This window comes from Blautia sp. SF-50 (assembly GCF_900101315.1).
Taxonomy (GTDB): Bacteria; Bacillota; Clostridia; order Lachnospirales; family Lachnospiraceae; genus Blautia_A; species Blautia_A fusiformis.
Genome location: NZ_FMUW01000022.1, coordinates 1 through 51,808, shown reverse-complemented (window position 1 = coordinate 51,808; position 51,808 = coordinate 1). Strand labels below are relative to the sequence as shown.

Here is a 51,808-nt window from a genome sequence, read left to right as displayed (position 1 = left end):
TATCCCGTCTCCTGCTGGATAACAGACTTCATAAAGCATTAGGATTAGCAGAGATACCAGCCGATGAAGTCACATTGATACCAGCATTAATAAAATAATAATAACAATACAGGCACAGGCAAGTTTCATTGCATAGAATTTAGTCTTTCCAACAGACATGTGGAATTTAGTCCTGCACACTATTTCCAGATGTCCTTTTATCATGCAAAAAACTATGCTGTTTATGCCGTATAAAAGCATTATATACTAAAAAAATCAAGTTGTATATCTCCGAAAATAGAATTAAATCCCGCATAAAATCAAGGTATATTAGAATGTAGAATTTACTTTTTCATTCAAGCAAGAATTTATGTATATGGTGCTGAGAAGATTTCGAAAGAAACAGCCGATAAATTATGAGATCTTAATTCAGGTCAAATATCTGGAGATTTCCGTTGAAACAGTTGCAGAAGAATATGGTCTGACGAAAAGTGGTGTCAATAACAGGATATATAAAGCGAAGCGCTGGCTGCAGGAAGAATTTCGCAAAGTATACGAATAAAAGAAAACCCTGCCAGCCCGGAAGGGAGTGGCAGAGTTTTCATATGGCTGTTGTGGAAATATAGTCAGGCTCTGGCGCATTCTTCAATAAGATCAGTGATCTTACTGATGGAATCTACCTGGCCGTTTCCTGCCATAGCATCTGTATATTTCTGACGATCGGTATAGAGCTGGCGGATGGTTTCCAGAAGCTTTTCTTCTGTAATCTCCTCTTCTTCCAGCACTTTACTGAAGCCCTGGCGTTCGAAGGATCGAGCGTTAAGGATCTGGTCACCACGACTGGCTTTGGCAGAAAGCGGGATCAGAAGATTTGGCTTATGAAGTTCGCGGATCTCACAGATTGCGTTAGCGCCTGCGCGGGAGATCACGATATCAGCCATGGCAAACAGATCCGGAAGCTCGTCCTGGATATATTCATACTGGACGTATCCGGCAGTACCGTTGAGAGATTCATCGGTTTTTCCTTTTCCGCAGAGATGAACAACCTGGAATTCCTTCAGAAGTTCAGGGAGGATCTTGCGGACATTATCATTGACAGAAGCAGCTCCCAGACTACCACCGATAACCATAAGTACCGGTTTGTCAGCAGTGAAACCACAGAATTTACGACCGTTTTCCGCATTTCCGGAAAGAAGTTCCTGGCGGATCGGAGTTCCTGTAAGAACTGCTTTGTCAGCTGGAAGATTGGCGACTGTCTCAGGAAAATTACAGCAGATTCTGGATGCAGAAGAGAGACAGAGTTTATTGGCAAGACCTGGAGTCATGTCGGACTCGTGGATCAATGCGGGGATTTTTAAACGTTTGGCCGCGATCACAACGGGAACCGTAACGAAACCGCCTTTAGAAAAAACAACGTCCGGTTTCAGCTCTTTCAGAATCTTTCTGGCCTGGCTGAATCCCTTCAGTACACGAAACGGGTCAGAGAAGTTTTTGAGATCGAAGTAACGTCTCAGCTTTCCGGATGAGATTCCATAATATGGGATTCCAAGTTCTTCGATCAGTTTTTTTTCGATTCCTTCGTAGGAACCGATGTAGGAAATCTTATAACCAAGCTCCCTGAGCTTTGGAATCAGGGCAATATTTGGAGTTACATGTCCGGCAGTACCACCGCCGGTAAGTACGATGTGTTTCATTTGGATTCCTCCTGAATAGTCATATACTATCATTAAATATGAACTCTAACGGAGGAATTGTCAAGGAAAGATAGGATTACAGGAGAAAAATAATGGAAAATTTCAGGGATGCTGAACTGAAAAAATGGTTGGCAGAAGAATATGAAAAAGAAACCGAAGAGATGGAAAAAATCCTGTTTCCAGATGGAGTGATTCCTGATGATGGAGAAACAGAAGAGGAGGCAAAGGCTGCTTATCAGAGGCTTGTAGAAAAACTGAAAGCAGATGGTGTTTACAAAGAAGACGAAACTGACAGTATTAAAACTGATGATCATAAAGAGAATGTAAAAATCGTTTATCTGCCCGAAAAGAAAAGGCATAAAGCAGCTCGCGTAGCGGCAGCAGTACTTGTATGCTCAGCCGGTATCTTCGCCGCAAGCATGACCAGCCAGGCGAACAGGAGGTATTTTATTGATTCTGTGAGGTATTGGGTTGGGGATGATACGAGGATTTCAATTGAAAATGATGAAGGAAATGAGAAAGCGCAGAAGGATGAGCAGACAGCTATAGATAACGTAGAAGAAGAATTAGGTGTTAATGTACCATTGATATTAGAAAGACCTAAAGGATTTAAATTTAAAGACTATAGAGTTAATGCAGAGTCTGGATACGCATTTTTTGAATATAATTATAATAGCGAAATTCTAACGATATATATTAATAAATATGATAAAGAAACTAAAAGTAGTGGTGCAAGTTTAGATGGAAAAGAAATAGATACTATTAAATTGCCGGAGGAAGAAATTAGTATTCAGATAAAGAAAATAATGGCTAAGGGAGATAAAAAAGCCAGTTATGTTGCGTATTGGAATAGTTCTACAGTGTTCTATCAAATAGAATCCCAAATGGAAGAACAGAAGTTTATAAAGTTAATTAAAAATATAAAATTTTAACGAGATAATATCTTTTCTGTATCGTATATATAGTGTAATGAAAGTTTAAAGGAGGAAAGACATTACATGAAAGAGAAAATGAAAAGAATAATAAATCTGTTGTTTTTAGCATGTTGCTGTAGTATATTATTTGCAGTTCCTGCGATGGCAGAGAACTTATCGGATGATTTTTCGGTAGAAACAGATACGAATGAAGATTATGCAGAAGATACGACTTACAGTGTCCTTAGAGGCAATAATTTAAGTTTTGGAACTACAACAATCAAAAAATTAGCAAGTAATAAAGTGATTATTACAGGAATAACACAGTGTCATCATACATGTAGTAAAGTATATTTAAGTGTATATTTGGAACGTAAAGTAAATGGAAGTTATTCTACATATAAAAGATGGGATTTTACAGCTTCTAATGCAACTAATCTGACTAGAGACATTACGGTAATTGTTCCAAAAGGTTCTTACTACCGTGTACGAGGCTATCACGCAGCTAAAGATGGCAGTAAAGAATCAACCACAACCTTAACCAGCGGTGTTCTCGTAAAATAACAAATCAACAAAATAAATCACACCCCCAGCGATGCCACTCCCCCAAAAAAATAAAAAATCCAGTAAACTTTACATTACCTTCGCTGGGGAATGTCTAAAAATTCTGAATAATATCAAAAAATCTAAAAAAATCCCCTTAAAAAAAGAAACATATTTCACAAAAAGACTGTCAAAAAACATATATTTCGTGTATAATAAATACAATAACAAACCGTTAATAAACAAAAAGTCGATTATTTCTTCTTGGAATTGTATATCACAGCGTTTCTGGACGATCGGATATCACAGAGAGATCCTTCAGGCTTTTTTTGATATGGAAATTTCAGAACGTGGGACGGAAAAGGGGGCTTGTGCATGAAGATAACATTTATCGGTGCTACGCATGAGGTGACTGGAAGCTGTTATTATCTGGAAGCGGCAGGACGGAAGTTTCTGGTGGATTATGGAATGGAGCAGGGACCGGATTATTATGAAAATAAGGAGCTTCCGGTGGCTCCGGGTGATCTGGATTTTGTGCTTCTGACACATGCACACATGGATCATTCCGGAAATCTTCCGGCCTTGTATGCAAAAGGCTATCAGGGGCCGATCTATGCGACAGAGGCAACTTGTAATCTCTGCGATATCATGCTTCGTGACAGCGCACATATCCAGATGTTCGAGGCTGAGTGGAGAAACCGAAAGGGGCGGAGAGAAGGAAAACCGGAATTTATTCCTGCATACACTATGGAAGATGCCATGGGTGTGCTCCGGAACTTCGTCAGATGCCCATATGATAAGATCATCAAACCGGCAGAGGGAATCGAAGTAAGATTTGTGGATGCAGGACATCTTCTTGGCTCCAGCAGTATTGAAGTCTGGATGACGGAAGAGGACAAAACAGAAAAGATCGTTTTTTCCGGCGATATCGGAAATATCAATCAGCCGCTGATCAGGGATCCGGTATATATCCGAGAGGCAGATTATGTTGTGATGGAATCTACCTACGGAGACCGCAGTCATGGAGAACGTCCGGATTATCCGGCAATACTGGCAGAGATCATCCAGAGGACCTTTGACAGAGGCGGCAGTTTGGTGATCCCGTCCTTTGCAGTAGGCCGTACTCAGGAAATGCTGTATTTTATTCGACAGATCAAAGAACAGGGACTGGTTCACGGCCATGATGGTTTTACGGTATATGTAGACAGTCCCCTTGCCAATGAGGCAACTACGATCTTCAGTGAGAATGCATATACCTGCTATGATGAGGAAGCAATGGATCTTTTGAATAAAGGTATCAATCCGTTATCCTTCCAGGGATTGAAGACCTCCGTTACTACCGATGATTCCAGAGCTATCAATTTTGATGAGGACTGCAAGGTGATCATTTCCGCCAGCGGTATGTGTGATGCTGGTCGTATCAAACATCATCTGAAACACAATCTGTGGAATCCCAGAAATACCATTCTTTTTGTTGGATACCAGGCTATCGGAACTCCGGGACGGGCATTATTGGAAGGTGCTGTGGAGATGAAGTTGTTTGGTGAGACTGTGCAGGTAGCTGCTGAAATATGCAAAATGCCGGGAATTAGCGGTCATGCTGATGTAAACGGACTTATAGAATGGGCGAAAGCCTTTGAGACGAGACCAAAACACGTATTTGTTACGCATGGTGATGATACGGTGACGGAGATTTTTGCCCAGAGGCTTAAAGAAGAGCTTGGGTATGATGCAACAGCACCCTTTAGTGGAACTGAATATGATCTTCTGGAGAACCGGTGTATCCATGAGGCTGTTGGTGTTCGGATCGTAAAGGCAACTGCTTCGCCGAAAACAACCAAGGCTGCCCGTGCATATGAGAAGCTGCTGGCTATGGGACGTCGCCTGATGTCCGTGATCCGGAAGAATGAAGGCTGCCCCAATAAAGACCTGGATCGTTTTGCAAGAGATATCCAGTCACTGTGTGACAAGTGGGACAGAACAGATATTTAACCGGATAACAAAGATAACATTGAAACAATTATTTTGTCAAATCATCCTAAAATCACCCTGCGGAAATTTTTCGCAGGGTGATGATAAATCCGATATACAAAATAAGATTATGTGAGATCAGCCTTCGTTCAATGCCTGGCGGATGGCTTTTGCAAGCTGATCCGGACATGAAGTTGGTTTGAATCCGCAGCGGATGCCTTCCAGACGGGAGATCACTTCATCTGCATCCATTCCCTCTGCAAGCTGTGCAACACCCTGTGTGTTTCCGGAACATCCGCCTGTAAACTTGATATTGTGAACTTTTTTATTATCGTCGATCTCGAACTCAATTCCCTGAGCACAGACGCCTTTTGTCTTATAAACCATTATGGTTACCTCCTGTTCTGTTTATTTATCGATTATAGCATCTCTCAAAAAAAGTTTCCATAAAAAATAAAATTTGTTATAATGAACAATGTAGAAAAAGAAAAAGATACTGCTGAACGGAAAAAACTGTGAAATTCAGCGGGATATCATATTGAAAGAGAGGATTTACAGATCATGAAATGTGTTGGAATCATAGGAGCAATGGAACAGGAAGTAGCAAGACTGAAAGAGGTTATGGAGAATGTATCCATTACTACCAGAGCCGGAATGGATTTTTATGAGGGTGTTCTGGAAGGAAAGAAGGTAGTTGTGGTACAGTCCGGGATCGGTAAGGTAAATGCCGGCATGTGCACCCAGATCCTGGCAGATCTCTTTCAGGTGGAAGCGGTGATCAATACCGGTATCGCAGGAAGCCTTAACAATGATATCAATATTGGAGATATCGTACTTTCCACAGATGTTCTTCATCATGATATGGATGCAACCGGATTCGGATATCCGAAGGGCCAGATCCCGCAGATGAAAGAGTTTTCCTTCCAGGCAGATGAGTGCCTTCGTAAGATCGCACATGATGTATGCGAGGAAGTAAATCCGGAGATCAGGGTTTTTGAAGGAAGAATTGCTTCCGGAGATCAGTTTGTATGTGATCAGGGTGTAAAAGATAATATTGTAAAGGAATTCAGCGCCTATGCTGTTGAGATGGAGGGCGCAGCGATCGGACAGGCAGCAGCTCTTAACGGGATTCCATTCCTGATCATCCGTGCTATCTCAGATAAAGCAGATAATAGTGCGAACATGGATTATCCGGCTTTTGAAAAGCTTGCAATTGAGCACAGCGTACGTCTGACCCAGGGAATGCTGAAACGGATGGCCTGATCGGAACTTTGGAGGGAACCGTCATTTTTCTTCTGCATATACTGTAAGAGATAGCAGAGAGAGGACAGCAGAAGAGTTATGATCTATCCAGATTTTTATCCGTTTTATGCTACACAGGGAAGTCCTGGTTTTTATAATGAAGAGAGAGAACAGGAAAAGGAATTTGATCTGATGAGATCATACTATCCGGATACAGCCCGAAGGATCCAGGAAAAAGCGGAAGCACAGTGTCAGCTTTTGGATTATGAGGGAAGCCGGCTGTATGATGAATATCCGGATCGTTTCATGCTCTATCACATCTGTCACCAGGTGAAAGGACAGATGGAAGGAGATACCAGTGTACAGGAGATTCCAGGAGGGTTCCTGGATGATCTGATCGAAGTGCTGGTGTATCAGGAGATTTCCAGACGAAGATGCAGGAGGAAAAGGTGCAGAAAATGTTTCCGCACTGAGTATTAAAATGGCGGTTTACCCATGAACGATACAGTGATACTGGCAGAAGCGACCAAAACTGGTTCGCACAACATCTGTCCATATACAATAAAACAAAAAGTGAATATAATGGAAGTATGATGAAAACAATAAGGGAATTTTTAGAAGAACAGATTAATGAACAGCTGATACAGGCTGTTGTCAGTGGCCGCAGGACTGGCGAGGGACCTTCCAAGGTGAAGCTTCGTCCTGTGGAGCTGAAGGGTCAGATTTTTTACCAGGCGTCCATGACAGAAGGGACGAAGGTTTATCATAAGAATTTTACCAGGGAAGAGATGATCGCTTATCTGGAGCATGCCATGGAGGAATTTCGTCAGCTTCAGGCAACCGGACGCAGTCAGGATGGAAGTATCCTTATCAGCAAGAAAGGGAAAGCAACCATCAAAACAAAACAACACGGGCCTGCACAGAATGAGAAGATAAAGATCGCTCCTCATAACCGGGTGAAACAGTACATTCTCAGAGAGGGAACGGCAGCTCCGTTTCTGGTGGATCTGGGAGTTATGACAAAGGATGGAAAGATCGTTGCTTCCAGATATGACAAGTTCAGACAGATCAATCGCTTTCTGGAGTTTATCAGGGATATCCTTCCGAAGCTTCCTAAAGACAGAGAGATCACGATCCTGGATTTTGGCTGCGGAAAATCCTATCTTACTTTTGCTATGTATTATTATCTCAGAGAACTGGAGGGTTTTGATGTAAACATCATAGGGCTGGATCTTAAGGAAGATGTGATACGGCATTGCAGTGAATTGGCCAGATCTTATGGCTATGACAAGCTGCATTTTTACCAGGGAGATATTGCAGGGTACGAAGGCGTTTCTTCTGTGGACATGGTGGTGACACTTCATGCCTGCGATACAGCAACAGATTTCGCTCTGGCCAAGGCAGTGGAATGGGGGGCTCAGGTGATCCTGTCTGTTCCATGCTGTCAGCATGAATTGAATCGTCAGATCCGAAACGAAATGCTCCAGCCTGTTATGCGTTATGGGATCCTGAAGGAAAGAATGGCAGCTCTGATCACAGATGGTCTTCGTGCCGAGCTTCTGGAAAGCAAAGGATATGAAACCCAGCTTCTTGAATTTATCGATATGGAACATACACCAAAGAATATTCTGATCCGCGCAGTAAAAACCGGAAAGAAAAAGAGCAGGGACAGTTTTTCGGATACCATGAAGGCTCTTCATGTGGCTCCTACCCTGGACAGGCTTCTTTATCCGGAAGAGTCAGCCTCACAGAAGGGAGAATGACATGATGAAGATCCTACGTAAGGGAGTGATACTGCTGGTGATCTTTGTGGCAGTAGTAGCCGGGACCTCATTTCTGATGAACAGTCAGTCTACAGATAACCGCTCAGATATGAACGATGCCACACTTCCGGAGGTTATGGTAAAGATCGGAAGTACCCAGGCAAATAAGATGTATGGATACAGACAGCAGATGCAGACCGACTTCATGAGAGGAAGTATTACTCCGCTGGATACGACCAAAAAAGTGTCGTTTGAGATCAACCCATATGCTGATACAGTAACAGGGCTTGCTTATGAGGTACGGACTTCAGACGGAAGCAAGGTTATGGAGAACCGTAAGATCAAGAATCTCACGAAAGAGGACAACGGCTGTTTAAGTACAGAAATTGAGATCGGCAGTGACCTTCGCATGAACCAGGAGTATTCCATGCAGATCACGCTGGATACCAGTGAGGGGGAAGTTTACTACTATACAAGAGTGGTTTCCAGAACCCAGTTGAATACAGAAGCGTATCTTCAGTTTGTCAAGGATTTTTCCACAAAGTGTCTGGACAAGGAACAGGCAGATACGCTGACCGGATATCTGGAAGCGGAGGATATTTCCGGCGGAACGAATTACAATAATATTTCCATCAGTTCCGGACTTTCCAATATCAGCTGGGGATCCCTTTCTCCGAAGCTCTACATGGAAGGCGTTCCGCTGATCGATGATATCAATGAAACGACTGCAAGTATCACGCTGGATTATCAGATTTCCGCACAGGATGATGAGGGTAAAACCGAAATTTATGATGTTACGGAATTTTACCGTATGCGTTATACAGAAACAAGGATCATGTTGCTGGATTTTAAACGTTCTGCAACGAAGGTATTTGATCCGTCTCAGAAGGTAGTTTCCGATGCAGGCCTGCTTCTGGGTGTCCGTGACAAGAATGTCACCTATGCTTCAGACAGCAGTGGAAAGATCGTTGCTTTTGAGCAGGATGGGGATCTCTGGTCTTATGCACCGTCCAGCGGAAAGATCACAAGGATCTTCAGCTTCCGCAAAGAGGAAGATAACGATTCCAGATATGTGCGCAACGAACATGATATCAAGATCATCCGAGTGGCAGATAACGGGGATGTAGACTTTGTATTGTACGGTTACATGAACCGTGGTGTTCACGAGGGATACAGCGGTGTCTGTGTTTATCACTACAACAGCGACCGTAATGTGGTGGAAGAAAAAGTATTCATACCAAGTACAGAATCCTACGAGTTCCTGAAGGAAGATCTTGGAACACTCACTTATGTAAACAAAAACAATCAGCTGTTTCTGCTGTTTGCACAGAAGCTGTATCAGGTAGATATTGAGACAGGAACCTCACAGGTTCTGGAAGAAGGAATCAAACAGAACCATTTTGTTGTGTCAGATACCAAGGCACATGCAGCATGGCTGATCGAATCCGGAGATGATGCAGGGAAGATCCGGGAAATCGAATTTGATTCTCTGAAAACAAGAGATATTTCGCCGGAAAGCGGAAAAAATCTGAGAGCTCTGGGATTTATGAATGAAGATCTGGTATATGGGATCCTTTCCGATGAAGACATTCTTACGGATGCCAACGGACATGAAACAGAGGGAATCAGTACATTCCGCATTGAAAGCTTTAAAGGAAAGGTAAAAAAAGAGTATCGTCAGGATGGCCTTTATATCACCAACGTAACGGTTGGCAGTACCATGATGGAGTTTGAACTTTCTGCAAAATCGGGGAATGCTTATACAGTCCAGAAAAAGGACAATATCATGAATAACAAAAAAGCATCCGGAAGCCAGATAGATGTAGCATTGATCACTACAAACCGTGCAGGAACGCTGATCCGCCTGACCATGACTCAGAAACCGGAGACAGACAGTCCGCTGCTTGTTTGTTCCAAGATCGAGAGTACTGAAGACTCATCGGTAACATTGGATACTACCGTTCCACAGGGAGAACTTTATTATGTTTATGCATATGGTTCTCTTGACCGTATCTATACCGATCCGGCTGCAGCTGTGAAACGCGCGGATGCGCAGACTGGAGTGGTACTTAACCGTGCGCAGCAGTATGTCTGGGAACGTGGAAACAAAAAAACAAAGCTCCAGATGAATATAGAGGATGTACCGGAAAGTATACGTACAGCCAACTGGAAGAAAAAAGAACTTCAGGATAGCCTTGGTGATATGGGAACGGTGATCGATCTGACCGGCTGCACTCTTGACAATGTTCTTTATGAGGTCAGTGCCCAGAGACCGGTGATCGCCAAGACAGGAGAAAATTCCAGTGTGGTGATAGTAGGCTATGATGAATATAATACCTATCTTTATGATCCGGCAACAGGGCAGATCAGCCCGTATGGAATGAATGACAGTACAGCGCTGTTTGAGAGTGCCGGAAATGTATTTCTCACCTATATAGAAAACGTCATAGAGTGATGCTTACAGAGCAGGCCGGATGAAGGCCATGGGTTACAGCAGGATGGCAAGACGGGCGTTCCCGTTTGGCATAAATCGGAAAACAGGAAAAAAGTTCCTGTTTTCCGGGAAAAGCGCGACAGGAAAGGGGAAAAATCAATGTTAAGTGAAAGTATTAAAAAACTGGTACAGTATGGGGTGGAGAGTGGTATTACTCCGGAATGCGAAAGAATTTATGCAACCAATCTTCTTCTGGATGCCTTTGGGGAAAGCGAATATACAGAACCGGAGACAGAGTATGCTAAAATCAATCTTGAGGAGACTTTGAACGAACTTCTTGATGAGGCTGTAAAGAGGGGCATCATCGAGGACAGTATTGTGTACAGAGATCTCTTTGATACAAAACTGATGAACTGTCTGATGCCGCGTCCTGCCCAGGTGCAGAGAGAATTCTGGGATGCTTATAAAGAAAATCCGGAAAAAGCCACAGATTATTTTTATAAGCTGAGTCAGGACAGTAACTATATCAGACGTTATCGCGTAAAAAAAGATCAGAAATGGACAGTAGACAGCGAATATGGCAAGATCGATATCACGATCAACCTGTCCAAGCCGGAAAAAGACCCAAAGGCTATCGCAGCTGCCAAGCTGGTAAAATCCAGCAGCTATCCAAAATGTCTGCTTTGTCCGGAAAATGAAGGCTATGCAGGAAGAGTCAATCATCCGGCAAGGGAAAACCACAGGATCATCCCGATCACCATCAATGACAGTCCATGGGGCTTCCAGTACTCTCCATATGTTTACTACAATGAACATTGTATCGTATTTAACAGTCAGCATACTCCGATGAAGATCGAGAGAAATACATTTATCAAGCTGTTTGATTTTGTAAAGCTGTTCCCACATTATTTCCTTGGCTCCAATGCGGATCTTCCAATCGTAGGAGGTTCTATCCTCAGCCACGATCATTTCCAGGGCGGGCATTATACCTTTGCCATGGCGAAGGCAGAGATTGAAAAGCATGTGACGATCCCGGGATACGAAGATGTGGAAGCCGGCATTGTAAAATGGCCTCTTTCCGTACTGCGTATCCGCAGCAAAGACGAGACGAGACTGATCGATCTGGCAACACATGTACTGGCAGGCTGGAGAGGATATACGGATGAGGCTGCATTTATCTTTGCAGAAACAGACGGAGAGCCGCATAACACCATCACACCGATCGCACGTAAAGTGGGAGATACCTTTGAACTGGATCTGACATTACGTAACAATATCACAACAGAGGAGCATCCGCTGGGGGTTTATCATCCGCATGCATGCTATCATCATATCAAGAAAGAGAATATCGGTCTTATCGAAGTTATGGGACTCGCTGTTCTTCCGGCACGTCTGAAAGAAGAGCTGGAGCTTCTTGAAGAATACATTTTAAGCGGCAGGGACATCGCTTCCAATGAAAAAATCGAGAAACATGCTGCATGGGTTGCAGAATTTCTGCCAAAATATGAGAAACTTGATAAAGATAATATCCAGGAAGTCCTTCGCAGGGAAGTGGGCAATGTATTTGTTCATGTACTGGAGGATGCCGGTGTTTATAAATGCACACCAGAGGGCAGGGATGCATTTATGAGATTTATCAATACTCTGTAAAAAAGTACGGAGGCATCCGGGGATGGATATGTATTTCAGGAGGAGTTTGTTTATATGAAAAACAGAGAAAAAACCGGAAAGGCCTTTCAGGTAAAATGGCTTTTGCTGGCACTTGTGGCAGCTGCACTGATCTTTGTGCCGGCTGCATCGCATAAGGTGTCGGCGGCGAAGCTTGTTTATACCGTTAAGTTCAATAATAATTCAGGTACCAGCAAAAGTAAGACGTATACCGCACTGACACGGAACGTGACATTAAATACTACGATCAAGCTTCCGGCAGTACCCAAGGCTGTGGGATATCAGAATCTCGGATGGACTACACGGAAGGGGAGCAGTAAGGTAGTATATAAAGCAGGTGCCCGCGTAAAGGTCAGAAAAGATATGACTCTGTATGCGGTCCGCAGAAAGAGTAAGTATTATACCGTAAACTTCTATCTTGGAAATGGAAGCACCAATTCCGCATATAAGAAGCTGCAGAAAAAAGTAGAAGAGGGTACATATTACACATTGCCTGCAGTTCCATCCAGATCGGGATATGTAAATCTTGGCTGGTCAACAGCAAAGAACGGCAAGGCATCTACTGCAAAAAAAGCAGGAACGAAGATTAAAATCTCCGGTAATATCAGATACTATTCTGTACAGATGCAGTCAGTAAAAGTAAATCTCCGCAAGGCAAACGGAACCGTATGGAAGACAGTAACACTTGGAAAGGGTGGTTACCTTAAGCTCCCATCTGTATCCAATGCGACAGGTTATACGTTTATGGGCTGGTCTAAGACCAGACGGACCGGTTCTTCCACAGATCCGGATTATGAAGCCGGTGAACTTCTGCGGATCAACAAAAACACCAATCTGTATGCGACGGTATTTAACCGTGCACTGGAGAAGGACATCAGTTCCGATGAGATGGCTCATCCGGCGATCGGTATGATGTACAGTAAGGTCATTTTTGTAGGGGATTCCCGTACTGCAGGAATACAGGCGACACTGAACAAACAGATGAGCAGTTCTGTAACAAATGGGGTTTCTTTTGTTGCAAACCCAGGAAAGGGCTTGAGCTGGTTCCGGGATACAGGATATGCACAGCTTATAGAAGAGATCGACAAAACAGAAGGTTCCAAACCGATCGCCGTTATCTTTAATCTGGGTGTCAATGATCTGGGAAATGCAGGCAATTATGTCAGCTATATGACCAGTATCGCATCCACATTGAAAAGTAAGAACTGTAAGCTCTTTTACATGTCTGTAAATCCCGTCAACAGTACCATGATCACAAAAACGGGAAGAGGCGCCCGTACAGAAGCACAGGTAAGAGAATTCAACAGCAAGATCCGTTCCGGTCTTTCTCTGGATTACAAGTACATCGATATGTACAGCGTACTTATGAAAAAAGGCTACGGGACCAATGCCCGCTATGATGGTGTGGATGACGGCGATGACGGACTTCACTACACAACAAAGACATTCAAGAGGATCTACTATTACTGCATTACTTATCTCAACACAGGAAGTATCAACGCATCTTATTATTAATGGTATAACAGACAGAAAAATCCCGTCTGCCGGAGACATTCCGCCAGGCGGGATTTTTCTGTCCGGCGGCCCGCTATTTTTCTGTCCGACAGGGCAATTACTCCTTGCACGAACCATGAGAATAGTCTATACTTAATTCGATACGGACGTTTGGAGGTCCGCAGGGACGTGTAATCCTGAATATGAGGAATGAGGTATAGATTATGAAACTGACAACAGTGAAAGAGATTTACAGAAACCGTGAACAGTATCTCGACAAAGAGATCACCGTAGGTGGATGGGTACGAAGTGTTCGTGATTCCAAGGCGTTTGGATTCATCGTACTTCATGATGGAAGCTTTTTTGAAACTCTTCAGATCGTATATCACGATAACATGGAGAATTTCGCAGAGGTTTCCAAGCTGAACGTTGGAGCGGCCATCATTGTTAAGGGAACGCTGGTAGCTACCCCTCAGGCGAAGCAGCCATTTGAGATCCAGGCAACAGAGATATCTGTAGAGGGAGCTTCCGCACCGGATTATCCACTTCAGAAGAAGAGACACAGTCTTGAATACTTAAGGACCATGACACATTTAAGACCGAGAACAAATACTTTTCAGGCTGTATTTCGTGTACGTTCTCTCTGTGCATATGCGATCCATAAATTTTTCCAGGAGAGAGGCTTTGTCTATGTGCATACACCGCTGATCACAGGAAGTGACTGTGAAGGTGCAGGAGAGATGTTCCAGGTAACAACACTGGATCCGAAGAATATTCCGCTGACAGAGGATGGAAGTGTTGATTATTCACAGGATTTCTTCGGAAAGGAGACAAACCTTACCGTAAGCGGACAGCTGAACGGAGAGACTTATGCACAGGCATTCCGCAATATCTACACATTCGGACCGACCTTCCGTGCTGAGAATTCCAACACTACCCGTCATGCAGCTGAGTTCTGGATGATTGAGCCTGAGTGTGCGTTTGCAGACCTTCAGGATGCTATGGAGCTTGCAGAGGCTATGCTGAAATACGTGATCCGTTATGTCTTTGAGAATGCACCGGAGGAAATGAACTTCTTCAATTCCTTCATTGACAAGGGGCTTCTTGACAGACTGAACCATGTGCTTAATTCTGAATTTGCGCATGTGACCTATACAGAGGCTGTTGAGATCCTTGAGAAGAACAATGACAAATTTGATTACAAGGTATTCTGGGGATGTGATCTTCAGACAGAGCATGAGCGCTATCTGACAGAGCAGGTCTACAAGAGACCGGTATTTGTTACAGATTATCCGAAGGAGATCAAGGCATTCTACATGAAACTCAACGAGGATGGAAAGACAGTTGCGGCTATGGACTGTCTGGTGCCGGGAATCGGAGAGATCATCGGAGGAAGTCAGAGAGAGGATGACTACGACAAGCTGAAAACACGTATGGATGAGCTGGGTCTGAAACCGGAGGATTACGATTTCTATCTGGATCTTCGTAAATATGGTTCCACACGTCATTCCGGCTTTGGTCTTGGATTTGAGAGATGTGTCATGTACCTTACAGGTATGGGCAACATCCGTGACGTGATCCCATTCCCGAGAACTGTAAAGAACTGCGATCTTTGATCAGAACACTTTTGCACAGCAGGACGTTCTGTGCTCCTGAGATCAGAGAACAGCAGGGAGAAATTGGCAACAGGTATTGATATGTGTGACTGACACACAAGGGAGAACATTATGAGATTTATTCATCTTGCAGACGTGCATCTGGGCGCGGTTCCCGACAGGGGCTGCCCGTGGAGCAAAGAGCGGGAGGAAGAAATCTGGAGCACTTTCCGCCGGGTTATTGCGGGCATCCGCGAAGATCCGGTGGATTTGCTATTTATATCCGGAGATCTGTTCCACCGCCAGCCTCTTATGAGAGAGCTTAAGGAAGTAAATTATCTGTTTTCCACCATCCCGGATACCAGAGTGTATCTGATGGCAGGAAATCATGATTTTATAAGCAGAGATTCTTTTTATAATACGTTTGAGTGGAATTCCAATGTTATATTTTTCAGGAGCAGGGAACTGACCTGCGTTAAAGATCCCAGGCTTGATGTCTATGTATATGGACTGAGTTACTATGACCGGGAAATAAAAGACGGACTTTATGATCAGGCTGTCCCTGTCCAGAAAGAAGGAATCCATATTCTGCTGGCCCATGGCGGCGATGAGAAGCATATTCCTCTCAGTGCAGCAGCTCTGGCGGCGTCAGGCTTCGATTATGTGGCGTTAGGGCATATCCACAAGCCGCAGATCCTGATCCGTGACCAGGCGGCCTTTTCCGGGGCTCTGGAGCCCATTGACAGGAATGATACAGGGGAACATGGATATATGGAGGGACGGCTGATCAACGGAAGGATCCGTACAGAGTTCGTTCCCTTTGCCTGTCGTTCCTATCAGCAGCTGGTAATGACACTTCACGAGGAAACTACACAGATATCTCTGGAAGAAGCGGTAAAATCCCAGATTTTCCGCAGAGGAGGAAGGAATATCTACAGGATCGTTCTTCAGGGAATGCGTTCGCCGGATCTTCTTCTGATCCCTGAGAAACTGAAAAGTCTCGGAAATGTTACCGATGTTGTGGATGAATCTTGGCCGGCGTATGATCTTGGTGAGCTCTACAAACGCTACAGCGGTACTCTGATCGGTGATTATATCGGCTATTTTTTGGCCAAAAAGGGTATGGATACCGTGGAAAAAAAGGCGCTGTATTATGGGCTTCAGGCATTGCTTGAGACAGGCAGCCGGCGATAAAGGGGCAGCACAGGAGGATAGCATAAGATGGTTATCAGACGTTTAAAAATAAAAAATTTCGGGAAGATCCGGGACAAGGATATGGAGCTTTCGCCTGGGATCAACGTACTTTACGGTGAAAATGAGAGTGGAAAAACTACCACACATACATTTATCCGCTCCATGTTTTACGGCGTTCGCAGACTGCGGGGAAAGGCTGCTCTGAACGATACATATACAAAATATGAACCATGGGAAAATCCGGCAGAATATGGTGGGATCATGTGGTTTACCAGTAAGGGGAAGAAGTATCGTCTTACCAGGAATTTTTATAAAGAAAAGAAGCTGGGAGAGCTTCTCTGTGAAGATGATGGCAGTCTTGTGGATGCGGAACAGGGAGCTCTTGGGACTATTCTGGGAAATGTAAGTGAGGCAGTTTATGATAATACGGTGTCTGTGGCACAGCTGAAAAGCGTTACAGGAAAAGATCTCGTACGTGAACTGCAGAATTACATGGCCAGCTATCAGGGAACCGGTGACAGTTCCATTGACATGGGACGAGCCATGCAGATGCTGAAAATGTCCAGAAAAGGATATCTGACAGAAGCGGCCCGGCGAAAAAAGGAGCTGGAAAAGGAAAAAGAAAAGATTTCCGCAAACATGGAATATATCCGCAGAGAGATCCGTGAACTGGATGAGAAGCGTGATCGGATCATGCAGCAGCAGGACGGGATGAACATAGGGACCAGAGAACGGAGTACTGAGGATCTTCTTGAGCTTCGGATCGATCGTGTAAAAAGAAGACGGGAGCTGACGGATGCAGTTCTGGCAGTTGTGCTGCTTGGTGGGATTGCCGGTACCGGCTGCCTGGCAGCTTTTTCCGGGCAGGTCATTTTCAGCGTTCTGGCAGGCGTGGCAACTGCGGCGATTTCTGTAGCGGCATTGTTTTTTCGCATACGGCTCAGCAGGGAGCTGAATAAGAGAGAACGTCAGAGAGAGCGCTGGCATTCCAGACATGAGGAGCTGACCTGGAACCGAAACAGTTTGGACAGTGACTACGAAGAGAAGCATACAGCGCTGGAGAACCTGCAGGCAGAGTTGACGGAATGTGAAGAAAACACAGAAGTGATCACTCCGGAGGAAACGGAGATCCAGGCGCTGAATATGGCTATGGAGACGATTGAGGCACTTTCCGGAAACATTACGGATCAGGTAGGGGTCCGTCTGAAAAAACGTACATCTGAGATATTAAGTGAGATCACCGGTGGCAGATACCAGGAGGTTCTGATGGATGAGGCACTGCATATGTCTGTGAACACAGGGGAGCGTATCGTATCCATTGAGAGACTGAGCCGCGGGACACTGGAGCAGATTTATTTTGCCCTTCGTATGGCAGCAGGAGAGCTTTTCTGCAAAGAGGAACCGTTCCCTGTGATCCTGGATGATGTATTTGGCATGTATGATGAAGAACGTCTTGCAGCGGCTCTCAGGTGGCTGCATAAAGAAAACAGACAGGTGATCATAAGTACCTGCCATAAAAGAGAAATGGAGATCCTGGATAAAGAGAGGATTCCCTATCAGAAGCTTCCTATGTGAGCTTTTGCAGGAAGATTTCAGCATAAAGATCAAAAGCAAAGCAGACAGCAGATGCGGATCATGGATATCCGTCTGTTACAGAAATATAAAGCGGCTGCGCTTTCTGAGAAACTGTTATATCGTTCTCAGAAGGTGCAGCCGCTTTGCGTGCGTTATGATTTATTTATTTCTCATGCTGGCTCATGTAATTTGTTACGCAGCGTTTGATTCTGTCTACCGGATTCAGAAGGTGGCTGACAGAGGTATCATGGTTCAGCGTATCAATGATCAGAGCAATATATTTACTCATATCGCAGCTGATGTAGTATGGCTTCTCAAGAAGCTCCGGTGACTGATAAACCAGGTTAGTAGTAAGGAGCTTGTCGAAGTAGCCCTTCTTGTAAGCATCGTCAAATTTATCAAGACCATCGGTAAAGAATCCGAAGGTAGAGCAGATGTAAACTCTGCCTGCTCCTTTCTCTTTCAGGAGAGACGCAATCTTAATGATCGTATCACCGGAGGAGATCATATCATCGATCAGGATCATATCCTTGCCCTCGATCTTTGGTCCGAGGAATTCATATGCTGCGATCGGATGACGGCCGTTTACATATCTTGAGTAATCCAGACGTTTATAGTACATACCCATATCAACACCGAGGACATTGGCGAGATAGATCGCACGGTTCATGCTTCCTTCGTCCGGGCTGATCGTCATGAAATGATCCTTGTCGATATGAAGTCCCTTTTCATTATTAAGAAGAGCCTTGATGAACTGGTAGGATGGCTGTACAGTCTCAAAACCATGAAGAGGAGTCGCATTCTGTACACGGGAATCATGTGCATCAAAGGTGATGATATTCTCAACACCCATATCGATCAGCTCATGAAGTGCATTGGCACAGTCAAGAGACTCTCTTCCGACACGTTTGTCCTGGCGACTCTCATAGAGATATGGCATGATCACGTTGACTCTGCGGGCTTTTCCGCCTACAGCGGCGATAACACGCTTCATATCCTGGAAATGATCATCCGGGGACATAAGATTCGTGTAAGGTCCGATCGGATAGGATAAGCTGTAATTTGTTACATCTACCATTACGTAGATATCATCACCGCGGACAGATTCGTTGATGGTGCATTTACCCTCACCGGAGCCGAAACGTGGAGTCTTGGCGTCAATAATGTAAGAATCGCGCTTGTATCCCTCGAATGCAAAGGAGTCCATTCCAGGATACTGTCTTTCGGCACGCCATTTGACCAGCCAGTCATTCACCTTCGCGCCTAATGAGCTGCAGCTCTGAAGGGGAATCAGTCCAAGTCTTCCTACCGGGAGTGTGGAAAAATCTTTTGTATTTACCTGTGCCATTTTAATTTCCTCCTAAAAATATTTTCTGTATACGGATGTCTTTCCCGATCAACGATATCATCTGATAGTTGCTGGCAATTCGGGAAAATGTTCTCTCGGAATAGGTATCCGAGAAATTTTTGAGCGTCAGATTCGTGGAAATGATCGTGGATTTCCTGCGCATGATCCGCTCATTGAGACAGAGAAAAAGCTGTGAAGATACGAAACTGTTAGTAAGCTCCGTTCCCAGGTCATCAATGATCAGAAGATCACAGTCATAGATCAGTTCCTCGTCTGTGCCGGTATCTTTTCGGGAAAAAGAATTCGTAGCCATCATATCAAAAAGATCGTAGGCGGAAAAGTACAGGACACAGTGGGTGGATCTGAGAAGCTCTCGGGCGATGCAGTGTGAAAGAAAGGTTTTTCCCACACCGGTATCACCATATAAAAACAGGTTTTCAAATTTATGGTCGAAGTTCTGCACAAAGCGCTGTGCAGTGTCATAGGCCCGTCTGGCTGTTTCCAGGGCAGACAGTCCCGTGGCTTCGTTTTTTATTGTAGCAGAATAATAGTCAAATGAAAAGCTGTCAAAATTCTCTTTTTCGAGAATTTCATTCAGATTGGACTGTGCATAAAGCAGTTCGATCTCAGCTTTTTTAAAACAGGTGCATTTTCGGCTGCCGATATAGCCGGTATCCTGACAGTCAGGGCAGGTGTAAGGCATCTCAAGATAGTCTCCGGGAAAGCCGTTTGCAACAAGAAGGGTGATCCGTTCATCGGAAAGCTCCTGGATGGCTGCCTTCAGATCCGAAGTCCCCTTTTCTTCGCCGTTTAAAAGGCGACGGACTTTGTCAGCACTTAAAGTTGCCACCTCGTCATCGATCTCTTTCAGACGGGGGATCTTTCCGTAGGCTTCGGCTGTGTGCTCCTCCAGAATACGGTGGTTCTGTGCCTGCCGGCGGCTGTATTCTCTCATTATAGTATCATATTGAAAATTCTGTAAAGGCATAAAGCGCTCCTTCCAGGTTCTGTTACTGATTATTTAAAAGACGTTTCTCATATTCCGCAAAATCATAATCACGCTGGTGGAAATTATTGAAGCGGTTGCTATTCTGAGGCTGAGTCTGGGGCTGCTTCTTCCTGGAAACGGACTTCTCAAGCTGGCGTTTTTTGTGTGCGGCATCCAGAAGCCGGATATCCTCCAGCGTATGTACGTTTTTCTTTTTCCAGCCGGAGAGGATCTTATCTGCATATTGGAAACTGGGCTGTCCGGTGGAAAGGACAGTACGGCTGCAGGCTTCCTGGATCAGCTCCAGATCAAAACCGTAGGTCTTACGCCAGGTATCAATGTAAGTGATCTCGTTATCAACAGGATTGCGGCCGCTGATCCCCATAGCCTTCAGGATCGTGTAATAATCCTTGGAAAAACGGGAGCTGGCATCCCGGGCCATCTCGACGGTGGTGATACCGTCTTTTGCCCAGGCGAGTGCAACAGTTTCAATATAACGCATACTCTTGCGGCCTCTGGAAACACAGTATTCCACCAGATATTCGATGAGATCCGCAGACATATGGAGTTCATCATAGAAAAAAAGGATCTTCTGCATTTCTGTAGGCGTCAGTGTTTTGGTCAGATACTGCTCTGTGATATAGAGAAGCTGACTGATCTCTTCGTTTTGCTTAAGTTCTCTGATCCGGTCAGGAGTGAGACTGAGAATGTAATCAGCGGAGCTTGGGACTCCCGGATCCGCGTTCCCGGAAACGGAAGCAGAATTGCCGGAACCGGTGAAAGTATCTACGGAAGCGCTGCTCTCTCTATGACCGGTATCCGCAAAGGGTTCCAGCAAAGTGATCCCGGAAAGCTTCTGATCTGCAGTATAGGTTAATGCGATCAGTTTCTCGCCTTCCCAGTATTTCAGCGCACGGGAAATATCTCTTTCCGTGCAGAAAAGGCTGTCTGCCATATGCTCCAGGCTGAAAGAAGAAGGAGCGGCAGATACCATCCGGAGAAGGTAGATATATACCTTTACGAACTCCCCGTTGGCACGAGGCATGAAATTGTCAATAAAGCGATTGGAAAGAATCGTTACCTCCAGTTCAGAGGAATTCTGAAGTGAAATCAGGCTCATGATCAGCAGCTCCCTTTCTAAAATACAGCAGATATTTCAGGTGATATCCCAAAGTCCGCCATGCTAAAAAGGATTATAGCACAACCGCTTTTACTTGAGAATAGTCTATTTTCACAGAAGTTGTGCACTAATTTCCATGTGGAAAATGTGGATAGTGTGGAAAACTTTGAGGATAACATTATCAGCAACTAACAAAAACCTTAATTTTGTAAGAAAAATGCGGTATTTGTTGAATTTGGCTGTTGAATTATGTCAAGTAGGTTATACACAAAAAAATCCACATGCCAGGCACGTCTGAAATGTGCATAAGCATGTGGATAATGTGGATAATTATTTTCCGAGAAGGTGTTCTCCAATATTTACAACGTCTCCGGCGCCCATAGTTATCAACAAATCACCATGTGCACAACTTTTTAAGAGGAAGCTCTCGATCTCATCAAAAGTCGGGAAATATTCGCAGGGGGTTCCAAGTTCCTGGATCTGTTTCTGGAGATCCTGGGAAGAAATACCAAGATTGTCTGTTTCACGTGCGGCATAAATATCAGCCAGTACAACATGATCGGCCAGAGTCAGCGCTTTTGCAAATTCCGGAAGAAGAGCTTTGGTACGTGTGTAGGTATGAGGCTGGAATACACACCATACCTTCTGATGCGGATAATTCTTTGCAGCATGAAGGGTTGCCTCGATCTCGGTTGGATGATGCGCGTAATCATCAATGATGGTGATACCGCCGATCTCACCTTTATACTGGAAACGACGGTCTGTACCGGTAAAGCTTCCGAGACCTTTGACGATCACATCATCCGGAAGGTCCAGAAGGCGTCCTACGGCAATGGCGGCCAGTGCATTGGATACGTTGTGGATACCCGGTACACGCAGATAATAGCTGCCGATCTTTTTGCCCCGGAAGAGAACGGAGAAGGAAGGATGTCCGTATTTATCCCAGGTAATGTCTGCTGCGGTGTAATCGGCATCGTGCTCCAGACCATAGGTAAGAACATTGCATGGAAGCTCCCGGGTGATCGTCTCATACTCCGGTGTGTCGGCGTTGATGATCAGAGTACCGTCAGCAGGGAGAAGCTCTGCAAATTTCCGGAAGGAATGGCGAATGTCATCGATGTCCTTGAAGAAATCCAGATGATCGGCATCCATGTTCAGGATCACACTGATCTTAGGGAAGAAGCTTAAAAAGCTGTTGGTGTATTCGCATGCCTCTGTGATAAAGGTCTCAGAATTTCCAACGCGGATGTTTCCGTGGATAGCAGGAAGGATTCCGCCAACACTGATGGTAGGATCACAGTCACCCTCAAGAAGGATATGGGAAACCATGGAAGTAGTAGTGGTTTTTCCGTGGGTTCCGGAAATTGCGATCGGTGTATCGTAGTTCCGCATGATCTGTCCCAGAAGCTCTGCGCGGGTGAGCATTGGAAGCCCTTTTTCTTTCGCACAGGCAAATTCCGGGTTGTCCGGGTGGATCGCTGCTGTATAGACAACCACATCTACATCATCCTTGATGTTGGAAGCGCGCTGTCCGTAATAGATCACAGCGCCACGTTCTTCCAGTGTGCGGGTCAGCGGGCTGGATTTGGCATCGGAACCGGAAATCCGGAAATTTTCTTCCAGAAGGATCTCGGCAAGGCCGCTCATGCTGATGCCTCCGATCCCGATGAAATGAATATGGAGCGGTTTATGAAAGTCTATCTGATACATAATAATCTCCTTATATATATGTTATTTTCGTAGCTCTTTTGTCTGTTTTATTATAACGCCAACAGAAACAATTGAAAAGTGGTTCTTTTGGCTAAAAAAGCGGTTTTTTCCGGAATATAAAAGTAACCAGAAAATAACATCGAAAAATGTTGAAAATTACCAGAGGAATGAAAAAAATGATGAGTCTTACCAATTTATAATATACAATAGCGATAAAAAAAGTAAAATACAGCTAAAATAATTGTAAAAAATGTTCACTAACACAGTAAAGTATGCTATAATGGAATAATCATAACATACAAGAGGTGATCGCATGATTAAGAAAGAGATGATTGCCATGCTCTTGGCCGGTGGGCAAGGCAGCAGGTTAGGAGTTTTGACAGAAAAGGTTGCAAAGCCGGCAGTCGCTTTTGGTGGTAAATATCGTATCATCGATTTTCCACTGAGCAATTGTATTAACTCGGGAATTGACACGGTGGGTGTGCTGACACAGTACCAGCCTCTCCGCCTGAATACACATATCGGTATCGGTATTCCGTGGGATCTTGACCGCAATGAAGGCGGTGTCACAGTCCTTCCTCCGTATGAGAAGAGCACAAGCAGTGAATGGTACACAGGAACTGCCAATGCGATCTATCAGAATCTGGCTTATATGGAGCAGTATAACCCGGATTATGTACTGATCCTTTCCGGTGACCATATCTATAAGATGGATTACGAAGTGATGCTGGATTTCCACAAGGCGAACAAGGCAGATATTACGATCGCGTGTATGCCGGTTCCCATTGAGGAAGCCAGCCGTTTTGGTATTATGGTTACTGATGAGAGCAGCCGTATTACTGAGTTTGAGGAGAAGCCGGAGCATCCAAGCAGCAATCTTGCATCCATGGGTATCTATATTTTCTCATGGCCGGTTCTGAAGGAAGCACTGATCGCCCTGAAGGATCAGAATGGCTGTGACTTCGGTAAACATATCCTTCCGTACTGTAAAGAGAAGGGGCAGCGCCTTTTTGCTTATGAGTACAACGGCTACTGGAAAGATGTAGGAACTCTTGGTTCTTACTGGGAAGCAAATATGGAGCTGATCGATATCATTCCGGAGTTTAATCTTTATGAGGAATTCTGGAGGATCTACACCAAGGGAGATGTGATCCCGCCACAGTATATTTCCGCAGATGCAGTTGTGGACAAGTGTATCATCGGTGAGGGAACAGAAATCTATGGTGAAGTACATAATTCAGTGATCGGTCCGAATGTTATCATCGGCAAGGGCAGTGTGATCCGTGATTCTATTATCATGAAGAATACAGCAGTTGGTGAGAACGTTGTTATGGATAAAGCCATCGTGGCAGAAGATGTTGTCATCGGAAATAATGTTGTGATCGGATGCGGCGAGGAGGTACCGAATGTTCTGAAACCGGCTGTATATTCCTTTGGACTTGTGGCTATCGGCGAAAACAGCGTGATTCCGGACAGTGTCAAAATCGGTAAGAATACCGCTATCGCCGGTGTTACAACAAAAGAAGACTACCCTGACGGAGAACTGGCAGCCGGCCAGGTAATTGCAGCAAAGGACGGTGGGAAAGAATGAGAGCGATAGGTATTATTTTGGCAGGCGGTAATAATAACCGCATGAGAGAATTATCAAACAAAAGAGCAATCGCGGCAATGCCTATTGCAGGAAGTTACCGCGCGATCGACTTTGCCCTCAGCAACATGGCAAATTCACATATCCAGAAGGTTGCTGTGCTGACACAGTATAATGCCCGTTCCCTTAATGAGCATTTAAGTTCATCCAAATGGTGGGATTTCGGAAGAAAACAGGGAGGACTTTATGTCTTTACTCCAACCATTACCAGAGATAACAGCTTATGGTATCAGGGTACTGCAGATGCGATCTATCAGAACCTGAGCTTTTTAAAGAACAGTCATGAACCCTATGCGGTGATCGCTTCCGGCGATGGAATCTACAAGCTGGATTACAATAAAGTCCTGGAGTATCATATCGCAAAGCGGGCAGATGTTACCGTTGTATGTACTACATGCAAGGATCAGAGCCAGGTTGAGAGATTTGGTGTTCTTCGCATGAATGAGGACTGTCGGATCGAGGAATTTGAGGAGAAACCGATCGTTTCCTCCTATAATACGGTATCTACTGGTATCTATGTCATCCGAAGAAGGCAGCTGATCGAACTGATCGAGCGTGCTGCCCAGGAAGGAAGGCATGATTTTGTAAATGATATTCTTATCCGTTACAAAAATCTGAAGAGGATTTACGGATATAAGATCGATAACTACTGGAATAATATCTCTACTGCAGAGGCTTATTATCAGACAAATATGGATTTCCTGAAACCGGAGATCCGGAACTATTTCTTCAAACAGGAGCCGGCGATCAAAACCAAGATCGCAGATGTACCTCCTGCTAAGTACAATCCGGGTGCAACTGTGAAGAACAGTCTGGTGTCCAGCGGATGTATCATCAACGGAACCGTGGAGAATTCTGTTCTGTTCCGTGATGTATTTGTAGGAAATAACTGTGTGATCAAAAACTCTGTGATCCTTAATGACGTATATCTTGGAGATAATACGCATATTGAGAATTGCATTGTTGAGAGCCGGGATACCATCCGGGCGAATTCATATTACTGCGGCGAAGAAGGAGAAGTGAAGATCGTCGTAGAGAAAAACGAACGCTACGTATTATAAATGCGGAAGATCAGTTTTCCGCAGATACGGTTAGCGAAATGAAAGGGGCAAGTAGCAATGAATATTACAGATGTACGTGTGAGGAAGGTAGCAAAAGAAGGGAAAATGAAGGCCGTTGTGTCTGTCACAATAGATGATGAGTTTGTGGTACATGACATCAAGGTGATCGAAGGTGAGAAGGGGCTGTTCATCGCAATGCCAAGCCGTAAGGCAAGCGACGGTGAATATCGTGACATCGCACATCCGATCAATTCAGCAACAAGAGAGCAGATCCAGACGATCATCCTGGACAAGTATCAGGAAGTAATGGCTGAGGAAGCTGAGAATGAGGTTCTTATGGAGGCTGCGGAGTAAGAGAAGTAGCTTCAGGGGGGATTACATCAGAGAAGTATTCTCGTAGCTGATGATCTTTGGATTGAAACAGCATAGAATAAAAACTGCCGTTTTACAGATAAATCTGTGAGAGGGCAGTTTTTTTATGCTCCGGAAAACAAAAAAACGCTTTTCAGTTCATAAAAATTTAAATTATTACGTATTTGTTACAGAAATAAAATAAAATTATTGCTTTTTATGAAAAATGTGTTATACTAGAATCCATGAAAGGACGAAAGGTGTTTATATGAAGAATAGAAAAGTTTTCACATTACTGCTTACAGGTATGCTGACCCTTTCCATGGGAAGCACCGTATATGCATCAGGTACAGACGCTGCGATCGCAGAGGCACAGGCGGAGAAACAGGCCGCTGAGGAGGGTCTTGCGCAGGTACAGAGCAGCATCGGCACACTGGAGAGCAAGAAGCAGGAGCTGGAGAGCTATCTGGCTGATTTAAACGCACAGTATGAGGATCTTACCAACAGCATTTCTGAGCTTAGTATCCAGGCTGCTGAGAAGGAAGATGAATTAAATAAAGTAAAAAAAGAACTGAAAAAAGCAAAGAAAGCTTCTGCAGATCAGTATGAATCCATGAAGCTTCGAATCGCATATATGTATGAAAATGCCGGAACTTCCGCACTGGAGACACTGCTTTCTTCCGAAAGCCTTGCAGAATTCCTCAATCGCGCGGAGAATGCGATACAGATTTCTACATACGACAGAGACATGCTGGATAAATATGTGAGTCTTCAGAAGAATATCCAGGAGAATGAGAAAAAGGTTGAGACGGAGTCCGCAGAGATCGATGATCTGATGACGGAGCGTGCAGCTAAACAGCAGGAAGTGCAGTCCATGGCTTCCAGCACAAGCGATGATATTAACTCTTATGTAAACCAGATCAGCGCCAGCCAGGAAGAGGCTCAGCAGCTGATGGCAGATATCAGTAATGCAGACAGCAGTATTACCGCTCTGGTACAGCAGGCAGAGGCGGAGAAGGCTGCAGAAGAGAAAGCTAAGGCTGAAGCGGCAGCAGAGGCTGAGAGACAGGCAGCAGAAGCGGCAGCCCAGGAAGAAGCCGATCAGGATAACGAGGACAGTGAAGAGGCTGATTCTGACGATGATTATGGCTATGATCCGGAGGAGGATACAACCGAGTCTTCCAGTAGCTCTACAAGTACAGACATTGTTGTAGAGGAGGAAGAGGAAGCGGATGATGTACAGTCCGGAAGTTCCGAAGATGTTTCCGAGGACAGCTCCCAGGAGGAGGTTTCTGAGGAGGTTTCCAATGATGAGACAGCTTCCGAGGAGACGGAAGATGCCTCTGCGGATACGTCCGATTCCGGTTCTTCCAGTCAGGGAACATATCTTGGAAACTTTACACTGACCGCATACTGCAACTGTGCACAGTGCTGCGGTACAGCCGGCAATCTTACAGCCAGCGGAACAGTTCCGACAGCAGGACGTACCGTTGCTATGGCAGGTGTTCCGTTTGGGACCAAGCTTCTGATCAACGGCACTGTTTATACGGTAGAGGATCTGGGAACTCCTTACGGACATGTGGATATCTATTGTGGAAGCCATTCTGAGGCATTAAGCTTCGGACTTCAGTCTGCAGATGTATATCAGGTGGGCTGATCCGGGAAAATCCAGAGGAGAATATTTAAGAGAAATACAGCGCTGCAGGATCGTATGCTGATCCTTGCAGCGCTGCTTTTGTATGCATGACGCAGATATGTGTTTCGTGAAGTGTAGTGTGTGGAAATTCACAAATTTCCTGCAATCCGGAGATTTTACAGATACGGCGTACCCGGGATCTCCGGATAGGTTCCCATACCGATGAGAAGCTCAAGGCCTGTCTGACGGCCTTCCAGTACAGCAGCTTTTACAGCACTGGCATCACCGGAGATGGCGATGATCACTTCATTGGAATGACTGGTACCGATATTCGGAGTCATATATTGTGTAATGGATACTGCTGCGGATTTCACGGCATTATCTGCCATCACAAGACCGATAGCAGCCGGAGAACCTGCCATGAAACCAAATGCTTCACCCAGAGGTGTGCCGAAGGCTTTATGGATAGCAGGACCTGCACTTGCGGAAAAAGCAAACTCCAGGTGGCCGGATTCGCTGATGTAGACCTCACCTGCATATTTGTTAGTCAGTTCCAGAGCCAGAGAAATGGCGTGACGCACGTCGGATACATCATTTCCGCCAAGGACGATATAGTTTCCGTGACCACCCCAGCCCTTGGTGTCTCTTGGAAGTTCAATGGAAAGGACTTCTGTATTTGTGGCTTTTACTGCATCGTCAATAGCTGTGATCTGGCCGGCAGCGCCTGTTCGGGAACTGAAAAGCCCCAGACAGTGGTATTGGGTACCTATGTTCATCTTTTTAAGCAGAGAATCATCAACTCCGGAGATCACGAGTCCGATTGTGTCAAGGACTGCGGTCCCTACAAATTCAGTACGTGTGCAGTTGGTGCTGATGTTATGAATATCGTGTATATCCATGTGGAAAAATCCCCCTTTTTGCTGAAAACTCATTGGTTTCAGTATAGCATCAGAGAGGGGAATTTGAAAGTGAAAATTGACAATATCATTTGTAAATGGCAGGTTTACATAGTAGTAAACGGCATTGTAAAATGTAAACTTAAAAAATAAAATTAAGTTGACATTCAAATCCTGCTGTGTTAAATTGTTAACAGCGAAAGAGCGGATATCATTTATAAAGGACAGGAATGATCTTCCGACAGGAAAAGCAGAAAAGGAAAGAAAGGATACAGATTATTATGACAACAGTGGCAGCAGGCAGAAGCAAGACGTATGATCTTGTTTACATTGCAGTTTTTGCAGTAGTGATGGCAGTTTGCTCATGGATTTCCATTCCGGCACAGGTACCGTTTACTCTGCAGACATTTGGAGTATTTATGGCAGTTGGTGTGCTTGGAGGAAAAAGAGGAACTCTGGCAGTTCTGGTTTACGTTCTTCTTGGAGCAGTAGGAGTTCCGGTTTTTGCAGGATTTTCCGGAGGCATTGGAGCTCTTCTCGGAAATGCAGGTGGATATATCATTGGATTTATCTTTTCCGCACTTGTTATGTGGGCAATTGAGCACGTTTTTGGCAGAAAGCCGGTTGTTCAGATCATTTCCATGATCGTTGGACTGATCGTATGCTATGCCTTTGGAACCGCATGGTTTATGTTTGCCTACACAAGAAGCACAGGTCCGGTAGGCCTTATGGCAGTTCTTGGCTGGTGTGTGTTCCCGTTTATCATTCCGGATCTTATCAAGATCGCACTGGCTTATGTTTTATCAGGAAAGGTACGTAAATATGCAAGATAAAAGCAGTGCTACGGCATATGCTTCTGATGAGGGCACAGAGGAAATAGTCATTCCTCTGCGCCCTCATCATGGTATGTGCCTGGCGTATTTTAAGGGGGAAGGCTACAGTAACGGTTTTACTGCACATATGGCCGAGATGCTGAAGATTTTTCTGGAGGGAAAGAAAATAAGGCTTCATGTGGATACGGATGAGATCTGCTCTGCCTGTCCGAATAATCTGGGCGGACATTGCGAAGCCGGAGATAAAGTGGCAGAGTATGACAATGCCGTGCTGGAAAAATGTGGACTGAAGGCCGGACAGACATTGCACTTCAGCGAATTTACAAAAAAAGTCCAGGAAAAAATCCTTGCGACGGATAAACGTAAGGAAATCTGTGGAAACTGCCAGTGGAACAGCATCTGCGAAGAACAGAAGAGCCGCTGGGCATAAAAGAAAGCAAAAATATAGAAATATAAAAAAGTATATGATCTGAGAATGCCGGAGGAAATGGCAATGGCTGTTGCATTTCCTGAAATGATGTCTTGGAATATATACTTTTTTTATTTGAAATATCAGATAATAATATAAATATTTTGAAAACAATTTTTAGTTGAGAAAAAAACAACAATAACCGCGAGGCTTTTTTGCCAGATATGTATAGACAAATAATTTAAGCATTGATAAAATGACGATATGTTAGTTTGGACAAACTAAAGCGTGCTTGACAGAGCACTTCTGCGGAAACTGACATATGTTGAATATTCTGCAGAAGAAATTTCAATTAACCAGAGCAGCTGTAAGGTCATGATCTGGTATAAAGTCGTGTAATATAAAAGACAAAGAGGAGGACAGGTATGCATAAGTGGAAGCTTTTTAAGAAGTCAGCTGCACTCGTTCTGAGTTCAGCGGTGATCGCGTCAGGAGTGCCGGTAACGGCAATGGCGTCTGAGGCGGAAGTTTTTAGTGACGTGTCAGAAGAAACACAAGGAGAGACAGCACAGGAAGAAGGAGAGAACGAGGATCAGGAGTCGGTTTCCCAGGACCAGCTGGAAGTTGGTGAAGCTGATATTCAGTCGGAAGAGCCGGAAGAAAGTGATGCAGAAGCTATTCAGGAAGAAGTAGCAGAAATTTCAGCAGAAGAGATTCAACAGGAAGAGGAACCGCAGATCCAGGAGGATACAGAAGAGGCATTCGGTGATGGAGAAGCATTTATGGCAGAAGCAGGCGAGGTTCTTCAGGATGCTTCTGAGATCACTGTTGCAGGAGTGAAATATCTCTGGTCCATGCAGCCGGCAGAGGGATATACACAGATAGGAACAACAGGCGTTTATGTAAAAGTGGCAGATGGACAGACCGCTCTGAACGGAAAACTGTACGGAACGACAACTTTAAGTTATTCGGAATTTTATGCCGGGGATACCACTCAGGAGAGCTATGACGCTATCACTTCGGCAACAACGAGTAAAAATCAGATTTTTGCTAATGAGGACAGCACAGAGGTGACTTCTTCCGGATATCAGATCCAGGGTGTGAAGAATGTAAGTGTTGCAGTGGACGCGGAAACCTATGTAGATGCACAGGCGCTGAAAGCTGCTTCCAAGCTTCCGAGAGAGGGTGTCTATACAGAGGCAGCAGATATTACGCTGAATGAAGCACCGTCACAGGAAACAGGACAGTATAAAACTCTGAATACAGACGGAACATATAGTGCAACAAAATTCGATGTAAAAGCAACGGTCACAGATGCATCCACCCAGATTCAGGCACCATCGATCTGGGGTGATTACATGCTGGTGGTAAAAGAAGCCGGCACAAAATATCTCCGCAATTCCAGACAGGGTGATTTTGCTGTAGGCGGAAATACACTGGGAGTGATCCTTGAAACTGCCAGTGGCAAGAAGGTAGGACTTCGTCATACCTATGAAATCTGGGTACAGCCCTACGAACTTGCGTTTTCAGCAGGATCCGGGCTTATCGGGGAAAAAATATCAAAGGTGACTTATATTACTCCGGACGGTTCCTATGTATATGAGTTCGGAGACAAAGCTCCTCTTGTGAAAAAACAGCCTGAAGCAGGAATGAAGGTACAGGCGGCTTTTGTAAAAGAAAATACAACTCAGGTTAAAGTAGATGGCCTTGACAAATATGAAAATCCTAAGGTTTCCGTATACTACACAACAGGAAGTGGTCATGGTAAAAAGACAACATATGTTGTAGATCATGCAGTGGCAGAGAACGGGGTGGTAACCTTTGACAGCAGTGTAGCCAGGGCCGGGGATGAGATCTACACGGTTATGATCTCAAGCGACAATTATGTGGATATGACAAAAAATATCACACTGACAGGCCAGCCGATCACGGTTTCCAATGTTTCCTATTACTGGGTAAAGGGAGCGTTGGATGGATATACACAGATCCCGGGAACAGATATTTATTATAAGGCGGCAAATGGACATCAGGCACTGACAGGAATACTTTACGGTACGGCATCTCTGTCATACGAGGAATTTTATGCGGGAGATGCAACGAGCCGCAAGTATGATTCCGTTACATCTGCCACAACCAGAAAAAGTACTGTTTTCGGAAATGCAGATGTTCAGAATCTGACAGAAAATGGCTATGAGATCGCAGGAGTAAAAAAGGTTAATGTAGCTACAGATGCAAAAACGTATGTAGAGGCGCAGATCCTTTCAGAAGCGGGAGAACTTCCGGAAAGCGGAGTATATACAGAAGCAGCAGGGATCACCCTGGGACGTACTCCGACGGTAGAGCCTGGGCAGTATAAAACACTGAATACAGATGAAACATACAGTGCTACAAAATTTAATGTAAAAGCAACTGTGACAGATGCGGAGGCAACACTCAAAACATCTTCTCGCTGGGGAGATTATGAGATTGATGTAAAAGAAACCAGCACAAAATATCTCCGCAATACAAAGAGTGATTCCGATTTTGCAGTTAACTCCGGGATTCAGGGAATGATCCTGGAAACAACAGACGGCGGAAAATATGGCATGCGTCATATGAACGAGATGTGGCTGAAGGTGTATAAAGTTGCCTTTGCAAAAGATACAGGTCTTGAGGGAAAAACCGTAAACAAGATCACGTACATTATGGCAGACGGCGCGTATGTATATGAATTTGCAGATGGTATTTATGTTAAACCGCAGGCAACAGAAGAGATGGCTGTTTCTCCGGAATTTACGGACAGCACCCATGTTAAGCTTGCAAATCTTGATAAATACAAAAATCCGAAGGTATCTGTTTTCTATACAACAGGTGTCGGACATGCTTCAGAGACAACATATCTTGTACAGGATGCAGTAACTACAGATGGAGTGGTTGCTCTGGATTCCACTGTAGCGAGACCGGAAAATGAAACCTATACAGTAAGAGTTTCCAGTGATGGTCATGCAGATGTTTCTGTTCAGCTGGTGTATGGAACGATTGCTTTTAAAGAAAATTCAGGAGTTCTTTATATCGGAAGCTCCAGACAGCTTGAAGCAGCAGGCGAAAATTGCAAGGATGTAACATACGCTTCCGATAATGAAACGGTTGCATCTGTGGACGAGAACGGAAAAGTAACTGCAAAAGCAGCAGGAACAGCCGTGATCACAGCAACATCTGCAGCAGGAAAAACTGCACAGTACAAGCTTACTGTAAAAACGCCATCTGTAAAACTGAATGCATCAGCGAAGACGCTTTATGTAAAAGGATCTCCGGCTATAGTGACGCTGAAAGCAACGACCGCAGGTGTTACCGGAAAAGTAACCTATACAAGCAGTAAACCATCTGTTGTAGCTGTAGCCGCAAATGGAAAGGTAACTGCAAAGGCGGCAGGTACAGCTGTGATCACAGCGAAATGCGGAAATTATAAAGCAACCTGCAAGATCACAGTCAAGAAGCCGGCTGTAAAAGCTTCGGCTTCAGCGAAAACTGTATTTGTGGGTGGAACAAGCCAGATCAAAGTGGAAAAAACAGGCGTTAGCGGAAAAGTTACTTATACAAGCAGTAATAAATCCGTTGCAGTGGTAAGCGCAGGCGGAAAAGTAACAGCAAAAAAAGCAGGAACAGCTACAATTACAGTAAAATGCGGAAGCTACAAAGCAACCTGCAGGATCACAGTAAAAAAAGGCAGCCTGAAGATCACATCCAAAACAGTTGTAAGTGTAAAAGCAAAGAAAACAACAGCCATCAAGGCAGCTGCTACTTCAAAGGCAAAGATCACCTACAGAAGCAGCAATACAAAAGTTGCTACTGTAAGCAGCAAAGGTGTTGTTAAAGGTGTGAAAAAAGGAAAAGCTGTTATCTATGTAAGCAGCAACGGAATCACAAAAAAGGTAACAGTTACAGTGAAATAAGCATATATTTCACTTGAATATACTTGATATGTTATAAAGAACCTTTCCCAAAACTGCTTCGGGTCTGCGAAAATGCATGCCCGAAGCAGGAAAAAAGAAAAAATTCGATTTTTTTGAAAAATTTTAATTTTTTCTATTGACAAAGTACAGAAACTCTAATATAATAGCTCTTGCAGTTGAGCAACACACAAACAACTGAAACAGAATAACGAAGCGTGGCTCAGTTTGGTAGAGCGCTGCGTTCGGGACGCAGAGGTCGCAGGTTCAAATCCTGTCGCTTCGACTAACAGCTTGAGAATCCCTTGGTTGAGGGGTTCTTTTTTATGTTTGTACATCCTGGAGCTTTTTTCAGTTGATGGAATGATTTCTCTCGATCTTCATATATATTAACGAAACCGAAATACCGGAGGGACGTGCGTTGGCTGGATATCAGCGTTTTGTTGCGTATGTGTACGAGTATCGGAAAGGAAAAAAAGATAGCAGCAGCGGTTATGTGAGGGTGGAGGCCAGAGATAGGAAATGCCGTGTGGAGGTTCATCTGCGCTGCGTTGGACTGGAGCCTGGAAGTCGGTGCAGAGTGTATGGGTTTGTGCGGCAGGAAGGGCTGATGGATGGTATTTTGATCGGAAGCTGTGTTACAGGGCGGGAGCGGATCGAGTGCACACTGGAGACGGATACAGGGGATATTGGAGGCATGGGAAAAAGTCTTCAGGAGCTTGGAGGACTGCTTCTGATCTCCGATGCCGGCGGATTCTGGGGAACGGAATGGGATGATCAGCCGATCCGGCCGGAGAATTTCCGCGAGTGGAAGAAAAAAGAAACGGAATCTCGGAAGGCAGCGGAGAAAACAGGAATGGAACCTCGGAAGGCAGCGGAGAAAAAAGGCAGAGAGCAGGGAGAAAAGGAAGAAGAAAATCAAAAAGATGGAACCTTGCCAGAAGTGCAGGAAAATCAGAAGGAGTCAGACAGGATCATGACGGTGGAGGAGATTCAGGAGGATGTATTAAAGACATCGGAAACCGGAAATTCATATCAGGCTCCCGGTCCGCATCCGCCGGAGCCACTGCGACCAGGCCAGCCATCACCGCATCCGCCGGAACCACCACGACCAGGCCAGCCGTCACCGCATCCGCCGGAACTACCACGGCCAGGCCAGCCGTCACCGCATCCGCCGAAACCACCGCGACCGGAGCCATCTCGTCCACTTCCGGGAATACCCTGTGATGATCCCTTTAACGACGGCTATTTCACAGACTGCCGCAAGATCAGACCATCGGACTGCAGTGCCTTATGCAGAAAAAACGGCTGTTTCTGCAGCAACCGTTTTGTCATGTACGGATATCAAAATTTCGGCCATCTTCTGCTGTGCAGAAATCCCCGGGGACAGTACATACTGGGAGTACCCGGTGGATACAGCCAGCAGGAACGGTTTATGGCCAATATGTTTGGCTTTCCCTACTTTAAGGAATGTCCGGATATTCATATCCCAGGCGGAAAGGGAGGATACTGGTACTGTTTTATTAACATCTGATCAGAAAAATTTCGGCATCCATGCAGATAAGCAAACAGTTTTGCAAATCCGCAGATCACAGCTCCATACCACGAATTTCTACTACCGGGATCGTCTGAGACAGGATATCCCGGTAGTTTTTTATTTCTTCCTCGGAGCAGGCAGAGAATCCCGGTATCAGAACTCCGTCGGAATCCCGGTAAGCCTGGAGATAATAAGCTTTTGCACCGCTTAACCATCGGCTGATCTCCTGAAAATCTTTTTCGGAATGAAGTTCCCTCACAACCGTTGTACGAAATTCATAATCAAGGTGTCCGTCCAGCAGCCATCCGGCAGTTTCCCGGATCCCATCCAGATCAGCATGTACACCAGTAAGCACATGATAGTTGGAAGGACAGGCCTTGATATCCATGGCAACCTTGTTGATCAGGTCAGCTGCTGCGAGATTTTTTACCACGGAGGGGCGGGAACCGTTGGTATCGAGCTTCACATCATAGCCCAGCTCCCTGATCCTGCTGAGAAATTCCGGCAGCTCCGGTGCAAGTGTGGGTTCACCGCCGGAAATGCAGACGCCATCGAGAATCCCCTTTCTTTTTTTTAGAAAAGCCAGGATTTCCTCCTGGGAATATTCAGGCTGGGTGTCAGGCTCCACGACAAGAGCTCCATTCTGGCAGAATGGGCAGCGGAAGTTGCAGCCGCCTAAGAATATGGTACAGGCTACCCTTCCCGGATAATCCAGCAGGGTTGTTTTGTTAAATCCACATATTTTCATAGGAAAATCCCCTTGTTTCTCTTATTTATGATACTACAAGCATACTCTCCCCCGAAAAAAGCTGCAAGCCTTTTTAACCGAATCAAGTAAGTTTCCTGCGGAGCTGCGAAAAGCAGTAAGCAGAGATGGGGACTTGCTCATGGAAGAAAAAAAACATATAATTTATGGGCTACACCTCCTAGGGCTGCATTGACCTTGTCAGTGCATCTACAGCAGAGCTGAAAAAACGCTACGGCTACATCTACGTGGACCGCAACGACGATGGAACAGGTACACTGAACCGTTATAAGAAAAAATCCTTCTATTGGTATAAAGATGTGATCGCTACCAATGGTGAGTCACTTCACAAATAATCTGGCTGCTTGACTTTCCGGAAAAAAGCAGATATAATGCATTCATTGACGCAGACAATGGAGTTCGCGAGAGCTTCCGTTGTCTGCGTTTTTCTGTTATACAATAAGAAAACGCTGCAGAAATTAGTGTGGAAATTTCTGTGGCGTTTTTTGTGTTGCAAATATCTGTTTTGCAGCAGATTGACATGAAATACCGGAAAAGCTATAATCGAACGGACAGAAGGCTGAGAGCAGTCTTAGTTTGAACAGATAGAATCCCGGAGCTTTTTCCGGAATGTGAAGTTACAGGAGGAGTAAAAACGTGACAGATCAGGAACGTTTTATGAAAGAGGCAATCCGTCAGGCAAAAAAGGCCCGTGCATTGGAGGAAGTGCCGATCGGCTGCGTGATCGTGCATGAGGGAAAGATCATAGCCAGAGGCTACAATCGTCGCAATACAGATAAAAATACCTTATCTCATGCAGAGCTTAATGCTATCCGAAAGGCAAGTAAAAGGCTGGGAGACTGGCGTCTGGAGGGATGCACCATGTATGTAACGCTGGAGCCTTGTCAGATGTGTTCCGGTGCACTGGTACAGTCCAGGATCGATGAGGTGGTGATCGGCTGTATGAACCCGAAAGCAGGCTGTGCCGGATCTGTGATGAATCTTCTTCAGATCGAAGGCTTTAATCATCAGGTAAAGATCACAGAAGGGATATTGGAAGAGGAATGCTCCGAAATGCTTTCCACATTTTTCAGGGAACTGCGGGAGAAAAAGAAGCAGGCAAAAATCCTGAAGAAGCAGGAAGCAGAGCGCCTTGCCGGGCAGACACAGTCAGAGAGAGCGGAACAGAACGAAAAATCCCGGGAGATTTACTCTTGACAGAATCCTGTGAAAATATCAAAATAAAATCATAAATGGATTTCACTATTACAGACAGAAAATCCATTCAGGTCAAACGAAAGTCGTTGATACAGGAACGACAGAAAATGGAGGAACAAAAAATGGAACTTGAAGCTTTAAGAAAAGACATGGTAGCAGCAATGAAGGCCAAAGATAAGGTAACAAAGGAAGCAGTTTCCGCACTGATCGCAGCAGTAAAAAAAGCTGCCATTGATGAGGGATGCCGTGATGACATCAAAGGAGAGCTTGTAGACAAAGTTATCCTGAAAGAGCTGAAAACAGCAAAAGAGCAGATCGACACCTGCCCTGCAGAACGTACAGATCTGAAAGAGGAGTATCAGGCAAGATATGATATCATTGCGAAATATGCTCCGAAGCAGATGGATGAAGCAGAGATCAAGACTTATATTGAGGAGAAATTTGCAGATGTTCTGGCAACAGGAAATAAAGGCCAGATCATGAAGGCAGTTATGGGAGATCTGAAGGGAAAGGCAGACGGCAAGCTGATCAATCAGGTAGTTGCCGGATATTGTAAATAAAATAATAGTACAAAAAATCCCGCCGGATCAGTCATAAATGACGGACCCGGCGGGAATGCTGTTTATATAGAGATCATATATTATAACCTTTTTTACGCGCGCCGCACCTCGGAATGGTCTCACAGACGTTACCTTTACAGTTAACTCAGCCCAGGCACCCTCACGGCACACAAGAGCTTCTGCTTAGTGCTGCTGCATTCCTGCCCTGACACGGTTCACAGATTCCTGTTGCGTAAGACCCAGACGTCAACGCCACTTATAAAGGGCTGCTCTGCAAGATACAAGCCTCAGATTGGCATCACCCCTGCTGTAGCGGATTGCAGGTACAGGGCACCGCTATCTCCCCGGCTGCGCGGAATTTAATTATAGACTCTGAAACCAGATTTGTCAAGGTACAGACCGAAATAAATCAGTTCATATTAAGTGTACAGTACTGTACCGCCCCGTTTTTGGTGTTGCGAAGGGTGAAGCTGATATAGGCGGACTGCTTCGCGGAAAGGTTTCCGATACGGAGCGTGGAAGAAGAAGCCCCGCTGTTAGGGGCGTTGTAATTGGTACTATACTGTGTATGGGTCCGGTTGTTGTTGAAAGAAACGCCTGTGATCTTCCAGCCATTTGCAGTGGTGCATTTCATGACAGCATTCTTCTGTGCCTTGTTGGCGTAACGAAAGGCGTTATGGCCGGAGATTTTGAATTTTCCGGCAAGATTGCCTTTTACACCTGTGATGGAGACGGATTTTAACGGGTTGACATAACGAAGCACCTTGATGGTGGAAGTATAGGTTTTGTTTCCGACCTTGAAGGAAATCTTTCCGGTTCCGGGCTTTTTAACGGCAAAACCGATATTGTAGAAATGATCGGAGTGAGTGTACGGTTTTGCACCCTTGCGGAAAGCCTCCGTGGTACTTTTGCAGCTGCTGGAACCGAAGGAATCCAGTGCGATCACAGATCCTCCGCTGACTACTTTAACATTGGATTTGAGAATGTTCTGTTTAGCAGGAATATTGCTGATCGAGATCTCATCGTATCCCAAGTCCTTTCCGGATGTGGGCATATAAACGATCCGGGTTTTGGAATAATTGATCGCTGCACTGGCGGCGAGAGGAGTCATGGCGCATACCATGGCTGCGGCTAATAAAGCGCAGGATAGTTTTTTGAGGATTTTTTTCATAGGACGCTCCTTTCCTGGTAAAAATTTTCTGTAAACATACGAAAGTTACTGATAATTTTATTTTACGATGTGATACAGGTAAAGTCAATCAATACACTCGCTGTTTTCGTGCTTTTTTGGCTATTGTACACTGCCTGAAAATGCTTTATAATATTATATTGTGTAAAACTCTGTGAAAAGAGAGGATACAGTAGTTGTTCTGCAGAAATACGTCAGGTGGAATATCTGTCTTATATGCAGACAGCAACAAATAAAATGTGCACATAAGAGGGCACAGAATGGAGGACGCTATGATTAAAAGAATCGGTCTGCTGACAAGCGGTGGTGACTGTCAGGCACTGAACGCAACCATGAGAGGCGTTGTAAAGGGTCTGAGCAACAGCGTTGAGAACCTTGAGGTTTATGGATTTGATGACGGATATAAGGGACTGATCTACGGGAAATACCGTATGCTTACAGCCAGGGACTTTTCCGGAATCCTGACTCAGGGCGGAACTATTCTCGGAACATCCAGACAGCCATTCAAACTGATGCGGGTTCCGGATGAGAAGGGACTGGACAAGGTTGAGGCCATGAAACAGACTTACTATAAGCTCTGTCTTGACTGTCTTGTGATCCTCGGCGGAAACGGAACGCAGAAAACCGCCAATCTTCTCCGCGAGGAAGGCCTGAATATCATCCATCTTCCGAAGACCATTGATAATGATATCTGGGGTACAGATATGACCTTTGGCTTCCAGAGCGCTCTGGAGATCGCAACAAATGCCATTGACTGCATCCATACAACAGCTGCATCTCATGGACGTGTATTTATTGTTGAGATCATGGGACATAAGGTCGGAAGCCTTACACTGAATGCCGGTGTTGCAGGCGGAGCAGATGTGATCCTGATCCCGGAGATCCCATATGATATCAATAAGGTTGTAGAAGCCATCCAGAAGCGTAACAAGGCAGGCAAGCGTTTTACCATTCTTGCAGTAGCTGAGGGAGCTATCTCAAAAGAAGATGCAGAGCTTCCGAAGAAAAAATACAAAGAAAAGCTTGCGGAAAGAGCGAAGAAATATCCGTCTGTATCCTATGAGATCGCAGACCAGATCCAGCAGGTGACCGGAAGTGAGGTACGTATCACAGTTCCGGGACATATGCAGCGAGGCGGAGAGCCATGTGCATATGACCGCGTTCTTTCCACAAGGATCGGTGCCGGTGCAGCGCAGGCGATCATGGATGAGGAATACGGTGTTATGATCGGTGTCATCAACGGCAAGATCAAGAGGGTTCCTCTTGCTGAATGCGCAGGCAAGCTGAAGATGGTATCTCCAAAGGATCAGCTTGTAAAAGCAGCCAAACAGATCGGAATCAGTTTTGGCGATTAATGAATTATGAGTCATCTGGCCGCCGCGGGAGTCTTTCCGCGGCGACTGTGGCGAAGAGAAGGAGAGTTTTATGAGTTATACTGCTCTTTACCGTAAATTTCGTCCCGACAATTTTGACGATGTAAAAGGACAGGATCATATTGTGACAACACTGACCAACCAGATCAAGGCGAACCGTATCGGACACGCATACCTGTTCTGCGGAACGCGTGGTACCGGAAAAACTACGGTTGCAAAGATCCTGGCGAAGGCAGTAAACTGTGAACATCCTGTAAATGGCAGCCCCTGCAATGAATGTGCCATGTGCAAGGCCATTCAGGCGGGAACTGCCATGAATGTGATCGAGATCGATGCAGCCTCCAACAACGGTGTTGATAACATCCGTGAGATCCGTGAGGAAGTGGCTTATCGTCCAACAGAGGGCAAATACAAGGTTTATATCATCGATGAGGTGCATATGCTCTCAACAGGTGCATTTAATGCTCTTCTGAAAACATTGGAGGAGCCGCCTTCTTATGTTATTTTTATCCTGGCGACTACAGAGGCCCACAAGATACCGATCACAATACTGTCCAGATGTCAGCGCTATGACTTTCACCGGATATCCATTGATACCATTGCTGCCAGACTTTCCGAGCTTCTGACAGCAGAAGGGGTGGAAGCAGAGGAGAAGGCTGTACGCTATGTGGCAAAAAAAGGCGACGGGTCCATGCGAGATGCCCTGAGTCTTCTGGATCAGTGTATTTCCTTTTATCTGGGACAGGTGCTTACTTATGATAAAGTCCTGGATGTTCTGGGAGCTGTGGATACAGAGGTATTCAGTAGGCTTCTCCGAAAGGTTCTTTCCGGCGATGTGACAGGTTCCATCCATGTGCTGGAGGACCTGATCACAGGCGGCCGGGAGCTGGGACAGTTTGTATCAGATTTTACCTGGTATATGCGAAATCTTCTGCTTGTGAAGACTTCCGAAAATCCGGAGGAAGCCATTGATGTTTCTTCTGAGAATCTGAAGCTTCTGAAGGAAGAGAGCGGGATGACAGATGTGGAGACGCTGATGCGTTATATTCGTATTTTTTCCGATCTGTCCAATCAGATCCGTTTTGCAAGCCAGAAGCGTGTATTGGTGGAAATCGCACTGATCAAGCTGTGCAGACCGGCCATGGAGACAAATCTGGACTCTGTTCTTGACAGGCTTCGTGTCCTGGAAAAGCAGATGGAGGAACGGCCTGTGCAGCAGGTGATCGTTCGGGAGAGCGAGGCCGGTGGAGCCGGGGAACCGGGGGCGGCAGTGACCGGTACAGCAACGGTACAGCAGCAGAAACCACAGAAGGCAGCTCCTGAGGATCTTCAGAAGATCGTGGCAGGCTGGCGTGCCATCGTGGGTCAGACTACCGGACTTTTCAAGCAGTCCCTGCAGCGTGCAGTCCCCAAGTATAACGGAGAAACAGGAGATCCCATCCTTTATGTGGAATTCCAGGATTTTCTGGGGATGAATTATGTAGACAATCCGGAGGCGAAGAAAGAGCTTCAGGACATTATTGCTGCCCGGACAGGCAAAAGCGTGGAGATACATATGCTGGTAGCCAACAAACATCAGCACACCAATCTCGCGCAGATCACAGTAGACGATGCACTTCGGGAGAATATCCACATGGATATCGTAGTGGAAGAAGACCCGGATGAGGAGTCATAAATCCGTAAACAAAAAACAGGAGGAAAGTATTATGGCAAAAAGAGGTGGATTTCCTGGCATGGGTATGCCGGGAAACATGAATAATCTTATGAAACAGGCGCAGAAAATGCAGCGTCAGATGGAAGAAAACCAGAAAGCTCTTGAGGAAAAAGAGTTTACAGCAACAGTAGGCGGCGGAGCTGTTTCCGTTACAGTTTCCGGTAAACGTGAAATAACAAAGGTCACACTTTCCGAGGAAGCGGTAGATCCGGATGATATCGAGATGCTTGAGGACATGATCGCGGCAGCAACAAATGAGGCGCTCCGTCAGGTTGAGTCCGAGTCAGCAGCAGTGATGTCCAAACTCACAGGCGGCCTTGGCGGTCTTGGCGGAGGTCTTCCTTTCTGATGGAATATTACAGCAGCCATATCAATAAACTTATTGAGCAGCTTTCCCATCTTCCGGGGATCGGAGCCAAATCTGCCCAGCGTCTTGCATTTCATATCATGAATATGCCGAAGGACCAGGTGGAGCAGCTGACCGCCTCCATTACCGATGCAAGGCAGAATGTTCAGTACTGTAAGTGCTGTTACACGCTGACAGACCAGGAGCTTTGTCCGATCTGCGCCAATCCCAAAAGGGATCACAGCACGATCATGGTGGTTGAGAATACCAGGGATCTGGCAGCATATGAGAAAACAGGTAAATTTGATGGTGTATATCATGTACTTCATGGTGCGATCTCCCCGATGCTTGGGATCGGGCCGGATGATATTAAACTGAAGGAACTGATGAAGCGCCTTCAGGGGGATGTAAAGGAAGTTATTGTGGCAACCAATTCCAGTCTTGAAGGCGAAACAACAGCTATGTACATCAGTAAGCTGATCAAACCGACCGGGATCAAAGTAAGCCGTATCGCCAGCGGAGTTCCGGTGGGCGGTGATCTGGAGTATATTGATGAGGTGACACTTCTCCGGGCATTGGAAGGAAGAGTGGAGCTATAACCGGATCAGGTGAAAAATTCCCTGAGGGATTGCAAAAAGTGATAAGCAGCCAGGAAATTTTCCCAGATTATAAAGGAGGTGAGACTGGTGGCAAAAAAGAAAGCAACCTCATCGGATGTGGCAGTACGCGCAGGAGTTTCCCAGGCAACGGTATCCATGGTGCTGAACCGGAAATATAATGTTTCTTTTTCGAGAGAAACTGTGGAGCGGGTGGAGCAGGCGGCCAGAGAGCTTGGCTATGAGCTTCCCGGACGTCGGAAACACAAAGCTGACAGAAAAGAAAAGCTGATCGTTGTTTTCTGCCCCACACTCACCAGTCCCTATTATGTACTGCTGCTTCAGGGGATCGAGGCTGTGGCCAATGAGCAGGGATATGGGGTATTTATCTGCAACACCCAGCGCGATGCGGGGTTGGAAGAAAAATATCTCCGTATGATGCAGACCATGCGGCCGGCAGGGATCATCTATACCTGCAATCCTCATCCGGATTTCCAGCATCAGGTAGAAAAGATCGCAAAAGAAACACCACTGGTCATCATCAGCAACAAGGAAAAAACAACCACGGTAGATGCTATCAATCAGGACAACACAGTGGTAGGAAGGCTGATGGCCAGACATCTTCTTGATCTGGGGCACACGGATGTGGCATTTATCACGCCGCCACTTACCAGACGGCAGTGGCAGCGCTCCAAGCGTGTGGAGGGTTTTGTCCGCGAGTTTGAAAAAGAGGGAAAAAAGGATCATGTGCTCATCAAGGCGGCAGATGAGTCCAATGACAGAAAGATCCCGCGGATGGATTCCGAGTATGCCATGGGCTACGAGCTGACCATGGAGCTTCTCCAGGAAGGACATAAATTTACGGCTATCGCAGGACAGAATGACATGATGGCCATAGGCGCCATTGATGCGCTGCATGAAATGAGGATACACGTTCCGAAGGATGTTTCTGTCATAGGGTGCGACAATATTTTTTATTCCGGCATCCGCAGGATCTCCCTGACAACCATTGATCATTTTGTTGCGCTGAAGGGAAGAGATGCCTGTGACATCATCATCCGTAAGATCGACATGAATGATAAATTTTACCTGGATGAAAGACCTGCCAGCCTGTATAATATCGAATATACCCCGAAGCTGATCAAGCGCCGCACGACGGGGTATGCAAGACTGGACAGAAACCAGTCTGATGAACAGAAAAATAAATAATGGCGCAAAAATTATTAATAATAATATATAGAGAGAGTTTCCATGACACATTTGAATAGAAACCTTGTTAGCTACGATAATTACGGCGATATTCGAATTGAGGAAAATGGAAAGAAGCTGTTTTGGGTGAAAAAATTGACAGGCACTATTAATAAAACGTTATTTTATTAATAAAATATTTATTAATAAAAAACAGGTGCCTTGACCCCCGCAATGAGTTTGTTATAATGGAATCATCAAGAAAAAGAACGAACGTAAACAGGAGGAAAAAACAATGAAATTTTTTATCGACACAGCTAAAGTAGAGGATATCAGAGAAGCAAATGACATGGGAGTTATCTGTGGAGTTACAACAAACCCGTCTCTGATCGCCAAAGAAGGAAGAGACTTCAACGAGGTGATCAAAGAGATCACAACGATCGTTGACGGACCGATCAGCGGTGAGGTTAAAGCTACCACAACAGATGCTGAGGGAATGATCCGTGAGGGACGTGAGATCGCAGCCATCCATCCGAACATGGTTGTTAAGATTCCTATGACAACAGAGGGACTGAAGGCAGTTAAGGTTCTTTCCTCTGAGGGGATCAAGACAAACGTTACTCTGATCTTTTCTGCTAACCAGGCACTTCTTGCAGCAAGAGCAGGTGCTACATATGTATCTCCGTTCCTTGGAAGACTGGATGACATCTCCACAGATGGCGTTGAGCTGATCCAGCAGATCGCTGAGATGTTTGCAGTTGCAGATATCCCGACAGAGATCATCGCAGCAAGCGTTCGTCATCCAATGCATGTAACTGCATGTGCACTTGCAGGCGCAGATATCGCTACGGTACCGTTCAAGGTAATTGAGCAGATGACACATCATCCGCTGACAGATGCAGGTATCGCTAAATTCCAGGCTGATTACAAGGCAGTATTCGGTGAGTGATCGAAACCTCTTTTATATACAAATTCCCTGTGAACAGCAGGGCACTAAAAAGGAGACATTAATAACATGGATAAGTTAGAACTTCAGAAAGTTGCCAACGAAGTCCGCAAGGATATCGTAACAGCAGTCCATGCAGCAAAGGCCGGCCATCCGGGCGGATCCCTTTCTGCAGCAGACGTGTTCACCTATTTATATTTTGAAGAGATGAACATCGATCCGAAGGATCCTAAGAAGGCAGACCGTGACCGTTTTGTCCTTTCCAAAGGACATACAGCACCGGGACTCTATTCTGTACTTGCAGAGAGAGGATATTTTCCAAAAGAGGATCTGAAAACACTTCGTCATCTGGGCTCCTATCTTCAGGGACATCCGGATATGAAGCATATTCCGGGCGTTGATATGTCCAGTGGTTCTCTTGGTCAGGGAATCTCTGCAGCAGCAGGTATGGCTCTTTCTGCCAAACTCAGTAATGATGACTATCGAGTATATACATTGCTGGGTGATGGTGAGATCGAGGAAGGCCAGGTGTGGGAGGCAGCTATGTTCGCAGGCTTCCGTAAACTGGACAACCTGGTTGTGATCGTAGATAACAATGGACTTCAGATCGATGGTGACATTGCAGATGTATGCTCCCCGTATCCGATCGACAAGAAATTCGAAGCTTTCAATTTCCATGTGATCAATGTTGCGGACGGCAACGATATGGATCAGCTGAAGGCTGCTTTTGATGAGGCAAGAGCTACAAAGGGTATGCCGACAGCTATCATCATGAAAACAGTAAAAGGTAAAGGCGTTTCCTACATGGAGAACGCAGTAGGCTGGCACGGAAAAGCTCCGAATGACGAGCAGTATGCACAGGCAATGGAAGATCTGGAGAAGGTAGGTGAAGCATTATGTCAGAAGTAAAGAAAATCGCAACGAGAGCAAGCTACGGCAGTGCCCTCATAGAATTAGGAAAAAAACACGAGGATCTTATCGTTCTTGACGCTGACCTTGCTGCAGCTACACAGACAGGTATGTTTAAAAAAGAATTCCCGGAGCGTCACATTGACTGCGGTATCGCAGAGTGCAACATGATGGGTATTGCAGCAGGAATCGCTTCCACAGGTAAGGTTCCCTTTGCAAGTACTTTTGCAATGTTTGCAGCAGGACGTGCTTATGAGCAGGTTCGTAACTCCATCGGATATCCGAAGCTGAATGTAAAGATCGGAGCAACTCACGGCGGTATTTCTGTAGGTGAAGATGGCGCCACACATCAGTGCCTGGAGGATTTTGCCCTGATGAGAGTGATTCCGGGCATGGTCGTTGCAAGTCCTTCTGATGATATCGAAGCAAAAGCTATGGTTGCTGCTGCTTACGAGCATCAGGGACCGGTATACATGAGATTCGGACGTCTTGCTGTTCCGGTTATCAATGACAGACCGGATTATAAATTTGAGCTTGGTAAGGGCATCGTTCTCCGCGAGGGAAAAGATCTTACCATCATCGCAAACGGACTTTGCGTTGCACCGGCTCTTGAAGCAGCTGAGAAGCTTGCAGCAGACGGAATCGATGCAAAAGTGATCAATATCCATACCATCAAGCCTCTGGATGAGGACCTTGTTGTTGCAGCTGCCAAAGAAACCGGCAAGGTTGTAACTGTTGAGGAGCATTCCATCATCGGCGGTCTTGGCGGAGCTGTATGCGAGTGCCTGGCTGAGAAGGCACCGGTACCGGTTAAACGTATCGGAATCCATGATGTATTCGGTGAGTCCGGTCCGGCATTAGAGCTTCTTCATAAATACGGTCTCGATGCAGAGGGTATCTATAAGCAGATCAAGGAGTTCGCATAATCAAGATCAACAGAGGATAAGTCTGTTTCTGCAGGAAGTATCTTAAGGATCCCGCAGGCGATCACATCTGCAAGTGCTACCACGGTGGAGAGCCGGGTAGTCTGCAGGGTAAGCTGCTCCATGATTCCGGCAGTATTTACAATGCCGGTGATATGGATGTCCCCTACAGGTGGAAGATCTTTCTGAACACCAGCACCTGGGTAAAGTGCACCATTTCCAATGGTCACATAGCCCAGGTGTTTTTTTTGTCCAAGAGAAGCGTCTATGGCAATCACAAGGGCGTGTGGATGAAGCCTTGTGATAAGCGATGAAGTTTTTTCCAGGTTCAGGGCATGGACCGGGCAGGAAAGAGTGCCGTAGACAAAAATATGTCCGGTTTCATGAGGATGAAGAAGGTGTCCGATATATGGGCCTAAACAATCTCCGGTAACACGATCACTGCCAATGCATAAAAACACGATCTCAGTCCATTTTTTAGGACAGTGAAGAATGCATTTTTTCAGAAGATAAGCAATCTCGCCGGATGAACCGTTTTTTCCGGCATCAATGTAAAAAGCCATGAGAAACCTCGATTCTTTTTTCACTCTATCATATCCTGAAAAAAGGAAAAATATGCATGGTGCGGAATCTGTCGCTAAATTCTGTGGACAGACTCTTACATTCTGCTAAAATCCGCATTTTTACTGTGCTATGCTTGGACAGAAGGAGTGATATGAGATGATAGAAGTCATTTATAAGGAGGACACAACAGAACAGGAAGCCGCACAGGAATCGTTTTCCATGCCTAGAAATGTAAGGCAGATCGGGCTGGCGAACGGAGATTACAGGATTTATATAGAAGATTATGTATACACATTTCTCTGCAGCCTGGCAGAAGATGAAAAGCCGGAAGGCCAGGGAAGTGTGGCGGTACTTACAGGTGAAATTCAATGGACTGCAGATATGACCTGTATTTTTATAAAAGGTGCCATTGCAGCAGACGGTATGGATGCTGCGGCAGAACATATTGACTTTTCGGAAAAACTCTGGCAGAAACTGCAGGAGGATAAGGATCAGTATTTTCCGGAGCAGGAGATCGTGGGATGGTTTTTTGCACAGCCTCAGATAGCAATGGAGATCACAGAGCTTTTTGTGAAAGTACATCTCAGACATTTCGGAGGGGAAAAAATCCTGATGCTGATGGATCCTGGAGAACGGGAGGATGCCTTTTTCCGTTATGATGGCGGCATGATGGCAAAACTGAGCGGGTATTATATTTATTATGAGAAAAATTCTCAGATGCAGACGTATATGATCGAACGCAGCCAGAAAGAGGGCGGAGAAGCATCCGAGAAAGTGGAGGACAGGGCTGTCAGAAATTTCAGAAAGATCATAGACAGTAAAAATCCGGAGGAACGGGGAGAAGAGAAAACTTCTGTTTTTTCTTATGCGGCTACGGTGTGTCTGGCACTGGCAGTTCTTGTGGCTGGAGTGGGCTTTTATCGGAATCAGCAGAAAAAAACAGAGGTTCCGGAAGATTATCGCGCCGCTTCTGCTTCGGTGGTGCAGATAACACCTGCAGTAACAGAACCGGTGCGGAGTGTATCGGTTTCGCCAAAGGCGGTGCAGACGCAGAAACCGGTGCAGACACAAAAACCGGTACAGACGCAGGAAGCTGTGCGGGGAACTCCGGTCCCGACGGAAACCACGCAGAAAAGAGAAAAAATCTCAATAACACCGGAACCTCGAAGTTCAAAAAAACAGTCTGTTTCAGAAGCAACGCAAAAAAAGGATAATAAAACAGAAGAGAAAAAAACAGAAGAGACTTCAGTGGCTGCAGAAAATCCAAGGGAAACTTATGTGATCCGCCCGGGAGACACCCTGTATCAGATCAGTCTCAACCGCTATGGTACTGTAGCGGCGATGGAGCAGATCTGTGCATTAAACGGAATTTCTGCCAATGAGATCATTTATCCCGGGCAGGTAATTGTACTACCCTGATGGAGTGTGCTATAATAACTGGAAAACCAATTACAAAATAAAATACTTAAGGTAAGGGATACAGTTGTGAATATCATAAAAAAAATACAGAAAAAACAAAAGCGCAAAAAGCTGATGAGGCAAAAAGCCAGGCTTGCACAGGAACAGGCTGCACAGGAAGGCGCTCACTACGGGAGAACTTCTCATCGCCGAAGAATTTCAAGAAAGGGGAAAAAGGTGATCACAGCGGCAGTGATCGCTGCAGCAGTCTGCCTGGTTTTTCTCTATGCAGAAAAAAGAAGCTATCACAGCTATAAAGTATTAAATACAAGCGAACAGGAAGATGTTGTGTCCACACAGTATGTGGACATGGATGGAGATATCCTGAGATACAGTCCGGATGGAGTATCTGTTGTGGACAACAGCATGAATACGATCTGGAATGAAACCTATACAATGCAGAATCCTATTGCAGATGTGAATGGAAGCAGGGCGGTTGTTGCAGACAGCGAGGGAACATCGCTTTATATCTGCGACAAAAAAGGTGTGACCGGAACTGTAACAACATCTTATGCTATTGTAAAAGTGCGGATCGCATCGAATGGAATGGTTGCAGTGATCCTGGACAATGATGATAATACCTGGATCAATTTTTATAATCCGGATGGCAGTCTGGTCGCGGAAAATCTGACTAAGATCGATGATCCGGGATATCCCATGGATGTAGCAGTGTCTGATAACGGAGTGATGATGGTAACATTCCAGTATGTTGATGGAAGCAAGACTACCAGCTATGTGGCATTTTATAATTATGGGGATGTAGGGCAGAATGAGGATGATCGGATCGTAAGTGGTTATACCTATGAGAATGTAGTGATCCCGCAGGTGGAATGTATCAGTGACAGTAAGTATATTGCTTTGCGAGATGATGGATTTTCTACTTACCAGGGAAGCCAGATTCCTAAAGAAAGCAAAACAGTCAATGTAAAACAGGAGATCGTAAGTACATTTTTCAGTGATGACAGGATTGGCCTGGTATTTAAAAACAATAATAAAGATGATCTGTATACAATGGAAGTCTATAGTATGAGCGGACAGCTGAAATTCCGTAAAAATTTCAATATTCCATATACGACTATAAAAATGAGCGGAGATAATATCATCATGTATAACAGCTCGCAGATCTGCGTGATGAACAACCGTGGCGTACAGAAATATGCCGGAAATGTAGATGGAACGATCCGGGATTTCTTTAAGATCGGATGGAATAAATATCTTATGGTACTGGATACAGGCGTCAGCACCATAAAATTCAGTTAAGGGGGCAGATATGAACTGGACATGGCTTGGACTGGCTGTACTGGTCCTGCTTGCCTTTTCCATGGTGGATGGATACAGGCATGGCTTTGTAAAAGAAGTAGTATCTGCATTGCTTGTTCTGATCTCCGTTGCTCTGGTATGGCTGATCAATCCTTATGTGAATCAGTTCATACGTGAGAATACGTCTGTTTATGAAAAAATCCAGACTGCCAGCGGATCATTTGTGGATTCTCTGGCAGATGGAAAAGAAACCATGGATGAGGAGGAACAGAAGGAGCTGATCAGCAGCATGGATATTCCGGATCTCCTCCAGAAGGGAATAACAGAAAATAATACGGCATTGGTGTATCAATATCTGGCGGTTAATACATTTGCAGGGTATATTTCCGGATATCTGGCCAATGTAGCAGTGAACTGTCTTTCTTTTTTGGTATCATACATACTTTCCTCAATCCTGATCCATGTGCTGGCGTATGCCATGGATCTCCTGGCAAGATTGCCGGTCATCCGTGGGATCAACAAAATAGCCGGCGCCGTAGTAGGAGGCATGAAGTGTATTGTTTTTGTATGGGTCGGAATGCTGGTACTTACGATTTTATGCAACACGGAAATAGGGCAAAAGGGTCTGGGACTGATCCGGGGTGATACAGTACTGGATTTTCTTTATGATAAAAATATTTTTATCCGTATTTTTACAGGAATATTTTATGGTGGGTAAAAGAAACCGCATTTTGCAGACGAAAAAGCACCAGGATACAGGTGGTGACCATGTCTGTGAAATGCGGTTTTTGGCGAAAAAATACGTTTTTCAGAAAAAAATGAAATTTATGTAAAAAACATGTTGACAGGTAATGGAAAAAATGATATTCTATCAGAGTTGTTAGGAACAAATTGTTTTTAAGAAACAGATAAATACATCTGCTTTCAGAAAAATAAAAAAGTAGTTGACAAAAGACAGAAGATATGATAAAGTATCCAAGTCGTCAACGAAACGACAACAAAATCTTAACTCAAAAATGTTTGAAAAAAACTTAAAAAAGTGCTTGACAAACAAAAAGAGATGAGATAGAATAAATGAGCTGTCTGAGAGACAGATACAACAAACCTTGATAACTAAACAGTGAAACACATACGATTCTCGAAAATTTCTTTACATTTAAAGAACGGTTTAAACAAACCAAAAGCAGTAAAAACGAGAGATAGCCAAACGGTTGTCTTGAGTAAATGAATCAAACATTTTATCAGAGAGTTTGATCCTGGCTCAGGATGAACGCTGGCGGCGTGCTT

At 45.1% G+C, this 51,808-nt stretch carries 44 protein-coding genes, 1 tRNA gene, 1 other RNA gene and 1 pseudogene; 36 read left to right on the top strand and 11 right to left on the bottom strand.

The features are described from left to right. Positions 1–355 precede the first annotated feature (355 nt). Positions 356–541: a hypothetical protein gene (locus BLP57_RS13010; RefSeq protein ID WP_207646712.1), complete on the top strand. Its 186-nt coding sequence runs from the start codon at positions 356–358 to the stop codon at positions 539–541. 64 nt (positions 542–605) lie between these two features. On the opposite strand, the gene BLP57_RS13005 is transcribed toward BLP57_RS13010, so the two are convergent. Next, complete coding sequence (locus BLP57_RS13005) at positions 606–1,673, bottom strand: undecaprenyldiphospho-muramoylpentapeptide beta-N-acetylglucosaminyltransferase (protein WP_092072263.1); 1,068 nt, start codon at positions 1,671–1,673, stop codon at positions 606–608. A 92-nt stretch (positions 1,674–1,765) separates the two neighbouring features. On the opposite strand from BLP57_RS13005, the gene BLP57_RS13000 reads away from it, so the two are divergent. The 3 genes from BLP57_RS13000 (at position 1,766) to BLP57_RS12985 (ending at position 5,122) form a co-directional block, all read left to right on the top strand. Beyond that, positions 1,766–2,605 (top strand): DUF4367 domain-containing protein, encoded by an 840-nt coding sequence (locus BLP57_RS13000; RefSeq protein WP_092072260.1) that lies wholly within the window; start codon positions 1,766–1,768, stop codon positions 2,603–2,605. A 66-nt stretch (positions 2,606–2,671) separates the two neighbouring features. Continuing rightward, a complete protein-coding gene (locus tag BLP57_RS12995) occupies positions 2,672–3,151 on the top strand; it encodes a DUF6147 family protein (RefSeq protein ID WP_242872629.1) in 480 nt (159 codons plus the stop codon). 354 nt (positions 3,152–3,505) lie between these two features. Beyond that, positions 3,506–5,122 (top strand): MBL fold metallo-hydrolase RNA specificity domain-containing protein, encoded by a 1,617-nt coding sequence (locus tag BLP57_RS12985; protein WP_059086203.1) that lies wholly within the window; start codon positions 3,506–3,508, stop codon positions 5,120–5,122. Positions 5,123–5,239: 117 nt separating this feature from the next. On the opposite strand, the gene BLP57_RS12980 is transcribed toward BLP57_RS12985, so the two are convergent. Next, positions 5,240–5,488, bottom strand: coding sequence for a TIGR03905 family TSCPD domain-containing protein (locus tag BLP57_RS12980; protein ID WP_015525634.1), 249 nt, complete (start codon positions 5,486–5,488; stop codon positions 5,240–5,242). A gap of 174 nt (positions 5,489–5,662) precedes the next feature. Between BLP57_RS12980 and BLP57_RS12975 the strand changes: the two genes are divergently transcribed. The 9 genes from BLP57_RS12975 to BLP57_RS12935 all read left to right on the top strand — a co-directional run bounded on the left by BLP57_RS12975 (position 5,663) and on the right by BLP57_RS12935 (position 18,066). Beyond that, positions 5,663–6,364 carry a 5'-methylthioadenosine/adenosylhomocysteine nucleosidase gene (locus BLP57_RS12975; RefSeq protein ID WP_015525635.1) on the top strand — a complete coding sequence of 234 codons (702 nt, stop codon included), beginning with the start codon at positions 5,663–5,665 and terminating at the stop codon, positions 6,362–6,364. Positions 6,365–6,442: 78 nt separating this feature from the next. Continuing rightward, on the top strand, positions 6,443–6,823 hold the full coding sequence (locus BLP57_RS12970; RefSeq protein ID WP_015525636.1) for a hypothetical protein: 381 nt from the start codon (positions 6,443–6,445) through the stop codon (positions 6,821–6,823). 113 nt (positions 6,824–6,936) lie between these two features. Then, positions 6,937–8,106 (top strand): class I SAM-dependent methyltransferase, encoded by a 1,170-nt coding sequence (locus tag BLP57_RS12965; RefSeq protein WP_015525637.1) that lies wholly within the window; start codon positions 6,937–6,939, stop codon positions 8,104–8,106. Position 8,107: 1 nt separating this feature from the next. Beyond that, positions 8,108–10,561 carry a hypothetical protein gene (locus BLP57_RS12960; protein ID WP_092072253.1) on the top strand — a complete coding sequence of 818 codons (2,454 nt, stop codon included), beginning with the start codon at positions 8,108–8,110 and terminating at the stop codon, positions 10,559–10,561. Positions 10,562–10,699: 138 nt separating this feature from the next. After that, positions 10,700–12,190 (top strand): UDP-glucose--hexose-1-phosphate uridylyltransferase, encoded by a 1,491-nt coding sequence (galT, locus tag BLP57_RS12955; protein WP_092072250.1) that lies wholly within the window; start codon positions 10,700–10,702, stop codon positions 12,188–12,190. A gap of 54 nt (positions 12,191–12,244) precedes the next feature. Continuing rightward, positions 12,245–13,723 (top strand): InlB B-repeat-containing protein, encoded by a 1,479-nt coding sequence (locus BLP57_RS12950; protein ID WP_092072245.1) that lies wholly within the window; start codon positions 12,245–12,247, stop codon positions 13,721–13,723. A gap of 203 nt (positions 13,724–13,926) precedes the next feature. Beyond that, positions 13,927–15,318: an asparagine--tRNA ligase gene (asnS, locus tag BLP57_RS12945; protein WP_015525643.1), complete on the top strand. Its 1,392-nt coding sequence runs from the start codon at positions 13,927–13,929 to the stop codon at positions 15,316–15,318. Between the two features lie 111 nt (positions 15,319–15,429). Next, positions 15,430–16,491: a metallophosphoesterase family protein gene (locus tag BLP57_RS12940; protein ID WP_015525644.1), complete on the top strand. Its 1,062-nt coding sequence runs from the start codon at positions 15,430–15,432 to the stop codon at positions 16,489–16,491. A gap of 27 nt (positions 16,492–16,518) precedes the next feature. Next, the gene (locus BLP57_RS12935) at positions 16,519–18,066 is read left to right on the top strand and encodes an ATP-binding protein (RefSeq protein ID WP_092072242.1); all 1,548 of its coding nucleotides are present in this window, start codon (positions 16,519–16,521) and stop codon (positions 18,064–18,066) included. Between the two features lie 163 nt (positions 18,067–18,229). On the opposite strand, the gene BLP57_RS12930 is transcribed toward BLP57_RS12935, so the two are convergent. The 4 genes from BLP57_RS12930 to murC all read right to left on the bottom strand — a co-directional run bounded on the left by BLP57_RS12930 (position 18,230) and on the right by murC (position 23,232). Continuing rightward, on the bottom strand, positions 18,230–19,414 hold the full coding sequence (locus BLP57_RS12930; RefSeq protein WP_015525646.1) for a ribose-phosphate pyrophosphokinase: 1,185 nt from the start codon (positions 19,412–19,414) through the stop codon (positions 18,230–18,232). Between the two features lies 1 nt (position 19,415). After that, positions 19,416–20,402, bottom strand: a complete 987-nt coding sequence (locus BLP57_RS12925) for an ATP-binding protein (RefSeq protein ID WP_092072239.1) — start codon at positions 20,400–20,402, stop codon at positions 19,416–19,418. A gap of 22 nt (positions 20,403–20,424) precedes the next feature. Beyond that, positions 20,425–21,522: a DnaD domain protein gene (locus BLP57_RS12920; protein WP_092072236.1), complete on the bottom strand. Its 1,098-nt coding sequence runs from the start codon at positions 21,520–21,522 to the stop codon at positions 20,425–20,427. 330 nt (positions 21,523–21,852) lie between these two features. Further along, a complete protein-coding gene (murC, locus tag BLP57_RS12915) occupies positions 21,853–23,232 on the bottom strand; it encodes a UDP-N-acetylmuramate--L-alanine ligase (protein ID WP_021652856.1) in 1,380 nt (459 codons plus the stop codon). A 313-nt stretch (positions 23,233–23,545) separates the two neighbouring features. Between murC and BLP57_RS12910 the strand changes: the two genes are divergently transcribed. The 4 genes from BLP57_RS12910 (at position 23,546) to BLP57_RS12895 (ending at position 27,949) form a co-directional block, all read left to right on the top strand. After that, on the top strand, positions 23,546–24,823 hold the full coding sequence (locus tag BLP57_RS12910; RefSeq protein ID WP_015525650.1) for a glucose-1-phosphate adenylyltransferase: 1,278 nt from the start codon (positions 23,546–23,548) through the stop codon (positions 24,821–24,823). After that, a complete protein-coding gene (glgD, locus tag BLP57_RS12905; RefSeq protein ID WP_021652857.1) occupies positions 24,820–25,941 on the top strand; it encodes a glucose-1-phosphate adenylyltransferase subunit GlgD in 1,122 nt (373 codons plus the stop codon). The genes BLP57_RS12910 and glgD overlap by 4 nt, the downstream gene beginning before the upstream one ends. 57 nt (positions 25,942–25,998) lie before the next feature. After that, the gene (spoVG, locus tag BLP57_RS12900) at positions 25,999–26,295 is read left to right on the top strand and encodes a septation regulator SpoVG (protein ID WP_015525652.1); all 297 of its coding nucleotides are present in this window, start codon (positions 25,999–26,001) and stop codon (positions 26,293–26,295) included. Between the two features lie 265 nt (positions 26,296–26,560). Further along, positions 26,561–27,949, top strand: a complete 1,389-nt coding sequence (locus BLP57_RS12895; RefSeq protein ID WP_021652858.1) for a PcsB-like coiled-coil domain-containing protein — start codon at positions 26,561–26,563, stop codon at positions 27,947–27,949. 155 nt (positions 27,950–28,104) lie between these two features. On the opposite strand, the gene pduB is transcribed toward BLP57_RS12895, so the two are convergent. Continuing rightward, a complete protein-coding gene (gene pduB / locus BLP57_RS12890; protein WP_175442985.1) occupies positions 28,105–28,827 on the bottom strand; it encodes a microcompartment protein PduB in 723 nt (240 codons plus the stop codon). Between the two features lie 278 nt (positions 28,828–29,105). Between pduB and BLP57_RS12885 the strand changes: the two genes are divergently transcribed. From BLP57_RS12885 to BLP57_RS12865, 5 genes are all read left to right on the top strand, one after another. Next, positions 29,106–29,657: a biotin transporter BioY gene (locus tag BLP57_RS12885; protein WP_015525656.1), complete on the top strand. Its 552-nt coding sequence runs from the start codon at positions 29,106–29,108 to the stop codon at positions 29,655–29,657. Then, positions 29,647–30,087 carry a DUF1284 domain-containing protein gene (locus BLP57_RS12880; protein ID WP_092072233.1) on the top strand — a complete coding sequence of 147 codons (441 nt, stop codon included), beginning with the start codon at positions 29,647–29,649 and terminating at the stop codon, positions 30,085–30,087. The genes BLP57_RS12885 and BLP57_RS12880 overlap by 11 nt, the downstream gene beginning before the upstream one ends. 404 nt (positions 30,088–30,491) lie before the next feature. Further along, positions 30,492–33,998, top strand: a complete 3,507-nt coding sequence (locus tag BLP57_RS12875) for an Ig-like domain-containing protein (protein WP_092072231.1) — start codon at positions 30,492–30,494, stop codon at positions 33,996–33,998. A 209-nt stretch (positions 33,999–34,207) separates the two neighbouring features. Further along, positions 34,208–34,281, top strand: a tRNA-Pro gene (locus BLP57_RS12870). A gap of 135 nt (positions 34,282–34,416) precedes the next feature. Then, a complete protein-coding gene (locus BLP57_RS12865; protein ID WP_092072228.1) occupies positions 34,417–35,529 on the top strand; it encodes a DUF6128 domain-containing protein in 1,113 nt (370 codons plus the stop codon). 55 nt (positions 35,530–35,584) lie between these two features. Here the strand turns inward: BLP57_RS12865 and BLP57_RS12860 are convergent, their stop codons facing one another. Further along, the gene (locus BLP57_RS12860; RefSeq protein ID WP_092072225.1) at positions 35,585–36,280 is read right to left on the bottom strand and encodes an anaerobic ribonucleoside-triphosphate reductase activating protein; all 696 of its coding nucleotides are present in this window, start codon (positions 36,278–36,280) and stop codon (positions 35,585–35,587) included. A 164-nt stretch (positions 36,281–36,444) separates the two neighbouring features. Between BLP57_RS12860 and BLP57_RS12855 the strand changes: the two are divergent. The 3 genes and pseudogenes from BLP57_RS12855 to BLP57_RS12845 form a co-directional block, all read left to right on the top strand. Next, positions 36,445–36,633: pseudogene (locus BLP57_RS12855) on the top strand (family 1 glycosylhydrolase); the annotation flags it as partial. Between the two features lie 301 nt (positions 36,634–36,934). Continuing rightward, positions 36,935–37,495 carry a tRNA adenosine(34) deaminase TadA gene (gene tadA / locus BLP57_RS12850; protein ID WP_242872628.1) on the top strand — a complete coding sequence of 187 codons (561 nt, stop codon included), beginning with the start codon at positions 36,935–36,937 and terminating at the stop codon, positions 37,493–37,495. A 122-nt stretch (positions 37,496–37,617) separates the two neighbouring features. Beyond that, positions 37,618–38,055 carry a GatB/YqeY domain-containing protein gene (locus tag BLP57_RS12845; protein ID WP_092072222.1) on the top strand — a complete coding sequence of 146 codons (438 nt, stop codon included), beginning with the start codon at positions 37,618–37,620 and terminating at the stop codon, positions 38,053–38,055. Positions 38,056–38,149: 94 nt separating this feature from the next. Here the strand turns inward: BLP57_RS12845 and ffs are convergent. Together ffs and BLP57_RS12835 are read right to left on the bottom strand one after the other, a co-directional pair. After that, an RNA gene (ffs, locus tag BLP57_RS12840) (signal recognition particle sRNA large type) lies at positions 38,150–38,411 on the bottom strand. A gap of 53 nt (positions 38,412–38,464) precedes the next feature. Next, a complete protein-coding gene (locus tag BLP57_RS12835; RefSeq protein ID WP_092072219.1) occupies positions 38,465–39,226 on the bottom strand; it encodes a hypothetical protein in 762 nt (253 codons plus the stop codon). Positions 39,227–39,516: 290 nt separating this feature from the next. Between BLP57_RS12835 and BLP57_RS12830 the strand changes: the two genes are divergently transcribed. From BLP57_RS12830 to BLP57_RS12795, 8 genes are all read left to right on the top strand, one after another. Next, on the top strand, positions 39,517–40,599 hold the full coding sequence (locus BLP57_RS12830; protein WP_021977972.1) for a 6-phosphofructokinase: 1,083 nt from the start codon (positions 39,517–39,519) through the stop codon (positions 40,597–40,599). 70 nt (positions 40,600–40,669) lie between these two features. Further along, positions 40,670–42,292, top strand: coding sequence for a DNA polymerase III subunit gamma/tau (gene dnaX, locus BLP57_RS12825; RefSeq protein ID WP_092072216.1), 1,623 nt, complete (start codon positions 40,670–40,672; stop codon positions 42,290–42,292). Positions 42,293–42,323: 31 nt separating this feature from the next. Next, entirely contained in the window at positions 42,324–42,680 is a 357-nt protein-coding gene (locus tag BLP57_RS12820; RefSeq protein WP_015525666.1) for a YbaB/EbfC family nucleoid-associated protein, read from the top strand. After that, complete coding sequence (recR, locus tag BLP57_RS12815) at positions 42,680–43,276, top strand: recombination mediator RecR (protein WP_015525667.1); 597 nt, start codon at positions 42,680–42,682, stop codon at positions 43,274–43,276. The genes BLP57_RS12820 and recR overlap by 1 nt, the downstream gene beginning before the upstream one ends. A gap of 87 nt (positions 43,277–43,363) precedes the next feature. Next, positions 43,364–44,482: a LacI family DNA-binding transcriptional regulator gene (locus BLP57_RS12810; RefSeq protein WP_092072213.1), complete on the top strand. Its 1,119-nt coding sequence runs from the start codon at positions 43,364–43,366 to the stop codon at positions 44,480–44,482. Between the two features lie 274 nt (positions 44,483–44,756). Then, a complete protein-coding gene (gene fsa, locus BLP57_RS12805) occupies positions 44,757–45,410 on the top strand; it encodes a fructose-6-phosphate aldolase (protein ID WP_015525668.1) in 654 nt (217 codons plus the stop codon). Between the two features lie 66 nt (positions 45,411–45,476). Continuing rightward, a complete protein-coding gene (locus tag BLP57_RS12800; protein WP_015525669.1) occupies positions 45,477–46,316 on the top strand; it encodes a transketolase in 840 nt (279 codons plus the stop codon). Then, positions 46,304–47,242, top strand: coding sequence for a transketolase family protein (locus BLP57_RS12795; protein ID WP_015525670.1), 939 nt, complete (start codon positions 46,304–46,306; stop codon positions 47,240–47,242). The genes BLP57_RS12800 and BLP57_RS12795 overlap by 13 nt, the downstream gene beginning before the upstream one ends. On the opposite strand, the gene yyaC is transcribed toward BLP57_RS12795, so the two are convergent. Then, on the bottom strand, positions 47,215–47,802 hold the full coding sequence (gene yyaC, locus BLP57_RS12790; protein WP_092072210.1) for a spore protease YyaC: 588 nt from the start codon (positions 47,800–47,802) through the stop codon (positions 47,215–47,217). The two genes, BLP57_RS12795 and yyaC, sit on opposite strands and share 28 nt — an antisense overlap. A 157-nt stretch (positions 47,803–47,959) precedes the next feature. Here yyaC and BLP57_RS12785 point away from each other — a divergent pair, with 157 nt between their 5' ends. From BLP57_RS12785 to BLP57_RS12775, 3 genes are all read left to right on the top strand, one after another. Beyond that, complete coding sequence (locus tag BLP57_RS12785) at positions 47,960–49,222, top strand: LysM peptidoglycan-binding domain-containing protein (protein WP_092072207.1); 1,263 nt, start codon at positions 47,960–47,962, stop codon at positions 49,220–49,222. Between the two features lie 114 nt (positions 49,223–49,336). Next, the gene (locus tag BLP57_RS12780; RefSeq protein WP_092072268.1) at positions 49,337–50,521 is read left to right on the top strand and encodes a DUF5711 family protein; all 1,185 of its coding nucleotides are present in this window, start codon (positions 49,337–49,339) and stop codon (positions 50,519–50,521) included. Positions 50,522–50,531: 10 nt separating this feature from the next. Continuing rightward, positions 50,532–51,239 (top strand): CvpA family protein, encoded by a 708-nt coding sequence (locus BLP57_RS12775; RefSeq protein WP_015525674.1) that lies wholly within the window; start codon positions 50,532–50,534, stop codon positions 51,237–51,239. The last annotated feature ends 569 nt before the right edge of the window (positions 51,240–51,808 follow it).

Coding starts and splice junctions, on each gene's coding strand:
- BLP57_RS13010 (WP_207646712.1), top strand. CDS start 356: ATGGTGCTGAGAAGATTTCGAAAGAAACAGCCGATAAATTATGAGATC.
- BLP57_RS13005 (WP_092072263.1), bottom strand. CDS start 1,673: ATGAAACACATCGTACTTACCGGCGGTGGTACTGCCGGACATGTAACT.
- BLP57_RS13000 (WP_092072260.1), top strand. CDS start 1,766: ATGGAAAATTTCAGGGATGCTGAACTGAAAAAATGGTTGGCAGAAGAA.
- BLP57_RS12995 (WP_242872629.1), top strand. CDS start 2,672: ATGAAAGAGAAAATGAAAAGAATAATAAATCTGTTGTTTTTAGCATGT.
- BLP57_RS12985 (WP_059086203.1), top strand. CDS start 3,506: ATGAAGATAACATTTATCGGTGCTACGCATGAGGTGACTGGAAGCTGT.
- BLP57_RS12980 (WP_015525634.1), bottom strand. CDS start 5,488: ATGGTTTATAAGACAAAAGGCGTCTGTGCTCAGGGAATTGAGTTCGAG.
- BLP57_RS12975 (WP_015525635.1), top strand. CDS start 5,663: ATGAAATGTGTTGGAATCATAGGAGCAATGGAACAGGAAGTAGCAAGA.
- BLP57_RS12970 (WP_015525636.1), top strand. CDS start 6,443: ATGATCTATCCAGATTTTTATCCGTTTTATGCTACACAGGGAAGTCCT.
- BLP57_RS12965 (WP_015525637.1), top strand. CDS start 6,937: ATGAAAACAATAAGGGAATTTTTAGAAGAACAGATTAATGAACAGCTG.
- BLP57_RS12960 (WP_092072253.1), top strand. CDS start 8,108: ATGATGAAGATCCTACGTAAGGGAGTGATACTGCTGGTGATCTTTGTG.
- galT (WP_092072250.1), top strand. CDS start 10,700: ATGTTAAGTGAAAGTATTAAAAAACTGGTACAGTATGGGGTGGAGAGT.
- BLP57_RS12950 (WP_092072245.1), top strand. CDS start 12,245: ATGAAAAACAGAGAAAAAACCGGAAAGGCCTTTCAGGTAAAATGGCTT.
- asnS (WP_015525643.1), top strand. CDS start 13,927: ATGAAACTGACAACAGTGAAAGAGATTTACAGAAACCGTGAACAGTAT.
- BLP57_RS12940 (WP_015525644.1), top strand. CDS start 15,430: ATGAGATTTATTCATCTTGCAGACGTGCATCTGGGCGCGGTTCCCGAC.
- BLP57_RS12935 (WP_092072242.1), top strand. CDS start 16,519: ATGGTTATCAGACGTTTAAAAATAAAAAATTTCGGGAAGATCCGGGAC.
- BLP57_RS12930 (WP_015525646.1), bottom strand. CDS start 19,414: ATGGCACAGGTAAATACAAAAGATTTTTCCACACTCCCGGTAGGAAGA.
- BLP57_RS12925 (WP_092072239.1), bottom strand. CDS start 20,402: ATGCCTTTACAGAATTTTCAATATGATACTATAATGAGAGAATACAGC.
- BLP57_RS12920 (WP_092072236.1), bottom strand. CDS start 21,522: ATGAGCCTGATTTCACTTCAGAATTCCTCTGAACTGGAGGTAACGATT.
- murC (WP_021652856.1), bottom strand. CDS start 23,232: ATGTATCAGATAGACTTTCATAAACCGCTCCATATTCATTTCATCGGG.
- BLP57_RS12910 (WP_015525650.1), top strand. CDS start 23,546: ATGATTAAGAAAGAGATGATTGCCATGCTCTTGGCCGGTGGGCAAGGC.
- glgD (WP_021652857.1), top strand. CDS start 24,820: ATGAGAGCGATAGGTATTATTTTGGCAGGCGGTAATAATAACCGCATG.
- spoVG (WP_015525652.1), top strand. CDS start 25,999: ATGAATATTACAGATGTACGTGTGAGGAAGGTAGCAAAAGAAGGGAAA.
- BLP57_RS12895 (WP_021652858.1), top strand. CDS start 26,561: ATGAAGAATAGAAAAGTTTTCACATTACTGCTTACAGGTATGCTGACC.
- pduB (WP_175442985.1), bottom strand. CDS start 28,827: ATGGATATACACGATATTCATAACATCAGCACCAACTGCACACGTACT.
- BLP57_RS12885 (WP_015525656.1), top strand. CDS start 29,106: ATGACAACAGTGGCAGCAGGCAGAAGCAAGACGTATGATCTTGTTTAC.
- BLP57_RS12880 (WP_092072233.1), top strand. CDS start 29,647: ATGCAAGATAAAAGCAGTGCTACGGCATATGCTTCTGATGAGGGCACA.
- BLP57_RS12875 (WP_092072231.1), top strand. CDS start 30,492: ATGCATAAGTGGAAGCTTTTTAAGAAGTCAGCTGCACTCGTTCTGAGT.
- BLP57_RS12860 (WP_092072225.1), bottom strand. CDS start 36,280: ATGAAAATATGTGGATTTAACAAAACAACCCTGCTGGATTATCCGGGA.
- BLP57_RS12845 (WP_092072222.1), top strand. CDS start 37,618: ATGGAACTTGAAGCTTTAAGAAAAGACATGGTAGCAGCAATGAAGGCC.
- BLP57_RS12835 (WP_092072219.1), bottom strand. CDS start 39,226: ATGAAAAAAATCCTCAAAAAACTATCCTGCGCTTTATTAGCCGCAGCC.
- BLP57_RS12830 (WP_021977972.1), top strand. CDS start 39,517: ATGATTAAAAGAATCGGTCTGCTGACAAGCGGTGGTGACTGTCAGGCA.
- dnaX (WP_092072216.1), top strand. CDS start 40,670: ATGAGTTATACTGCTCTTTACCGTAAATTTCGTCCCGACAATTTTGAC.
- BLP57_RS12820 (WP_015525666.1), top strand. CDS start 42,324: ATGGCAAAAAGAGGTGGATTTCCTGGCATGGGTATGCCGGGAAACATG.
- recR (WP_015525667.1), top strand. CDS start 42,680: ATGGAATATTACAGCAGCCATATCAATAAACTTATTGAGCAGCTTTCC.
- fsa (WP_015525668.1), top strand. CDS start 44,757: ATGAAATTTTTTATCGACACAGCTAAAGTAGAGGATATCAGAGAAGCA.
- BLP57_RS12800 (WP_015525669.1), top strand. CDS start 45,477: ATGGATAAGTTAGAACTTCAGAAAGTTGCCAACGAAGTCCGCAAGGAT.
- BLP57_RS12795 (WP_015525670.1), top strand. CDS start 46,304: ATGTCAGAAGTAAAGAAAATCGCAACGAGAGCAAGCTACGGCAGTGCC.
- yyaC (WP_092072210.1), bottom strand. CDS start 47,802: ATGGCTTTTTACATTGATGCCGGAAAAAACGGTTCATCCGGCGAGATT.
- BLP57_RS12785 (WP_092072207.1), top strand. CDS start 47,960: ATGATAGAAGTCATTTATAAGGAGGACACAACAGAACAGGAAGCCGCA.
- BLP57_RS12780 (WP_092072268.1), top strand. CDS start 49,337: ATGAGGCAAAAAGCCAGGCTTGCACAGGAACAGGCTGCACAGGAAGGC.
- BLP57_RS12775 (WP_015525674.1), top strand. CDS start 50,532: ATGAACTGGACATGGCTTGGACTGGCTGTACTGGTCCTGCTTGCCTTT.